At 72.2% G+C, this 57,671-nt stretch carries 48 protein-coding genes, 2 tRNA genes and 3 pseudogenes (1 of these 53 running past the window's edge); 21 read left to right on the top strand and 32 right to left on the bottom strand.

Annotated elements, in window-relative coordinates; genetic code table 11:
* The 4 genes from hisC to cydD form a co-directional block, all read left to right on the top strand.
* Positions 1-389 carry the final stretch of a histidinol-phosphate transaminase gene (gene hisC / locus MXD57_RS04505; RefSeq protein ID WP_250399955.1) on the top strand. Its footprint begins 691 nt before the window's first position, so 389 of the gene's 1,080 nt are visible here — the last part of the coding sequence; its start codon lies beyond the left edge, outside the window; it ends in the stop codon at positions 387-389.
* Between the two features lie 245 nt (positions 390-634).
* The gene (locus MXD57_RS04500; RefSeq protein WP_250399954.1) at positions 635-2,143 is read left to right on the top strand and encodes a cytochrome ubiquinol oxidase subunit I; all 1,509 of its coding nucleotides are present in this window, start codon (positions 635-637) and stop codon (positions 2,141-2,143) included.
* 15 nt (positions 2,144-2,158) lie between these two features.
* Positions 2,159-3,163 carry a cytochrome d ubiquinol oxidase subunit II gene (gene cydB, locus MXD57_RS04495; protein WP_250399953.1) on the top strand — a complete coding sequence of 335 codons (1,005 nt, stop codon included), beginning with the start codon at positions 2,159-2,161 and terminating at the stop codon, positions 3,161-3,163.
* Between the two features lie 60 nt (positions 3,164-3,223).
* The gene (gene cydD / locus MXD57_RS04490; RefSeq protein WP_250400071.1) at positions 3,224-6,766 is read left to right on the top strand and encodes a thiol reductant ABC exporter subunit CydD; all 3,543 of its coding nucleotides are present in this window, start codon (positions 3,224-3,226) and stop codon (positions 6,764-6,766) included.
* 42 nt (positions 6,767-6,808) lie between these two features.
* Here the strand turns inward: cydD and MXD57_RS04485 are convergent, their stop codons facing one another.
* Together MXD57_RS04485 and MXD57_RS04480 are read right to left on the bottom strand one after the other, a co-directional pair.
* Entirely contained in the window at positions 6,809-7,696 is an 888-nt protein-coding gene (locus MXD57_RS04485) for an HAD family hydrolase (RefSeq protein ID WP_250399952.1), read from the bottom strand.
* An 86-nt stretch (positions 7,697-7,782) separates the two neighbouring features.
* Positions 7,783-8,679 (bottom strand): LLM class flavin-dependent oxidoreductase, encoded by an 897-nt coding sequence (locus tag MXD57_RS04480; RefSeq protein WP_250399951.1) that lies wholly within the window; start codon positions 8,677-8,679, stop codon positions 7,783-7,785.
* Positions 8,680-9,105: 426 nt separating this feature from the next.
* Between MXD57_RS04480 and MXD57_RS04475 the strand changes: the two genes are divergently transcribed.
* A complete protein-coding gene (locus tag MXD57_RS04475; protein ID WP_250399950.1) occupies positions 9,106-10,992 on the top strand; it encodes a hypothetical protein in 1,887 nt (628 codons plus the stop codon).
* Between the two features lie 99 nt (positions 10,993-11,091).
* Here MXD57_RS04475 and MXD57_RS04470 read toward each other — a convergent pair.
* The 5 genes and pseudogenes from MXD57_RS04470 to MXD57_RS04450 form a co-directional block, all read right to left on the bottom strand.
* Positions 11,092-11,346, bottom strand: a pseudogene (locus tag MXD57_RS04470) (LLM class flavin-dependent oxidoreductase); the annotation flags it as partial.
* A gap of 77 nt (positions 11,347-11,423) precedes the next feature.
* Positions 11,424-11,972 (bottom strand): RNA 2'-phosphotransferase, encoded by a 549-nt coding sequence (locus tag MXD57_RS04465; RefSeq protein ID WP_250399949.1) that lies wholly within the window; start codon positions 11,970-11,972, stop codon positions 11,424-11,426.
* A gap of 121 nt (positions 11,973-12,093) precedes the next feature.
* Positions 12,094-13,095: a MerR family transcriptional regulator gene (locus MXD57_RS04460; protein WP_250399948.1), complete on the bottom strand. Its 1,002-nt coding sequence runs from the start codon at positions 13,093-13,095 to the stop codon at positions 12,094-12,096.
* A complete protein-coding gene (locus MXD57_RS04455; RefSeq protein WP_250399947.1) occupies positions 13,092-14,846 on the bottom strand; it encodes an SDR family oxidoreductase in 1,755 nt (584 codons plus the stop codon). Before MXD57_RS04455 ends, MXD57_RS04460 begins: the two co-directional genes overlap by 4 nt.
* Complete coding sequence (locus MXD57_RS04450) at positions 14,843-15,685, bottom strand: M24 family metallopeptidase (protein ID WP_250399946.1); 843 nt, start codon at positions 15,683-15,685, stop codon at positions 14,843-14,845. The genes MXD57_RS04455 and MXD57_RS04450 overlap by 4 nt, the downstream gene beginning before the upstream one ends.
* Positions 15,686-15,924: 239 nt before the next feature.
* On the opposite strand from MXD57_RS04450, the gene MXD57_RS04445 reads away from it, so the two are divergent.
* From MXD57_RS04445 to MXD57_RS04420, 6 genes are all read left to right on the top strand, one after another.
* Complete coding sequence (locus MXD57_RS04445; protein WP_250400070.1) at positions 15,925-16,890, top strand: ABC transporter ATP-binding protein; 966 nt, start codon at positions 15,925-15,927, stop codon at positions 16,888-16,890.
* Complete coding sequence (locus MXD57_RS04440) at positions 16,880-17,797, top strand: ABC transporter permease (protein ID WP_250399945.1); 918 nt, start codon at positions 16,880-16,882, stop codon at positions 17,795-17,797. Before MXD57_RS04445 ends, MXD57_RS04440 begins: the two co-directional genes overlap by 11 nt.
* Positions 17,794-18,705, top strand: coding sequence for an ABC transporter ATP-binding protein (locus MXD57_RS04435; RefSeq protein WP_250399944.1), 912 nt, complete (start codon positions 17,794-17,796; stop codon positions 18,703-18,705). The genes MXD57_RS04440 and MXD57_RS04435 overlap by 4 nt, the downstream gene beginning before the upstream one ends.
* 10 nt (positions 18,706-18,715) lie before the next feature.
* Positions 18,716-19,435: an ABC transporter permease gene (locus MXD57_RS04430; protein WP_250399943.1), complete on the top strand. Its 720-nt coding sequence runs from the start codon at positions 18,716-18,718 to the stop codon at positions 19,433-19,435.
* A gap of 89 nt (positions 19,436-19,524) precedes the next feature.
* Positions 19,525-19,770, top strand: coding sequence for an SGM_3592 family protein (locus MXD57_RS04425; protein ID WP_250399942.1), 246 nt, complete (start codon positions 19,525-19,527; stop codon positions 19,768-19,770).
* A 260-nt stretch (positions 19,771-20,030) separates the two neighbouring features.
* A tRNA-OTHER gene (locus MXD57_RS04420) sits at positions 20,031-20,135 on the top strand.
* A 77-nt stretch (positions 20,136-20,212) separates the two neighbouring features.
* Here the strand turns inward: MXD57_RS04420 and MXD57_RS04415 are convergent.
* The 9 genes from MXD57_RS04415 to MXD57_RS04375 form a co-directional block, all read right to left on the bottom strand.
* Positions 20,213-21,016 carry an HAD family hydrolase gene (locus MXD57_RS04415; protein WP_250399941.1) on the bottom strand — a complete coding sequence of 268 codons (804 nt, stop codon included), beginning with the start codon at positions 21,014-21,016 and terminating at the stop codon, positions 20,213-20,215.
* The gene (serS, locus tag MXD57_RS04410) at positions 21,013-22,290 is read right to left on the bottom strand and encodes a serine--tRNA ligase (protein WP_250399940.1); all 1,278 of its coding nucleotides are present in this window, start codon (positions 22,288-22,290) and stop codon (positions 21,013-21,015) included. The genes MXD57_RS04415 and serS overlap by 4 nt, the downstream gene beginning before the upstream one ends.
* 552 nt (positions 22,291-22,842) lie before the next feature.
* Entirely contained in the window at positions 22,843-23,775 is a 933-nt protein-coding gene (gene pheA, locus MXD57_RS04405) for a prephenate dehydratase (RefSeq protein ID WP_250399939.1), read from the bottom strand.
* Between the two features lie 102 nt (positions 23,776-23,877).
* On the bottom strand, positions 23,878-25,176 hold the full coding sequence (gene efeB, locus MXD57_RS04400) for an iron uptake transporter deferrochelatase/peroxidase subunit (RefSeq protein ID WP_250399938.1): 1,299 nt from the start codon (positions 25,174-25,176) through the stop codon (positions 23,878-23,880).
* 8 nt (positions 25,177-25,184) lie between these two features.
* On the bottom strand, positions 25,185-27,086 hold the full coding sequence (locus MXD57_RS04395) for a copper resistance CopC/CopD family protein (protein ID WP_250399937.1): 1,902 nt from the start codon (positions 27,084-27,086) through the stop codon (positions 25,185-25,187).
* Positions 27,087-27,098: 12 nt separating this feature from the next.
* The gene (locus MXD57_RS04390; RefSeq protein WP_250399936.1) at positions 27,099-27,581 is read right to left on the bottom strand and encodes a copper chaperone PCu(A)C; all 483 of its coding nucleotides are present in this window, start codon (positions 27,579-27,581) and stop codon (positions 27,099-27,101) included.
* Positions 27,578-28,231 (bottom strand): SCO family protein, encoded by a 654-nt coding sequence (locus MXD57_RS04385; RefSeq protein WP_250399935.1) that lies wholly within the window; start codon positions 28,229-28,231, stop codon positions 27,578-27,580. The genes MXD57_RS04390 and MXD57_RS04385 overlap by 4 nt, the downstream gene beginning before the upstream one ends.
* A gap of 90 nt (positions 28,232-28,321) precedes the next feature.
* Positions 28,322-29,056: a YcnI family copper-binding membrane protein gene (locus MXD57_RS04380; RefSeq protein WP_250399934.1), complete on the bottom strand. Its 735-nt coding sequence runs from the start codon at positions 29,054-29,056 to the stop codon at positions 28,322-28,324.
* A 179-nt stretch (positions 29,057-29,235) separates the two neighbouring features.
* Complete coding sequence (locus tag MXD57_RS04375; protein WP_250399933.1) at positions 29,236-30,066, bottom strand: hypothetical protein; 831 nt, start codon at positions 30,064-30,066, stop codon at positions 29,236-29,238.
* A gap of 241 nt (positions 30,067-30,307) precedes the next feature.
* Here MXD57_RS04375 and MXD57_RS04370 point away from each other — a divergent pair, with 241 nt between their 5' ends.
* Positions 30,308-30,754: an ATP-binding protein gene (locus tag MXD57_RS04370; RefSeq protein WP_250399932.1), complete on the top strand. Its 447-nt coding sequence runs from the start codon at positions 30,308-30,310 to the stop codon at positions 30,752-30,754.
* 160 nt (positions 30,755-30,914) lie between these two features.
* Here the strand turns inward: MXD57_RS04370 and MXD57_RS04365 are convergent, their stop codons facing one another.
* A complete protein-coding gene (locus MXD57_RS04365; protein ID WP_250399931.1) occupies positions 30,915-32,402 on the bottom strand; it encodes an aminopeptidase P family protein in 1,488 nt (495 codons plus the stop codon).
* 181 nt (positions 32,403-32,583) lie between these two features.
* Positions 32,584-34,020, bottom strand: a complete 1,437-nt coding sequence (locus MXD57_RS04360) for a PP2C family protein-serine/threonine phosphatase (RefSeq protein ID WP_250399930.1) — start codon at positions 34,018-34,020, stop codon at positions 32,584-32,586.
* 603 nt (positions 34,021-34,623) lie between these two features.
* Here MXD57_RS04360 and MXD57_RS04355 point away from each other — a divergent pair.
* The gene (locus MXD57_RS04355) at positions 34,624-35,289 is read left to right on the top strand and encodes a bifunctional DNA primase/polymerase (RefSeq protein WP_250399929.1); all 666 of its coding nucleotides are present in this window, start codon (positions 34,624-34,626) and stop codon (positions 35,287-35,289) included.
* Positions 35,290-35,344: 55 nt separating this feature from the next.
* Complete coding sequence (locus MXD57_RS04350) at positions 35,345-35,959, top strand: hypothetical protein (protein ID WP_374114650.1); 615 nt, start codon at positions 35,345-35,347, stop codon at positions 35,957-35,959.
* A gap of 243 nt (positions 35,960-36,202) precedes the next feature.
* On the opposite strand, the gene MXD57_RS04345 is transcribed toward MXD57_RS04350, so the two are convergent.
* The 3 genes from MXD57_RS04345 to MXD57_RS04335 form a co-directional block, all read right to left on the bottom strand.
* Entirely contained in the window at positions 36,203-37,168 is a 966-nt protein-coding gene (locus MXD57_RS04345; RefSeq protein ID WP_250399928.1) for a DUF5926 family protein, read from the bottom strand.
* A 152-nt stretch (positions 37,169-37,320) separates the two neighbouring features.
* Positions 37,321-37,959, bottom strand: coding sequence for an ATP-binding protein (locus MXD57_RS04340; RefSeq protein ID WP_250400068.1), 639 nt, complete (start codon positions 37,957-37,959; stop codon positions 37,321-37,323).
* 204 nt (positions 37,960-38,163) lie between these two features.
* Positions 38,164-38,991 carry a glycerophosphodiester phosphodiesterase gene (locus MXD57_RS04335; RefSeq protein WP_250399927.1) on the bottom strand — a complete coding sequence of 276 codons (828 nt, stop codon included), beginning with the start codon at positions 38,989-38,991 and terminating at the stop codon, positions 38,164-38,166.
* A gap of 329 nt (positions 38,992-39,320) precedes the next feature.
* On the opposite strand from MXD57_RS04335, the gene MXD57_RS04330 reads away from it, so the two are divergent.
* The gene (locus MXD57_RS04330; protein WP_250399926.1) at positions 39,321-40,817 is read left to right on the top strand and encodes a S1C family serine protease; all 1,497 of its coding nucleotides are present in this window, start codon (positions 39,321-39,323) and stop codon (positions 40,815-40,817) included.
* A gap of 108 nt (positions 40,818-40,925) precedes the next feature.
* Positions 40,926-41,012: transfer RNA gene (locus MXD57_RS04325), tRNA-Ser, on the top strand.
* Positions 41,013-41,176: 164 nt separating this feature from the next.
* Here MXD57_RS04325 and MXD57_RS04320 read toward each other — a convergent pair.
* Both MXD57_RS04320 and MXD57_RS04315 read right to left on the bottom strand, forming a co-directional pair.
* Complete coding sequence (locus tag MXD57_RS04320; protein WP_250399925.1) at positions 41,177-41,488, bottom strand: helix-turn-helix transcriptional regulator; 312 nt, start codon at positions 41,486-41,488, stop codon at positions 41,177-41,179.
* 167 nt (positions 41,489-41,655) lie between these two features.
* Positions 41,656-42,648 carry a tyrosine-type recombinase/integrase gene (locus MXD57_RS04315; protein ID WP_250399924.1) on the bottom strand — a complete coding sequence of 331 codons (993 nt, stop codon included), beginning with the start codon at positions 42,646-42,648 and terminating at the stop codon, positions 41,656-41,658.
* A 68-nt stretch (positions 42,649-42,716) separates the two neighbouring features.
* Here MXD57_RS04315 and MXD57_RS04310 point away from each other — a divergent pair, with 68 nt between their 5' ends.
* A complete protein-coding gene (locus MXD57_RS04310) occupies positions 42,717-43,349 on the top strand; it encodes a glycosyltransferase (RefSeq protein ID WP_308290651.1) in 633 nt (210 codons plus the stop codon).
* A gap of 156 nt (positions 43,350-43,505) precedes the next feature.
* On the opposite strand, the gene MXD57_RS04305 is transcribed toward MXD57_RS04310, so the two are convergent.
* Both MXD57_RS04305 and MXD57_RS04300 read right to left on the bottom strand, forming a co-directional pair.
* A complete protein-coding gene (locus tag MXD57_RS04305) occupies positions 43,506-46,052 on the bottom strand; it encodes a tetratricopeptide repeat protein (RefSeq protein WP_250399922.1) in 2,547 nt (848 codons plus the stop codon).
* 169 nt (positions 46,053-46,221) lie between these two features.
* Positions 46,222-46,716 (bottom strand): hypothetical protein, encoded by a 495-nt coding sequence (locus MXD57_RS04300; RefSeq protein ID WP_250399921.1) that lies wholly within the window; start codon positions 46,714-46,716, stop codon positions 46,222-46,224.
* 803 nt (positions 46,717-47,519) lie between these two features.
* Here MXD57_RS04300 and MXD57_RS04295 point away from each other — a divergent pair.
* Complete coding sequence (locus tag MXD57_RS04295) at positions 47,520-47,876, top strand: hypothetical protein (RefSeq protein WP_250399920.1); 357 nt, start codon at positions 47,520-47,522, stop codon at positions 47,874-47,876.
* A 361-nt stretch (positions 47,877-48,237) separates the two neighbouring features.
* Here MXD57_RS04295 and MXD57_RS04290 read toward each other — a convergent pair whose 3' ends face one another.
* From MXD57_RS04290 to MXD57_RS04270, 5 genes and pseudogenes are all read right to left on the bottom strand, one after another.
* Positions 48,238-48,708, bottom strand: coding sequence for a hypothetical protein (locus MXD57_RS04290; RefSeq protein ID WP_374114652.1), 471 nt, complete (start codon positions 48,706-48,708; stop codon positions 48,238-48,240).
* Positions 48,688-48,879 (bottom strand): annotated as a pseudogene (locus MXD57_RS31475) (cell division protein FtsZ); the annotation flags it as partial. The gene MXD57_RS04290 and the pseudogene MXD57_RS31475, both read right to left, overlap by 21 nt.
* Before the next feature lie 347 nt (positions 48,880-49,226).
* On the bottom strand, positions 49,227-49,637 hold the full coding sequence (locus tag MXD57_RS04280; RefSeq protein ID WP_250399919.1) for a VOC family protein: 411 nt from the start codon (positions 49,635-49,637) through the stop codon (positions 49,227-49,229).
* Between the two features lie 54 nt (positions 49,638-49,691).
* Positions 49,692-50,231 (bottom strand): GNAT family N-acetyltransferase, encoded by a 540-nt coding sequence (locus MXD57_RS04275; protein WP_250399918.1) that lies wholly within the window; start codon positions 50,229-50,231, stop codon positions 49,692-49,694.
* A 10-nt stretch (positions 50,232-50,241) separates the two neighbouring features.
* Positions 50,242-51,270, bottom strand: coding sequence for an ArsR/SmtB family transcription factor (locus MXD57_RS04270; protein WP_250399917.1), 1,029 nt, complete (start codon positions 51,268-51,270; stop codon positions 50,242-50,244).
* A 68-nt stretch (positions 51,271-51,338) separates the two neighbouring features.
* On the opposite strand from MXD57_RS04270, the gene MXD57_RS04265 reads away from it, so the two are divergent.
* Positions 51,339-52,559: an MFS transporter gene (locus MXD57_RS04265; RefSeq protein ID WP_250399916.1), complete on the top strand. Its 1,221-nt coding sequence runs from the start codon at positions 51,339-51,341 to the stop codon at positions 52,557-52,559.
* A gap of 207 nt (positions 52,560-52,766) precedes the next feature.
* Here MXD57_RS04265 and MXD57_RS04260 read toward each other — a convergent pair whose 3' ends face one another.
* On the bottom strand, positions 52,767-53,630 hold the full coding sequence (locus MXD57_RS04260; protein ID WP_250399915.1) for a bifunctional DNA primase/polymerase: 864 nt from the start codon (positions 53,628-53,630) through the stop codon (positions 52,767-52,769).
* Between the two features lie 216 nt (positions 53,631-53,846).
* On the opposite strand from MXD57_RS04260, the gene MXD57_RS04255 reads away from it, so the two are divergent.
* Positions 53,847-54,404 carry a SigE family RNA polymerase sigma factor gene (locus MXD57_RS04255; protein WP_250399914.1) on the top strand — a complete coding sequence of 186 codons (558 nt, stop codon included), beginning with the start codon at positions 53,847-53,849 and terminating at the stop codon, positions 54,402-54,404.
* Between the two features lie 274 nt (positions 54,405-54,678).
* Positions 54,679-56,337 carry a long-chain fatty acid--CoA ligase gene (locus MXD57_RS04250; protein ID WP_250399913.1) on the top strand — a complete coding sequence of 553 codons (1,659 nt, stop codon included), beginning with the start codon at positions 54,679-54,681 and terminating at the stop codon, positions 56,335-56,337.
* Between the two features lie 67 nt (positions 56,338-56,404).
* Here MXD57_RS04250 and MXD57_RS04245 read toward each other — a convergent pair.
* Positions 56,405-57,671 (bottom strand): annotated as a pseudogene (locus MXD57_RS04245) (nickel transporter); the annotation flags it as partial.

Below are 57,671 nucleotides of genomic sequence, written 5' to 3'. Positions count from 1 at the left end.
GCGTCGGTTTCGCGATCGCCCACGAGCCCGTGGCGGCGGCGCTGCGCAAGACGGCGGTGCCCTTCGGTGTCAGCCAGCTCGCGCAGGAGGCGGCGGTCGCGTCGCTGCGGGCCGAGGACGAGCTGCTGGGCCGGGTCGGCTCGCTGGTGTGCGAGCGCAACCGCGTGGTCGAAGGGCTGCGCTCCCAGGGCTGGACGGTGCCGGAGACCCAGGCCAACTTCGTGTGGCTGCGGCTGGGGGAGCGCACGGTGGCGTTTGCCGCGGCCTGCGAGGAGCACGGAGTGGTGGTCCGGCCGTTCCCGGGCGAGGGCGTGCGGGTGACGGTCGGGGAGACCGAGGCGAACGACATCCTCCTGAAGGTCGCGGAGGCGTTCCGCAAGGAGGGCTGAGAGCAGGCCGCCGCGGCCGGAGGGCCGCGGCGTGGACGGGGCCCCGCCAGGTGCGGGGCCCTTCCCGTTGAACCGTTCTGTCCCGGGGAGCCCGAGGGGTACCCCCTTGCGGTGACCGAATACCAGTGCGTCATAATGGCTTGTGAATGTGAACGCGTTCACAAGCGCGTCCCGATTGCGCCTTATGTGCGTGATGCAGGGAGCAAACCGCCGCTGTACCACGGCGTAGTAAGGAGAGTGACGACGTGGACCTGGCTCTGGCGCCGGAGACGTTGGCGCGCTGGCAGTTCGGCATCACCACCGTCTACCACTTTCTGTTCGTCCCCCTGACCATCTCCCTGGCCGCCCTCACGGCCGGGCTGCAGACGGCTTGGGTGCGCACGGAGAAGGAGAAGTACCTCAGGGCGACGAAGTTCTGGGGCAAGCTCTTCCTGATCAACATCGCGATGGGTGTGGTCACCGGCATCGTGCAGGAGTTCCAGTTCGGCATGAACTGGTCGGACTACTCGCGCTTCGTCGGTGACATCTTCGGTGCTCCGCTCGCCTTCGAGGCCCTGATCGCCTTCTTCTTCGAGTCCACGTTCATCGGCCTGTGGATCTTCGGCTGGGACAAGCTGCCCAAGCGGATCCACCTGGCCTGCATCTGGCTGGTGTCGATCGGCACGATCCTGTCGGCGTACTTCATCCTCGCGGCCAACTCCTGGATGCAGCACCCCGTGGGCTACAGGATCGACAAGGTGCGGGGGCGGGCCGAGCTCACCGACTTCTGGGCCGTGCTGACCCAGAACACCGCGCTCAGCCAGGCCTTCCACACCCTGTCCGCGGCCTTCCTGACCGGGGGCGCGTTCATGGTGGGCATCGCCGCCTACCACCTGGCCCGCAAGAGGCACGTCCGCGAGATGAAGACCTCGCTGCGGCTCGGTCTGATCACCGTGGTCATCGCCGGACTGCTCACCGCGGTCAGCGGTGATGTCCTCGGCAAGGTCATGTTCAAGCAGCAGCCGATGAAGATGGCGGCCGCCGAAGCGCTCTGGGACGGGCAGGCACCGGCGCCGTTCTCCGTCTTCGCCTACGGCGACGTGGAGAAGGGGCACAACAGCGTGGCCGTCGAGATCCCGGGCCTGCTGTCGTTCCTCGCCAATGACGACTTCACCTCCTACGTGCCCGGCATCAACGACGTCGACAAGATGGAGCAGCAGAAGTTCGGGCCCGGCGGCTACCGGCCCAACATCCCGGTCGCGTTCTGGGGCTTCCGCTGGATGATCGGCTTCGGCATGGCCTCCTTCGCCATCGGCCTCGCCGGGCTGTGGCTGACCCGCAAGAGGTTCATGCTGCCGCAGCACCTGCGGGTGGGCGAGGACGAGGCTCCCCATCTGGTCCTGTTCCGGAACCGGCCACTCGGCCCGAAGCTGACCCCCTGGTTCTGGCGCGTCGCCATCTGGACCCTGGCCTTCCCGCTGATCGCCAACTCCTGGGGCTGGATCTTCACCGAGATGGGCCGGCAGCCGTGGGCCGTCTACGGCGTCCTGCAGACCCGCGACGCGGTCTCCCCCGGTGTCTCCCAGGGCGAGGTCCTCACCTCGATGCTCGTCTTCACCGCGCTGTACGCGGTCCTGGCCGTCGTCGAGGTCAAGCTGCTCGCCAAGTACGTCAAGGCCGGCCCGCCCGAGCTGACCGAGGCCGACCTCAACCCGCCCACGAAGATCGGCGGCGACACCCGTGACGCCGACAAGCCGATGGCCTTCTCGTACTAGGCCGAGGGGACAGTCATGGAACTTCACGACGTCTGGTTCGTCCTGATCGCCGTCCTGTGGACCGGCTACTTCTTCCTGGAGGGCTTCGACTTCGGGGTGGGCATCCTCACCAAGCTGCTGGCCCGCGACCGCCCCGAACGCCGGGTGCTCATCAACACCATCGGGCCCGTCTGGGACGGCAACGAGGTGTGGCTGCTCACGGCGGGCGGCGCGACCTTCGCCGCCTTCCCGGAGTGGTACGCCACCCTCTTCTCGGGTTTCTACCTGCCGCTGCTCGTCATCCTGGTCTGCCTGATCGTCCGGGGTGTCGCCTTCGAGTACCGGGCCAAGCGACCCGAGGAGAACTGGCAGCGCAACTGGGAGACGGCCATCTTCTGGACCTCTCTCGTCCCGGCGTTCCTGTGGGGCGTGGCCTTCGGGAACATCGTGCGAGGCGTGAAGATCGACCGGAACTTCGAGTACGTCGGCGGCCTTCTGGACCTGCTCAACCCCTACGCCCTGCTCGGCGGCCTGGTCACGCTGACGCTGTTCACCTTCCACGGGGCGGTGTTCACCGCGCTGAAGACCGTGGGCGACATCCGGGTGCGGGCGCGGAAGCTGGCGCTGAAGGTCGGGCTCGTCGCCGCCGTCGTGGCCCTCGCCTTCCTGCTGTGGACGCAGGCCCACAGCGGTGACGGCAAGAGCCTGGTGGCGCTGGTCGTGGCGGTCGCCGCGCTGGTCGCCGCGCTGGTGGCCAACCAGGCGGGGCGTGAGGGATGGTCGTTCGCGTGGTCCGGCCTGACGATCGTGGCGGCCGTGGCGATGCTCTTCCTGTCGCTCTTCCCGAACGTCATGCCGTCCACGCTCGAGGGCGACTGGAGCCTCACGGTCACCAACGCCTCGTCCAGCCCGTACACCTTGAAGATCATGACGTGGTGCGCGGCCGTCGCCACTCCGCTCGTGCTGCTCTACCAGGGGTGGACCTACTGGGTGTTCCGCAAGCGGATCGGCACGCAGCACATCGCCGACGCCGCGCACTGAGACCCGTCGAGGGTGTGCTTCACATGAAGCACACCCTCCGGACGGAAGGGCATGTTTCACGTGAAACCGATCGATCCGCGCCTGCTGCGCTACGCCCGCGCCACCCGGCTCTTCCTGGTGGCGGTCGTCGCCCTCGGAGCCGTCGGGGCCGGGCTGGTCGTCGCGCAGGCGATGCTCATCGCCGAGCTGGTCACCGGGGCGTTCCAGCGCGGCCAGACGGTCGCCGAACTCCGTACTCCCCTGCTGCTGTTGGCCGCGGTGGCCGTGGGCAGGTCGATCGTCGCCTGGCTGACCGAGCTCGCGGCGCACCGGACCGGCGCGGCCGTGAAGTCGGAGCTGCGTGGACGTGTTCTGGACCGCGCGGTCCGGTTGGGTCCCGGCCTGCTCGGCGGGCAGCGGACCGGCTCGCTGGTCACCCTGGCCACGCGCGGAGTCGATGCCCTCGACGACTACTTCTCCCGCTACCTTCCGCAACTGGGTCTCGCGGTGGTCGTCCCGGTGGCCGTGCTGGCGCGCATCGTCACCGAGGACTGGGTGTCGGCGGCGATCATCGTCGGCACGCTGCCGCTCATCCCCCTCTTCATGATGCTGATCGGCTGGGCCACCCAGTCCCGGATGGACCGGCAGTGGCGGCTGCTGTCCCGGCTGTCCGGCCACTTCCTGGACGTGGTCGCGGGGCTGCCCACGCTGAAGGTGTTCGGCCGGGCCAAGGCCCAGGCCGAGTCCATCCGGCGGATCACCGGTGAGTACCGCCAGGCCACCATGCGGACCCTGCGGATCGCCTTCCTCTCCTCGTTCGCCCTGGAGTTGCTGGCCACGCTCTCGGTCGCGCTGGTCGCCGTGACGATCGGCATGCGCCTCGTCCACGGCGACATGGATCTGTACACCGGGCTGGTCATCCTGGTACTGGCCCCCGAGGCGTATCTGCCGCTGCGCCAGGTGGGGGCGCAGTACCACGCGGCGGCGGAGGGGCTGGCCGCGGCGGAGGAGATCTTCGCCGTGCTGGAGACACCGGTGCCGGCATCCGGCACCGCCCCGGTGCGGCCGGGCGCCATCGCCTTCGACGCGGTGACGGTCCGGTACCCCCAGCGCTCGGCGGACGCCCTGACGGATGTGTCCTTCACCGTAGAGCCCGGTGAGACCGTGGCCCTGGTCGGGCCGAGTGGCGCGGGCAAGTCGAGCCTGCTGAACGTGCTGCTGGGCTTCGTCCGGCCCACCGGGGGCCGGGTGCGCGTCGGTGGGACCGACCTCGCCGACACCGACCTCGAGGAGTGGCACGCGCGGATCGCGTGGGTGCCGCAGCGGCCGCATCTGTACGCCGGGACCATCGCGGAGAACGTGCGGCTGGCCCGCCCCGACGCGGACGAGGCCGATGTGCGCCGGGCGCTGCGGGACGCGGGCGCGCTGGAGTTCGTGGACGCGCTGCCCGAGGGCATCGGGACGCGGCTCGGCGAGGACGGGGCGGGACTGTCCGCCGGTCAGCGCCAGCGGCTCGCCCTGGCCCGTGCCTTCCTCGCCGACCGGCCCGTTCTGCTGCTGGACGAGCCGACAGCGGCGCTGGACGGGGCGACCGAGGCCGATGTCGTCGCGGCGGTGCGCCGTCTGGCGGTCGGCCGCACCGTGCTGCTGGTGGTGCACCGGCCGGCGCTGCTGGAGGTGGCGGACCGCGTGGTCCGGCTGGACCCCGCCGCGGCGACCGCCGACGCGACGCCCGCCGTCGGCGCCACCCCGGCCGAGACACCCGCCACCACCGGTACGGCCACCGGCACCGCCGGCCCCGCGAGGTGGTCGGGCGGGGCGGGCGGCCCTGCCGACGCCGTATCGGCGCCGGAGACCGGGGTCCCGGCCGCTCGCGGCCGGGCAGCCGCCCGGGTACGGGCCCTGGCGGGTCCCCGGCGCGGCCGGCTGCTGCTGGCGCTGCTGCTCGGCAGCCTGGCACTGGGCAGCGCGGTCGGGCTGATGGCCACCTCCGGCTGGCTCATCTCACGGGCCGCGCAGCATCCGCCGGTGCTGTACCTGATGGTGGCCGTGACCGCGACCCGGGCGTTCGGGATCGGGCGGGCCGTCTTCCGCTACGCCGAGCGGCTCGTTTCGCACGACGCCGTGCTGCGGATGCTGGCCGACACCCGGGTCGCGGTGTACCGGCGCCTGGAGCGGCTGGCGCCCGCCGGGCTGCGGACGGCCCGCCGCGGCGATCTGCTCACCCGGCTGGTCGCCGACGTCGACACGTTCCAGGACTACTGGCTGCGCTGGCTGCTGCCGGCCGGGGTGGCGACCGCCGTCTCCATCGGCTCCGTCGCCTTCACGGCCTGGCTGCTGCCCGAGGCCGGGGCCGCCCTCGCCGTCGGCCTCCTCGTGGCCGGCGCCGGTGTGCCCATGGTCACCGCGGCCGCGGCCCGGCGCGCCGAACGGCGACTCGCGCCCGCTCGCGGGGTACTCGCGACCCGGGTGACCGACCTGCTGACCGGCACCGCCGAGCTGACCGTCGCGGGCGCCCTGCCGGCCCGTACCGCGGCGGCCCGGCGGGCCGACGGCACACTCACCCGGATCGCCGCGCGCGGCGCCACCGCCACCGCCCTCGGTGACGGGCTCACCGCACTGGTCTGCGGCCTGACCGTCACCGCGACCGCGTTGCTGGGCGCCCAGGCGGTGGCCGCGGGCCGGCTCGGCGGCGTGGCCATGGCCGTGGTGGTGCTCACCCCGCTGGCCGCCTTCGAGGCCGTACTGGGGCTCCCGCTCGCCGTGCGTCACCGCCAGCGGGTGCGCCGGAGCGCGGAGCGGGTGTTCGAGGTGCTCGACGCCCCGGAGCCCGTCGCCGAGCCGGAGCGGCCGCGGCCGGCGCCCGCCTCTCCCTTCCCTCTCGTGGTCCGCGACCTGACCACCCGCCACCCCGGTCAGCGTCGCGACGCCCTGGCCGGGCTGGACCTCACCCTGGAGCGCGGGCGGCGGGTCGCCGTGGTCGGTGCGTCCGGCTCCGGCAAGACGACCCTCGCCCAGGTGCTGCTGCGGTTCCTCGACGCCGGGGCGGGCTCGTACACGCTGGCCGGTGTGGACGCCTACGCCCTCCACGGTGACGACGTGCGGCGGCTGGTCGGACTGTGCGCCCAGGACGCCCACCTCTTCGACAGCACGGTGCGCGAGAACCTGCTGCTCGCCCGTAAGGACGCCGACGAGGCCGGCCTGCGGGACGCGCTGTCCCGGGTTCGACTGCTGGACTGGGTGGACGGCCTGCCCGACGGGCTGGACACGCTCGTCGGTGAGCACGGCGCACGGCTGTCCGGCGGGCAGCGGCAGCGCCTCGCCCTGGCCCGCGCGCTGCTGGCCGACTTCCCGGTGCTCGTCCTGGACGAGCCCGCCGAGCATCTGGACCTGCCCACGGCCGACGCGCTCACCGCGGACCTGCTGGCCGCCACCGAGGGCCGTACCACGCTGCTGATCACCCACCGGCTGGCGGGACTCGACACGGTGGACGAGGTGGTCGTGCTCGACGAGGGGCGGGTGGTGCAGCGGGGACCGTACGCGGAACTGGCCGCCGCGGCCGGGCCGCTGCGGGCGATGGCACGGCGGGAGGCGGTCGCGGAGTCGCTGGTCGCGGCGCGCTGAGGGGCGCGCCGTACCAGTACGGCGGACCGAGCGGGAGAGGCGTCAGTCCTGTGCGGCGAGCATCCGCTCGATGACGATCGCCACGCCGTCCTCGTTGTTGGCGACCGTACGGCCCGAGGCGGCGGCTATGACGTCCGGGTGGGCGTTGCCCATGGCGTACGACCGGGCCGCCCAGGTCAGCATCTCGACGTCATTGGGCATGTCACCGAAGGCGACGACCTCCTCGTGCGAGATGCCGCGCTCGGCGCAGCACAGCGCGAGGGTGCTGGCCTTGGAGACCCCGGGGCCGCTGAGTTCCAGCAGGGCGCTGGGGCTGGAGCGGGTGACGTTCGCGCGCTCGCCGACCGCCGGCCGGGCCAGGGTGAGGAAGGAGTCCGGGTCGAGCTCGGGGTGGTAGGCGAGGATCTTGAGCACCGGCTGGTCGGCGTCCGGGCCGTCGGCCGCGAGGAGGGCCTCCGCGGGCAGCAGGTTGTCCGGCGTCTCCATGTGCAGCTTGGGATAGGCGGGCTCCTGGTGGAAGCCGTAGGTCTGCTCGACCGCGAACACCGTGCCGGGGACCGCGTCGCGCAGCAGCCGCACGGCGTCCAGCGCGTTCCCGCGGGCCAGCTCCCGCACCTTCACGAACCGGTGGGTGCCGGGGCCGCCGTGCAGGTCGACCACGGCGGCGCCGTTGCCGCAGATCGCCAGGCCGTGGCCGTGCACATGCTCGCTGACCACGTCCATCCAGCGGGCCGGCCGGCCGGTGACGAAGAAGACCTCGATGCCGGCCTCCTCCGCGGCGGCCAGCGCGGCGACCGTCCTCGGGGAGACCGACTTGTCGTCGCGCAGAAGAGTGCCGTCGAGGTCGGTGGCGATCAGCCGCGGCCGGAAGGCGGCGGCCGGGGTCCCGGGCTGTCTGGTCGCTGAGGTCACGCGGCCATTCTGGCGCATATGCCCGCACGCACGTGCGGGAGTCCGCACAGATGAGTCCACCGACACACCGCGGCCGGCCGACGGACGACGTCCGCACCGCCGGCTCAGGCGAGTTGGGCGAGCCCTTCCATGGCGATCCGCTCGAAGACCTTGTCGTCCGCGGCGAAGTCGGAGTCCGGGATCGGCCAGTGGAGCACGATCTCGGTGAAGCCCAGCTCCCGGTGCCGGCCCGCGAAGTCCACGAAGGCGTCCAGCGACTCCAGCGGCCTGCCGCGGTCCGGGGTGAAGCCGGTGAGCAGTACCTTGTCCAGCTCGGACACGTCCCGGCCGGCCTCCGCGCAGGCGTCGGCCAGCTTCGCCACCTGCCCGCGCAGTGCGGCGACGGACTCCTCCGGCGTGCCGTTCTCGTACAGCTTCGGGTCCCCGGTGGTCACCCACGCCTGCCCGTACCGCGCGGCGAGCCGCAGCCCGCGCGGGCCGGTGGCGGCCACGGCGAAGGGCAGCCGGGGCCGTTGCACGCAGCCGGGGATGTTGCGCGCCTCCACCGTCGAGTAGAACCGGCCCTCGTACGTCACGGAGTCCTCGGTGAGCAGCCGGTCGAGCAGTGGCACGAACTCGGCGAACCGGTCTGCGCGCTCCCGCGGCGTCCACGGCTCCTGGCCGAGGGCGGTGGCGTCGAATCCGGTGCCGCCCGCGCCGATCCCCAGGGTCACACGGCCGCCGGAGACGTCGTCCAGGGAGATCAGTTCCTTCGCGAGGGTCACCGGGTGCCGGAAGTTCGGCGAGGTGACCAGGGTGCCGAGGCGGATCCGGTCGGTGACGCCCGCGGCGGCGGTCAGGGTCGGCACGGCACCGAACCACGGGCCGTCGCGGAAGCTGCGCCAGGACAGGTGATCGTAGGTGTACGCGGTGTGGAAGCCGAGCTCCTCGGCGCGCCGCCACTTCGCGCGGCCGCCCTCGTGCCAGCGGTCGACGGGAAGGATCGCAGTACTCAGTCGCATGTCGGTGACCCTACGCCCAGGCGTTCGGGGCGCGGGGCCCGATCCCGCCGAGCCGGCGGCACCGGACCGCGAGCAGGGCCGGCGAAGCACGCATCGCCGACGGCGTGGCGCCCGTCCGCACGATGCTGACGCCGTCTGGCCCCGTCCCGTCACCTGAACAGGTCGTCACGCCTTCGCGCCGCGACGCCTGCCCCGGATGCCCGTCAGTCGCCTGGGACCGTGAGTCGTCGCCCGGTCGCTGCGACCTGACCGCAGAGGACACCGGCGGCTTCATGTCCCTGCCCGTGAAAGGCAACTCCCGTGCGTCGTCGCAGAGCCGCCCTGCTCACCGCTGTTCTGGCCAGCCTCTCGGTCTCGGCCTCCGTCTCACCGGGAGCCGCCGGCGGCCCACCGACCGGGCCCGGGACGCTGAAGCAACGGGGGGTCGTGCGAAGCGCCGAGCGGCCCATCGCCGGCGCCCAGGTGACGCTGCTTCAGGCCGGGGACCGCCCCGGGGCCGGCGCCCGCCCGCTGGCCCGCACCCGCAGCGACGCCCATGGCCGCTTCACCCTGTCCTACCGCGCCCCGGACAGTCCGGCCGCCGTGCTGTACCTGACCGCGGACTCGGGGCCAGCGGGCCGCCCGCCCAGCCGGACCGGGCATCGTGTGCGGCCGGTCCGGCTGGTCGCGATGATCGGCACCGGGCGGCGTCACGGCAAGGTCGTGCTCAACGAGCGCACCACGGTCGCGGCGGGCTTCGCGATGGCGCAGTTCACACAGGGGGGTGAGGTGGCGGGCCGCCGTCCCGGGCTTCAGAACGCCGCGGCCGTCTCGCACAACCTCGCGGACATCGGCGACGGGTCGGCGGCCGAGGTACTCACCACCGCCCCGAACGGCGACCAGACATCCACCCTGCGCGCTTTCAACACGCTGGCCGACATCCTGTCCGGCTGCACCGCGGGCCGGACCTGTGAGAGCCTCCTCGCCCTGGCCCGACGTCCCGGGGCACCCGCGCCACGGGAGACCTTCCAGGCCGTCGCGGACATCGCCCGGCTCCCCGGCAACCACGTCGCCGGGCTGTTCGCTCTGGGAAAGGGCCGCGACACGTACCGGCCCCGGCTGGCCAAGGCGCCCGACGCCTGGACCATCGCCCTGCGCTACGTGGGCAACGGTCATGAGCTGGACGGTCCGGGGAGCGTCGCGTTCGATGCGGAGGGCACGGCCTGGATCGGCAACAACTACACGTTCGACGCCGATCCCCGGAGGTCCGTGTGCGGCTCCCGCATCCTGTCCCGGCTCACTCCGACGGGCCAGGACGTCCCCGGTGCCCCGTACCGGGGGGGCGGGCTGTACGGGGTGGGTTTCGGCACCACCATCGACCCCAAGGGGCGGGTGTGGGCCGCCAACTTCGGCTTCCAGGGCACCGGCTGTCCGCTCGACGCCAGTCTTCTCTACCGCAGCGTCTCGCAGTTCACGCCTGGGGGACGGCCCCTTTCGCCGCGCCAGGGCTGGCGCTTCGGCGACATCGTCCAGCCTCAGGGGATCATCTCGGACCGGGAGGGGAACATCTGGGTCGCCAACTGCGGCGGCAGAAGCGTGACCAGGATCCCGCGCGGGGACGCGGTCCGTGCCCGGAACATCGCACCGGGCGGTGACAGCCTCATCAAACCGTTCGGTGTCACGGTGGACACCCGGGGGCGTGCCTGGGTGACCGGGAACGGGAGCGACAGCGTGACGATGCTGTCCTCGCGGGGCGAGCCGCTGCGCTCGATCACCGGCGGCGGCATCAAGCGGCCCATGGGCATCGCCTCCGACACGCTGGGCAATGTGTGGGTGGCCAACGGCGGAGCGGTGGTCGCACCGTGCGAGGGCACCACCCCCGCCATGGTCGCCGAGGCCGTCGAGGACATCGTCACGCGCCAGGTCGACGCCTCGGTCACCCTGGTGCGTCCCGACGGGACCAAGCCCGCCAAGCCGTTCGTCAACGACGGCCTGTTCCTGCCCTGGGGGATCGCCGTCGACGGCGACGACACGGTCTGGGTGGCGAACTTCGGCGGCCATCGCCTGGCCAACCTGTGCGGAGCCCGCGTGTCCGCCTGCCCGCCCGGTCTCCGCACCGGTGATCCGATCTCTCCGGCCGACACCGGTTACACCAGCGACGGGCTGAAGCGGAACACCGCCGTCCAGATCGATCCCTCCGGGAACGTCTGGCTGGCCAACAACTGGCGCACCATCCCGTTGCAGACCAATCCCGGCGACCACCAGATGGTGGTCTTCGTCGGGCTCGCCGCCCCGGTCCGCACCCCGCTGCTCGGACCGCCGCGGCATCTCTGACCGCCAGGATTCGGCCCCTCTGATCGCCCAGCACCGGAAGGTGCTGGGCGATCTCCATTTTCCTGCGGGTCAGCGCGTGATGCACGAACAAGGCTTGACCGAGGTGACCAGGGTGCCGAGGCGGATCCGGTCGCTGACGCCCGCGGCGGCGGTCGGGGTCGGCACGGCACCGAACCACGGGCCGTCGCGGAAGCTGCGCCAGGACAGGTGATCGTAGGTGTACGCGGTGTGGAAACCGAGCTCCCAGGCCCGTACCCAGGCCGCTCGGCCGCCCCCGCTCCAGCGGCGGTACGGCAGGATCACGGTGCTCAGACACAGACTCGTGCGTCCGAGCGTACGGGGGAGGCTCGGCAACGGCCGAAATCGGTCACCCCGGGTGGCCGCACCGCGACAGAGCGCGTGGGCGGCGGGCGTCCGCGCGGGGCCGGAGGTCAGTGCGGCCCCGGGAAGCGCAGGTAGCGGGGCGGTACCGCCCGGGTGAGCCAGACCCCGTTCGCGCTCACGTGGAAGGCGTGGCCGTCCCGGTGCATGGCGCCCGCGTCCACGGCGAGGACGACGGGCCTGCCACGGCGTGAGCCGACCCGGGTCGCGGTCTCGCGGTCGGCGGACAGATGGACATCGTGCCGGTTCATGGGCCGCAGGCCCTCGGCGCGGATCGCGTCCAGGCTCCGGGCGACGGTGCCGTGGTAGAGGTACGGCGGCGGGGGCACGGGCGGCAGGCCGAGGTCCACCTCGACGCTGTGCCCCTGGCTGGCGCGGATCCGGGTGCCCTCGACGGCGAAGCGCTGCTTGTCGTTGGCGGCCACCACATGGTCGAGTTCCTCGCGGGTGAGGCGGAAGCCGTGCCCGGCGCACGCGGCGATCAGCGTGTCGATCTCGACCCAGCCGGCCGGGTCCAGCGTGAGGCCGATGCGCTCGGGCTGGTGGCGGAGGTGTTTCGAGAGGTACTTCGACACCTTCACGATGCGTCTGTCGTCCATCTCTCCAGGGTGCGGGAGAGACGCGGATCACGCAGGTCATTTTTGCCCGGAGGTTTGATCCACAGGCAACTCGCTTTATCCACAGGCTATTTGGATAAGTTGTGGACAACGGGCTTCCGATTCAGGGACTTTGGTCAACTGCCTCATCCGGTGGTCCTGTTGTGATCATGTCGTCCAAAGCCCTTGCCCTGAGCTCCCGTTCGGCGGCCAGGGCTATGAAGGCGGATGCCCGGTCCCGGCCAACCAGGGCCTCGACAGCGCTGATCACCTCCGCCGGCAGCTCGACGGAGCGCCTGCCCTCGGCCGGTGGCGACGGGTCGTCGGCCCCGAGGCCGGATCGCAGATGTCGCACCGCGAACGCGTGCATGGCGCGGGCGAGTTCGGCGTCCACCGTCTGCCGGGCCAGTGGGCGCAGCCTGCGCACCAGGGAGGCCGCTTCGGCCGCGTGGGCGTCCGTGCGGCGGGCCGGATCGTCCAGGTAGCGGGCGAAGACGTGCTCGGTGGTGAACTCCAGGAAACGGGCGGCGATGTGCTCGATGTCGCAGCGCAACTCCCGCAGGTGGCCCGCGATCGCGGGCAGGGGAACCCCAGCGGAGTGCAACTCCGCGGCCACATCGAGCTCTTGGGGGCTGGGGACGAGGAAGGAGTCGGAATCCTCCACCAGCGGTTCGAGGACGCCCAGTTCGATCGCCTCGGTCACGGCGTCGTCGTCGGGGGCCCCGCCGAAGCGGGCGTCGAGCTCCGCGCGGGTGATGCGGGTCGGTCGCTCGTCGGTCCACGGGCCCGCCACCTCCGCGGCCAGGCCCAGGACGCCGCCCAGGCCGCGTCCGGTGTCCCAGGCGTCCAGGAGTTCCCTGATCGAGGCGAGGGTGTAGCCGCGGTCGAGGAGGTGGGCGATCTGGCGCAGGCGGGCGAGGTGGAGGTCGGAGTAGAGGTTGGCCCGGCCCTGGCGCCGGGGGCGGGGGAGCAGGTCCTTGTCCTGGTAGGCGCGGATGGTCCTCACCGTGGTGCCGGAGCGGTGGGCCAGATCCTCGATGCGGTACGTCCCGCGCGGTGGGGGGCCGGTCGTACGGGCGCCCTCGACCCCGTCGCCCGAGCCGGTACCGGGCTCGGAGTGCCTCATGGGTTCGGGTTCAGGCGGGCGAGCCTTCGCAGGGTTCCCGGCATGAAACGGGACAGCAGGTGGGCGCCACGGGCCTCCGGGGTCACCGGCACCACCGCCCTGTTGCGGGTCACCGCGTCCAGAACGGCGTCCGCGACCTTCTCCGGAGGGTAGTTGCGCAGGCCGTAGAGGCGGGCCGAGCGCTGCCGGCGGCGGCTTTCCTCCGCCGCGTCGACGCCGGTGAAGCGGGCCGTGGCGGTGATGTTGGTGTTGACCAGCCCCGGGCAGATCGCCGTGACTCCGATGTCCTGCCCGGCGAGTTCGGCGCGCAGGCACTCGGAGAGCATCAGGACCGCCGCCTTGGACGTGCTGTAGGCCGGCAGCGCCCGGGACGGCTGATAGGCGGCCGCCGAGGCGACGTTGACGATGTGGCCGCCCTGCCCGCGCTCCGCCATCCGCGCGCCGAAGAGCCGGCAACCGTGGATGACCCCCCACAGATTGACGTCCAGGACCTTGCGCCAGTCTTCGGTGGTCGTGGTGAAGAAGGAGCCCGCGAGGCCGATGCCCGCGTTGTTGACGAGCACGTCCAGCACGCCGTACGCGGTGTGCACCCGCTCCGCCAGCTTCTCCATGGCCTGCTCGTCCGAGACGTCCGCCGTCTCCGCCCAGGCCTCGGGGGCACCGATCAGCCGGGACAGTTCGGCGGTACGGGCGGCCGCCTCGGCGTCGCGGTCGACGGCCACCACCCGTGCCCCGGCCTCGGCGAAGGCGAACGCCGTGGCCCGGCCTATGCCGCTGCCCGCGCCGGTGACGAGCACCAACTGCCCGCCGAACCGGTCCGCGTGGCGGCCGGTGGCCTTCGTCTCCGGCCGGCCGTCCTCGACGCTCGTGACGAACTCGTCGATCCATGCGGCCACTTGATCGGGCCGGGTGCGCGGGATCCAGTGCCCGGCGGGCAGGGCGCGGCGGGTCAGCCGCGGTACCCACGTGTCCAGGTCGTCGTAGAGCCGCTCCGACAGGAACGCGTCCCCCAGGGGCGTGATCAGTTGCACGGGCGCGTGCGCGAACGCGTCCGGGCGGGGCCTGCGCAGGCGGGCCCGTACGTTGTCCCGGTACAGCCAGGCGCCGTGCGCGGCGTCCGAGGGCAGGGACGCGGCCGGGTGGGCACCGGCCGGGACCTTCTCGGCCCGTTCCAGGATCCTGGGCCAGCGCTTGCCGAGCGGGCCCCGCCAGGCCAGTTCCGGCAGGGCGGGGGCGTGCAGCAGGTAGACGTACCAGGATCTGGCGCCCTGGCCGAGGAGCTGGCCCACCCGCCGGGGCGTCGGCCGTTTCACGCGCGCGCCGATCCAGTGCCCGAAGTGGTCGAGGGACGGCCCGGACATGGAGGTGAAGGAGGCGATGCGGCCCTTGGTGCGGCCCACCGTGACGAACTCCCAGGACTGCACCGAGCCCCAGTCGTGGCCCACCAGGTGCACCGGCCGGTCCGGGCTCACCGCGTCCACCACGGCCATGAAGTCGTCGGTCAGCTTGGGCAGGGTGAAACCACCGCGCAGCGGCCGCGGCGCGGTGGAGCGGCCGTGGCCGCGCACGTCGTACAGCACCACGTGGAAGCGGTCGGCGAGGCGTACGGCCACCTCCGACCACACCTCCATGCTGTCCGGATAGCCGTGCACCAGCACCACCGTGGGCTGCCTCGGATCGCCCAGCTCGGCCACGCACAGCTCGACCCCGCCGGTGCGCACCCGGCGCTCACGCGCCCCCTTCAGTGTCACTTCGCCTCCGCCCAGCGCCGCACGTGCGGCAGATCGTCGTCCAGCCAGAAGGCGCCCTCCACGGGGTCCCGGGAGTCGGTGACCACCAGGATCTCCTCGAACTTCGCGCCCGTACCCCGGAACCCGAGGTGAGGTTCGACCGCCCACAGACCCGGCCGCGGCGGGTGGTCGGAGAAGCGGTACGGCGACCACAGGGGCGACCAGCCCTCGCGGTGGCCGTGCAGGGCGTCGGCGGCGAGCCCCCTGAGGGACCGCGTGCCGAACCCGAACAGGTGCGGGGAGAAGCGGCGGGCCCTCACCCGGTCCACCTTGTGGGCGATCACCCCGAAGGGATACGCCCGGTGCCGGTTGGCGTAGCCCTGGCGGTCCATGAGTCGGTCCACGTCCTGGTAGATCCCGCGCAGCGGGCGCCGCTCGCGCACCTCCCGCAGGATCAGCTCGCGGTGCGCCTCCAGGTCCGCCATCAGCCGGTCCTGCACCGGGTTGACGCCGAGCGATCCCGAGTAGCCGATGTCCGCCGTGCATCCCCCGAACACCGGGGCCATGTCCAGGATGAACGGCATCCCGGGCTCGAGCCGCCGGTCGGTCGGGAAGAACTGCAGCGGCACGCGGAAGTTCACGAACGCCGTGCGGTCGCCGAACCAGGCGAACGGCAGGTGGAACCAGTCCCGCACGCCGCGCTCACGCAGCCACACGCGCTGCATGCGGGCGGCCTCCCGCTCGGTCACACCCGGCTCCAGGCGTGCCGCGACCGCCTCCGCGCACTCGTAGGCGAGGCGCTGCACCCGCCTGAATCCCCGCAGTTCCGCGGAGAGTTCGCTGCTCACTGCCGTCGTCATGCCGCCCCGTCCGTCGACCGCGGTACGCGTCCGTAACTTGACACTGGTGAATGTGACAGTTGTTAGAGGTGGCGTCAATAGGGTGGATCAAGGCCTGTGGACGACGGGCGGCGGGTGGGTGCCGGGTAGGTCCGGGGCAGGGGATCGTTCAGGGTCCCGTCCTCCTCGAGTCTGACGTGAAGAGCGCTCTGAGGTCTGACGACCGCAGTGGCCGACGTCACTACCTTCGTACTGTGACTGTGATCGCGACCGAAAGCCTGAGCAAGCGGTTCCCACGGGTGACCGCGCTCGACCGGCTGTCCATGGACATCGGACCCGGAGTGACCGGACTCGTCGGAGCCAATGGCGCCGGCAAGTCCACCCTGATCAAGATCCTGCTGGGGCTGTCCCCCGCCACGGAGGGCCGCGCCGCGGTGCTCGGCCTCGACGTGGCGACCGAGGGCGCCGCCATCCGGGAGCGGGTGGGCTACATGCCGGAGCACGACTGCCTGCCGCCCGACGTCTCGGCCACCGAGTTCGTCGTGCACATGGCGCGCATGTCCGGCCTGCCGCCCACCGCCGCGCGCGAGCGCACCGCGGACACCCTGCGCCACGTCGGCCTGTACGAGGAGCGCTACCGTCCCATCGGCGGCTACTCCACCGGCATGAAGCAGCGGGTCAAGCTGGCCCAGGCCCTGGTGCACGACCCGCGGCTGGTCTTCCTGGACGAGCCGACCAACGGCCTGGACCCGGTCGGCCGGGACGAGATGCTCGGCCTGATCCGCCGCATCCACACCGACTTCGGCATCTCGGTCCTGGTCACCTCGCACCTGCTGGGCGAGCTGGAACGCACCTGCGACCACGTCGTCGTCATCGACGGCGGCACACTGCTGCGGTCCAGCTCCACCACCGACTTCACCCAGACCACGACCACCCTCGCGATCGAGGTCACCGACAGCGACGGCCACCCGGACGGCACCCGCGCGGTCCGCGAGGCGCTGCACGCGCGCGGGGTGGAGACCCACGACGAGGGCGGCGGCCTGCCCGGCGCCGGACACATCCTGCTGCTGACCGCCCCCGGCGAGGAGACGTACGACCTGGTGCGCGACGTCGTCGCCGACCTCGGTCTCGGCCTGGTCCGCATGGAGCAGCGCCGGCACCACATCTCCGAGGTGTTCACCAGCAGCGACGACCAGCGGAAGGAGGCCGTCGGCCATGGCGGTTGAGCAGCCCGCGCCGGTGACCGCCGGCGGTGACCAGTCCCGCATCCACGACATCGGCTACCGCGGCTACGACGGCCCCCGGCTCGGCCGCGGCTACGCCCGCCGCTCGCTGTACTCGCAGTCCCTGTGCGGCGCCTACGGCCTCGGCCGCTCGGTGAAGTCCAAAGTGCTGCCGATGCTGCTGTTCGTGGTGATGTGCGTGCCCGCGGCCATCATGGTGGCCGTCGCGGTGGCCACCAAGGCGCACGAACTGCCGCTCGCCCACGCCTACACCCGCTGGGCGATCGTCATGCAGGCGGTGATCAGCCTGTACGTCGCCTCGCAGGCGCCCCAGTCCGTCTCCCGCGACCTGCGCTTCAAGACCGTGCCGCTGTACTTCTCGCGGCCCATCGAGACCGCCGACTACGTGCGGGCGAAGTTCGCCGCGCTCGCCTCGGCCCTGTTCGTCCTCACCGGCGCCCCCCTGCTGGTGATGTACGCGGGCGCGCTGCTGGCCAAGATGGGCTTCGCCCACCAGACCGAGGAGTTCGCCCAGGGACTGGTCTCCGTGGCGCTGCTCTCGCTGCTGTTCGCCGGTATCGGCCTGGTCATCGCCGCCGTCACCCCGCGCCGCGGGTTCGGCATCGCCGCCGTGATCGCCGTGCTGACCATCTCCTACGGAGCCGTCTCCACGCTCCAGGCCATCGCCGACGTGCAGGGCAACACCGGTGCCGTGCCGTGGATCGGCCTGTTCTCGCCGGTCACCCTGGTCGACGGCGTCCAGTCCGCGTTCCTCGGCGGCAGCTCCGGCTTCCCCGGCGGCACCGGCCCGTCCGGCGGCGAGGGCGCGGTGTACGTCCTGGTCGTGCTCGGCCTGATCGCCGCGTGCTACGCCCTCCTGATCCGCCGCTACAAGAAGGTGGGGCTGTGACCACCCTCAGCATCGACCACGTCTCCCGCTGGTTCGGCAACGTCGTCGCCGTCAACGACATCACCATGACCATCGGCCCCGGTGTCACCGGCCTGCTCGGCCCGAACGGCGCCGGGAAGTCCACCCTCATCAACATGATGGGCGGCTTCCTCGCCCCCTCCACCGGCTCGGTCACCCTCGACGGGCGGCCGGTGTGGCGCAACGAGGCCATCTACCAGCACATCGGCATCGTCCCCGAGCGGGAGGCGATGTACGACTTCCTCACCGGCCGCGAGTTCGTCGTCGCCAACGCCGAACTGCACGGACTCGGCCCGAAGGCCGCCCAGCGGGCGCTCGCCACGGTCGAGATGGAGTACGCGCAGGACCGGAAGATCTCCACGTACTCCAAGGGCATGCGCCAGCGGGTGAAGATGGCCTCCGCGCTGGTCCACGACCCCTCCCTGCTGCTGCTCGACGAGCCCTTCAACGGCATGGACCCGCGTCAGCGCATGCAGCTCATGGACCTGCTGCGGCGGATGGGCGACGAGGGCCGCACGGTGCTCTTCTCCTCGCACATCCTCGAGGAGGTCGAGCAGCTCGCCCGGCACATCGAGGTGGTCGTCGCCGGACGGCACGCCGCCAGCGGCGACTTCCGCAGGATCCGGCGCCTGATGACCGACCGGCCGCACCGCTACCTGGTGCGCTCCAGCGACGACCGGGCCCTGGCGGCCGCGCTGATCGCCGACCCGTCGACGTCCGGCATCGAGGTCGACGACACCGAGGGCGCGCTGCGCGTCCAGGCCGTCGACTTCGGCCGCTTCACCGAACTGCTGCCGAGGGTCGCCCGGGACCACGGCATCCGGCTGCTCACGGTCTCGCCGTCCGACGAGTCCCTCGAGTCCGTCTTCTCGTACCTGGTCGCGGCGTAGGAGGCCCCTGATGTACGACCCCACCGTCGCCCGGCTCACCTACCGGGCCCTGCTCGGCCGACGCCGGGCCCTCATCCTCGGCGCGCTGCCGCTGCTGCTGCTCGTGATCTCCGTGGCCGTACGCGCCCTGACCGGCGCCGACGACCAGACGGCCGCCGACGTCCTGGGCGGATTCGCGCTCGCCACCATGGTGCCGATCATCGGCGTCATCGCGGGCACGGGCGCGATCGGCCCCGAGATCGACGACGGTTCCGTCGTCTACCTGCTGTCCAAGCCGCTGAAGCGGCCGACGATCATCCTGACCAAACTGATCGTCGCCATCGCGGTGACGATGGTGTTCTCCGCCGTGCCGACCATGCTCGCGGGCCTGATCCTCAACGGCAACGGCCAGCAGATCGCCGTCGCCTACACGGTGGCCGCGCTGGTCTCCTCCATCGCCTACTCGGCGCTGTTCCTGCTGCTGGGCACGGTGTCCCGGCACGCGGTGGTCCTCGGGCTCGTCTACGCCCTTGTCTGGGAGGCGCTGTTCGGCTCGCTGGTGCCGGGCGCGCGCACGCTGAGCGTCCAGCAGTGGTCGCTCGCCGTCGCCCAGAAGCTCGCCGGCGGTGACCTGGTGACCTCCGACGTCGGGCTGACGACGGCCACGGTGCTGCTCGTCGTGGTCACCGTCCTGGCCACCTGGTACGCCGGCCAGAAGCTGCGGTCGCTGAAGCTGGCGGGCGAGGAGTAGGCCCGTGGGGGCCCCGGTCGTCCTTGACGGGGCCTTCACCCCCGCACGGGCACACTGGACGCAGTGGACGCAGGGCTGGGAGGCCGCGGATGGCTGAGCGGACACCGGAGCACGGCGGAGCCGGGCGGGCCGAGGGCGAGGACTGGGACGAGACCGTCCTGGACGAGGCGTTCGTACGGGCCGCGCAGACCTCCGAACCGTCCGCGCGGGCCCGGATGCTCGCCGCCCGCTGGCGCGCCGAGTCGCCGGAGCCGCAGCCCTGGCGGTCGGACGAGCCGCCCGCGGGCTGGTTCTTCGGCAAGGCGCGCCGGCGCCGGTGGTGGCGCCGGCGGTAGGGCCCCGGTCCCGCCTAATTCGGTGGCGGCCGGATCCCGGGCGGGGCACAGTGGTCGTGCCCCATCCGCCGGGACGGACCCGGCGTCACGGACCGGGAGAGGAGCCGGGCGATGTCCATGCACGACAGTACGCCCAGCTCCCGTCAGGGCGGCCCGAGGCGGGCTCCGGAGTGATCGTCACCGCTCCGTGGAGCTCAGGGGAGCTGCCCGGGGCGGCCGCTTCGAGCACGCGATGTCGCTCTCGCGTGGGCCGCCCACCCGGAGGATTGGCCGAGTGGCAAGGCACTGGCCTGCCCCGTGTTCGATCAGGAGCAGGCCATGGTCGGGTGTGAAAGCCCGCGCACGTTCGATTCGTGCATCCTCCGCGAGACGTCGTCACCGGGACCCGAGGGCGTTCCCCGTGCCCCGAGGGAGCCGCGGGGCACGTCGGCGGTGCGGCGGACTACGGCAGCAACCGCTCCAGGACCGCCGCGACGCCGTCGTCCTCGTTGGAGGTGGTGACCTCGTCCGCCACCGCCCTGAGTTCCTCGTGGGCGTTGCCCATGGCCACGCCGTGGGCGGCCCAGCCGAACATCGGGATGTCGTTGGGCATGTCGCCGAAGGCGATCGTGCCGGCGGCCTTCAGGCCCAGCCGGCGCGCGGCCAGGGAGAGGCCCGTGGCCTTGGACAGGCCGAGCGGCAGCAGCTCCACGATGCCCACACCCGCCATGGCCACGGTCACGAAACCGCCGGCCACGCGCCGGGCGACGTCGACGAGTTCGTCGTCGCCGAGCGTCGGATGCTGGATGTAGACCTTGTTCAGCGGGGCGGACCACAGGTCGGCCGCGTCCGTGAACGGGGTGGCGGGAAGGTTGCCCGTGACCGCGTAGCCCGGGCCCACCAGTACCTCGCCCTCCAGGCCGTCCCGGCTCGCCGCCAGGTACAGCGGGCCCACCTCCGCCTCCAGCTTCGCCAGGGCCACGCCCGCGAGCTGCCGGTCCAGGGTGACCGAGGTCAGCAGGCGGTGCGCTCCGGCGTCGTACACCTGGGCACCCTGGCCGCAGACGGCGAGGCCGTCGTAGCCGAGGTCGGCCAGGACGTGGCGGGTCCAGGGCGCCGCACGGCCGGTGACGACGATGTGGGCCGCGCCCGCCGCGGTGGCCGCGGCGAGCGCCTCACGGGTGCGGTCCGAGATCGACTCGTCGGAGCGCAGAAGCGTTCCGTCGAGGTCGGTCGCGATCAGTCGGTACGGGAATCCGGCGCTCACTTGGCGACCGGCTCCAGGACCTCCCGGCCGCCGAGGTAGGGACGCAGCACCTCGGGGACCCGGACGGAGCCGTCGGCCTGCTGGTGGTTCTCCAGGATCGCCACGATCGTGCGCGGTACGGCGCACAGGGTGCCGTTGAGGGTGGCCAGCGGGCGGACCTGCTTGCCGTCGCGCATACGGATCGACAGGCGGCGGGACTGGAACTCGGTGCAGTCCGAGGTCGAGGTCAGCTCGCGGTACTTGCCCTGGGTCGGGATCCACGCCTCGCAGTCGTACTTACGGGAGGCCGAGGCGCCGAGGTCGGCGGAGGCGACGTCGATGACGCGGAACGGCAGTTCCAGCGAGGTCAGCCACTGCTTCTCCCACTCCAGCAGGCGCTTGTGCTCCTGCTGGGAGTCCTCGGGGTTCACGTACGAGAACATCTCGACCTTGTCGAACTGGTGCACGCGGAAGATGCCCCGCGTGTCCTTGCCGTGCGAGCCGGCCTCGCGGCGGAAGCAGGGCGAGAAGCCGGCGTACCGCAGCGGCAGCCTGTCGGCGTCGATGATCTCGTCCATGTGGTAGGCCGCGAGCGGGACCTCGGAGGTGCCGACGAGGTACAGGTCGTCCTTGTCGAGGTGGTAGACGTCCTGGGCCGCCTGCCCGAGGAAGCCGGTGCCCGCCATGGACTGCGGGCGCACCAGCGCCGGGGTCAGCATCGGGGTGAAGCCGGCCGCGGTGGCCTGGGCGAGGGCCGCGTTGACCAGGGCCAGCTCCAGCAGGGCGCCGACACCGGTGAGGAAGTAGAAGCGGGAGCCGGAGACCTTGGCGCCGCGCTCGACGTCGATCGCGCCGAGCACCTGACCGAGCTCCAGGTGGTCCTTGGGCTCGAAGCCCTCGGCACCGAAGTCGCGGACGGTGCCGTGCGTCTCCAGCGTGACGAAGTCCTCCTCGCCGCCGACGGGCACGTCGGGGTGGACGAGGTTGCCGAGCTGCTGCAGCAGCCGCTGGGTCTCGGAGTCGGCCGCGTCGCGCTCGGCGTCGGCGGCCTTGACGTCGGCCTTGAGCTGCTCGGCGCGCGCCAGCAGCTCGGCCTTCTCCTCCGGGGTGGCCTTGGGGATCAGCTTGCCGAGCGACTTCTGCTCGGCGCGCAGCTCGTCGAAGCGGACGCCGGAGGACCTGCGCCGTTCGTCGGCAGACAGGAGGGAGTCGACGAGCGCGACGTCCTCTCCACGGGCGCGCTGGGAGGCGCGCACACGGTCGGGGTCCTCACGGAGCAGGCGAAGGTCAATCACGCGAGCAAGGCTACCGGTGCGAGCTCGCAGGTCACGACTCACTATTGCGACTCGCGCCTTACGTGCCGTTTCGGGGCAATTGCGCAGAGTGGTGGTGAGTGTCAAGAAAAGGTGGCCCAATCCCTGGAACGAGGCAGTCGGCGCATTCTCGGTTGACCGGATTTCCTTGTGGAGCGCGGCACTTGGAGGGGGCGTTGTCCACAGCGATCCGGGCCGCCGAGCGAGTTATCCACAGGCTGTGCGGAAAGTCTGTGGATTCTGGAATTGATCACTCCGGAAGTTTCGTCGGGGCGAAGGAATTCTCGCCGTGAGCAGGGATGGGACCCGCTTTCGAGTGGAAAGAGGTCGCCCCAAAAGATGAACCAAAGGAAACGGGTGGACGAAGGGTGACGTGCGGGACTGTGGCCCCAAGGGGGACTTCCGGGGCGATTTGTCGACGGAGCCGCCCGCCCTTGTCGACTTGTCCCCAGGTCGAGAAGCGTGCCTGTGGATAACTTCTGTGGATAACGAAGATATGCAGGTAGGACTGATCGGTGGCAGTCTACGGCTGCCTCAGAACCGGCCGTCCTGACAGCGCGCCACCCAGTCGGCGGCTGCCACGAACTCCTGGTCCGACGTGCCCGGCGGAGTGGCCCTGGCCTCACCGGGAAGGATGTCGGCGCGCGGATAGGAGCCCAGGAACCGCACCTGGAGGCAGATCCGTTTCAGCCCCATCAGCGCCTCGGCCATCCGCCGGTCGGAGATGTGCCCCTCGGCGTCGATGCAGAAGCAGTAGTTGCCGATGCCGGCCCCGGTCGGCCGGGACTGCAGCAGCATGAGGTTGATGCCCCGGCTGGCGAACTCGCCCAGCAGGTCGCGCAGGGCGCCCGGGTGGTCGTCCCGCTGCCACAGCACCACCGAGGTCTTGTCGGCACCGGTCGGTGCCGCGGGCCGGGCCGGGCGGCCGACGAGCACGAAGCGGGTCTGCGCGTTCTCCGCGTCGTGGATGCCGGTCTCCAGGGCCTCCAGACCGTACCGGGCGGCGGCGAACTCGCCCGCGAAGGCGGCGTCGTACTGGCCCTCCTGGACCAGTCGCGCGGCGTCCGCGTTCGAGGCGGCCGACTCCCAGTGCGCGTCCGGCAGGTTCGCCCTGAGCCAGTTGCGCACCTGCGGCTGGGCCGCCGGGTGCGCGGAGACCGTCTTGATGTCCGCCAGCCGGGTGCCCGGCCGGACCAGCAGCGCGAAGGTGATCGACAGCAGCACTTCGCGGTAGATCGTCAGCGGCTCGCCCGCGACCAGCTCGTCCAGGGTGGTGGTGATGCCGCCCTCGACGGAGTTCTCGATCGGCACGAACGCGGCCTCGGCCTCGCCGGCCCGCACCGCGTCCAGCGCGGACTGCACCGAGACGTAGGGCACCAGCTCCCGGGTGGCCGCCTCCGGAAGCGTGCGCAGGGCGACTTCGGTGAAGGTGCCTTCGGGACCGAGGTACGCATAGCTCGCTGGCATGTCCTCACCCTAATGGGCGCCGGGGCGAAGGACTTCCCCGTCTCATGGACGCCACTCGAACGGGTGGTTTGAGATCCCGGTCGGGTGGTGTTCCGGCGGTAATCACCCCTCCAGGAGCCGCTGTCCCACGTACTCTCCCTCGGCCGCGCCGCCGGGCACCGCGAACAGGCCACTGGCCTCGTGCCGGATGAACCTCGACAGTGCGTCTCCCCGGTCGAGCTTGCGCTGCACCGGTACGAAGCCGCGCAGCGGGTCCGCCTGCCAGCACACGAAGAGCAGTCCGGCGTCCGGCGTGCCGTCCCGGTCGATGCCGTCGTGGTAGGAGAACGGGCGCCGCAGCATGGCCGCGCCGCCGTTGCGGTCCGGCCGGGTGATCCGGGCGTGGGCGTTGATGGGAACGGCCGGCCCGCCCTCGGCGTCGGTCTTGTCCAGATCCATCGGCGTCGTCTCGTCGCCGCCGGACAGCGGCGCCCCGGTGTCCTTGCGGCGGCCGATGACCGCTTCCTGGGCCGCGACCGGCAGCTTCTCCCAGTCGTCGAGCAGCATGCGGATACGGCGCACGACGGCGTAGGAGCCGTTCGCCATCCACGCGGGCTCCGCCGAGGCGGGCACGAAGATCCGACGGTCGAAGTCGGCGTCCGCGGGCCTGGGGTTCCGGGTGCCGTCGATCTGGCCCATGAGGTTGCGCGCCGTCATGGGGTGGGCGGTGGCGCCGGGGCTGCGGTTGAAGCCGTTCATCTGCCAGCGGACGCCGGCCGCCTGGCCGGCGTCGCTCTGGATGGCGCGCAGGGCGTGGAAGGCGACGAGGGCGTCGTCCGCGCCGATCTGCACCCACAGGTCGCCGTCGCTGCGCGCCTTGTCGAGCCGGTCGGAGGAGAAGTCGGGCAGCGGGTCCAGGGCCGTCGGCCGCTGCTTCTCCAGACCGGTCCGCCCGAAGAAGCCGTGGCCGAAGCCGAAGGTGATCGTCAGTGAGGACGGTCCCGCGTCCAGCGCCACGCCGGTGTCGCCGTGGGGGGCCGTCTCCCCCGCCATCAGCCGCTCGGCCGTCGCCGACCAGCGGCGCAGCAGGGCCGCCGCCTCCTTGCGGCCCGCCCCCGCCGCGAGGTCGAAGGCCACGAGGTGGCCGCTGGCCTGGAGCGCCTCGGTGATGCCGGGCTGATGTTTCCCGTGAAACATCGCCCGGCCGGCGCCCACCGAGGTGAGCGGAGTGGCCCGGGCGGGCGCCGAGGCGTATCCCACGGCCCCGCCGGCCGCGCCGAGCGCCAGCCCGGTGGCACCGGCGGTGCCGAGCAGCGTGCGCCGGGAGACGCCGGGGCGGCCCTCGGCCGCGTCACCGTGGGCGCCCGGCCCGCGGGTGGGGGAGCCGGGTGTGCGGGTCTCGGGAAGGGACTGTTCGGGCATGGTGTGGTTCAGCCGATCTGCGCGTTCTTGGAGACGGTCACCTGGTCGATGTCGGAGGTCCGCACGGTCACGGCGACCTTCCAGTCGCCCGCCATGGGGATCTGCACTCCGCGCGCCGCCCAGTGGCCGGTGCTGATGTGGTCCGGGGTCACGGGAAGCGGCCCGATCCTTCTCGTCTCGAGGGTGAGGGCGACCTTCACGTCGGGGACGTCGAAGGCGCGTCCGTTGGGCCGCTGTACGTAGACGTGCATCTCGTTGCCGCCCACGCGCGCGGGGTCGAAGTCGATCCGGACCAGGCCCTTGCCGTCGGTGCCGCCGGTGTCGAAGGGCATGTCCAGGGTCAGCGCGCCGGACGAGGACGCCGCGGAACTCGACGAGGACGAGGAGGCCGCCCTGGCGTCCAGCTCGGTACGGCCCGGCTCGGTCTGGGTCAGCCAGGTGGTGACGGCGAGCAGGACGACCGCGACCGCGGCCTCGGTGAGCACCGAGCGGCGCAGTCCGAAGCGGTTCGGGTCCGCGTCACGCTGCCGCTTCCGCAGGGCGGCGTCCACGGCGGCCCGCTGCCGGGCAAGCTGGGCGGCGCGCTTCCCGTCGCCGGGGGCGGCCTCCCGGCCGGCGGAGGCCGGCGCGGAGACGGGCTCCTTCGCGGGCTGCCCGGTCCGTCCGGTCTCGCCGACCGGGTCCGCGAGCCGTCCGGTCCATCGCCGGGAGATCCAGGCGACGCCGACCAGCAGGGCCACCAGCGCGATCTTGACCAGCAGCAGTTGCCCGTACCGGGTCTCGGTGAACGCCGACCAGGAGCCGAGCTGCCGCCAGGACTGGTAGGTGCCGGTGGCGACGAGGGCGAGCACGGAGGCGAAGGCGAGGCGGGAGAAGCGGTGGACTGCGGCGGCCTCGACCGGGTTGTCGGCGGGAGCCCGGTACAGGGCGACGAGCAGGGCGGTGACGCCGCCCAGCCAGGCGGCGACGGCCAGCAGGTGCAGTACGTCGACGGGCATGGCGATGCCCGGCTGGAGTCCGGTGGAGGCGTGCTCGGCCATGGCCCAGCTCGCCGCGAGCCCGGAGGCCACGACCACCCCGCCGACGGCCAGTCCGAAGGTCAGGTCCCGCTTCTCCTCGTCCTCCTCCCGCCGGTTGTAGGCGCCGAAGAGGACGGCGATGAACAGCGCGGCCGCGGCGAGCAGCAGCAGCCGTGAGACCAGGGCCGCGCCGGTCTTGGTCTGCAGCACCTGGCCGAGCAGGGTCAGGTCGAAGACGTCGCCGAACTTCCCCGAGGAGGTGTAGGAGCCGCGCAGGAGCAGCAGCCAGAGCGTGGCCCCGGTGAGCGCCAGCCAGCCGCCCACCACCAGCCGCTGCAGGGCCCGTACGCCCGAGCCGCGCTGCCAGCAGGCCAGCACGAAGGCGGCGCCGCCCGTCAGCACGATGAAGCCGGCGTAGGAGACGTACCGGCCGAGGGAGTAGAGCCGGCCGACGGCCGTGTCGCCCGCCGTCGTGCCGATGCCGGAGACGACGGTCTGCGACGGTGCCCCGATGGAGAAGGTGTAGGCGCCGGCGACCGGGTGGCTGTCCGCCGAGACGACCTGGTAGCCGACCGTGTACGTGCCCTTGGCCAGGCCGCCCTTGAGCTTCACGGCGTAGGTGGTCCCGCTCACGTTGAACGGCGAACCGACCTGGACCTTCGTGCCCTTGGGGTCGAGGACCTGAAGCGAGTCGTCGTTCATCGCCACCTTCTCGGAGAAGGTGAGCGACACCTGGGTGGGCGCCTTGTCGACCACCACCCCCTGCGCGGGGTCGCTGCCGGTCAGCGCGGCGTGCGCGGCGGCCGGACCGGCGCCCGCGAGCAGCGCGCCGGTGACGGCGATGAGCAGCAGCACCAGGGTGCGCAGGCGGGGGGTGGTGGTCCGCGTCAAGGTGGTCCCTCCTCAGTGTCCGGTCGAAGGGTTGTACGTGGCGGACTTCACCGGCATCTCGACGGTGAGGGGCTCGGACTTGGCGAACGTGAGCTTCAGGGTCACGTGCTGGCCCTGCTTCGGGCTGCGCCTCAGCCCCTCGAACATCAGATGGTTGCCGCCGCTCCTGAAGACCAGCCGGCCGTGGGCGGGTATCGCGAAGGAGGTCTTCTCCCGCATGGCTCCGCCGACGGTGCTGTGCATGGTGACCCGGTCGGCGACGTCGCTGCTGACCGAGGTCAGCGTGTCCTGCGCGCCGCCCCGGTTGCTGACGGTCAGGAACCCGGCGGCCATGTCGGGGGAGACCGGCTGGGGCATGTACGGCGAACTCACGGACAGCTCGGCCCCCGAGGCGCCGGAGCCGGAGTCCGGTCCGGAGCCGGAGCCGGAGCCGCAGGCCGTGAGCGCCAGGGCGCCGGCGAGGGCGGTCGCGGACAGAACGGTACGCCCGGTCACGGCCTGGCTCCCTTCACGAGCTCGGGCAGGTCCTTGGTGTAGTCGTCGACGGTGGTGTCCTCGCCGTAGACGACGTAGCCGTCGTCGGTCTTCGGGGAGAAGGCGATGACCTGGGTGCCGTGCACCGAGACGACCTCGCCGTCCTTGTCCTTCGTCGTCGGCTCGATGGAGATGCCCAGCGAGCGGGCGCCGGCCTGGATGGTGGCGAAGTCGCCGGTCAGGCCGGTGAACCCGGGGTCGATGCCCTTCAGCCACTTGCCCAGCTCGGCGGGGGTGTCGCGGCCGGGGTCCGTGGTGACGAAGACGACCCGGAGATCGTCCTGCTCGGCCTTGGGCAGCGCCTTCTTGGCGACGGCGATGTTGCTCATCGTCGTCGGGCAGATGTCGGGGCAGTGCGTGTAGCCGAAGTAGACGAGGGTCGGGTGGCCCTTGGTCTCGGCGCGCAGGTCGTACTTCTTGCCGTGGGTGTCGGTCAGGACCAGGTCCGGCTTCTCGAACGGCCGGTCGAGGATGGTCGCGGCCTTGCCCGAGTCGGAATCCTCGGAGACCACGGAGACCGGTGACGCGGTGTCGTCACCGCTGCCGCAGGCGGAGAGGGTCAGGGAGGCGGCGGCGAGCAGCGCGGCCGCGGCGAACGTCTTCTTGCGCATAGAAAAATGTCCCAGATGTAATGACTCCGGCACGCACCGGGGGGCGTACGAAAGGGTCGCACGACCCCCGGTGCGCGCGCGGAACGGTGATCAGGCGGTCCGGCGGCGGCCCGCGAGGAGGCCGTAGGCCACGCCCGCGGCACCGATGACGATGCCGGCCACGCCGAGCACGCGTGCGGTGGTGTCGCTGCCGCCCTCGGCGCCCTCGGCGGCGGCGGTGTGCCCGGCCTTGCCGTCGGTCGTGCCGTCCTTCTCGTCGTCGGCGGCCGAGGTGCCGTGGTGGTCGTCGGTGGCGGCGGACAGCTCCAGCACCGGGGCCGGGTTCTCCGGCTCGGCCTGGCCCTCCTGCGGCACCTCGATCCAGCGCACGACCTCCTTGTTGGAGTACGTCTGGACCGCCTTGAACACGAGCTGGTCGGTGTCCTCGGGCAGGGCGCCGACGGAGAGCGGGAACTTCTGGAAGAAGCCGGGCTCGATGCCCTTGCCGTCGGCGGTCCAGGTGACCTTGGTGACGGCCTCGTCGATCTTCCTCCCGTGCATGGTCAGCGGCTTGTCCAGCTTGGACTTGGTGACCTTCACGCTCCAGCCGGGCAGCGGCTGGGGCATGACCGACGCCAGCGGGTGGTCGGCGGGGAAGTTCACCTCGAGCTCGGTGGTCGAGGCGTTGTCGCGCTCGTTGGGGACCTTGAAGTCGACGACCGCGTAGCCGCCCTTGGCCGCGGTTCCTTCGGGCTGCACGCCGACGTGCGCGAAGGCGGTGCCGGACAGGGCGAGGACGGCCGAGCCCGCGACGGCGGTGGCGGCGGCGATACGAGAAGCCTTCATGGCAGGGAGCACTCCACTTCGAGTGAGTTTCCGGTGGTGGTCGGGGGTACGCGTGCGCGTGGCGGTGCGCTTTCGCTGTGCCACCGGGTGATGCGCGCACGCGCGCGTGCCGCACGACGGCGGCTCCTCCCGTCCGGCTCGTCCGTTTCCGGCTCCGGTGCGGTGGTGCTCGCTTCGCGTCAGGCGGCGAGAAGGAACGCGGCGGCGGGCGGGCCGCGCCGGATCACCGTGTGCTGGAGTGCTGTGGTGCGCGGGGCGGGGGGTTCGTCGCGCGGAGCGCGGCGGGCGCGCGGACGCGGTTCGGCGGCGGGCAGCAGCCCGGCGCACAGTGCGCGGGCCAGCGCGAGCGCCGCGCGCAGGGAGCGTACGAGTGCCGCCTCCGTGACCCCGTGCGCCGACAGCTCCATCAGCCGCAGCACGGCCAGATCGCCCCGGCGCAGCACCCAGCCGGCTGCGACGGCGGCCAGGACGTGGGCGAGGACCATCGGCACGGAGGGCAGCATCGACGCCGATGAGCCGCCGGAGCCGGCGGCCGTGTGCGCCATGGCGGGCATGCCGCCCGCCGGGTCGCCCGCGGGGTCGATGAGGTGCGCGTCGAGCAGGAGCCGGTAGGCGTGTCCGGGGGTGAGCGCCGACGGGCTGGACCCGCACAGCAGCCGGGCGGCCCGTTCGACGAGCACGCTGTCGCCCGCCGACGTGCTCATCGGCCCCATGGACATCGCGCCGGGGGTCCCGTGCTGCCCCAGTCCGAACAGTACGTGCAGCGCGGTCTGGCCGAGCGCGAGGAGCGTGGCGATCCCGGGCAGCGAGCGTGCGCGCCCGGCGAGCGGCGCCGCGAGCAGCAGGGAGCCGAGGAATCCCGCACCGAGCGTCCACAGGGGCACGCGCGCGCAGGAGGCCAGTGCGTGCCCGCCCGCGGCCAGCACGACACAGACCGCGGCGAACACCGCGGCCCGTAGCATCCGGAGCCCGGCTCCGGGCCGTGCCGTGCGGGGGTGGGGGGCAGTCATGGCGGGGCCATCATCGCACTGGACCGGCACGCGCCCCACGGCAGGTCACCGGAATCGGTCGCCCTGCGCACACCGTCGGCATGACCGGAAGATCCCTTGCGCCGGAATCGGTTCCGCCGTCCACCGTTTCCGTCCGGGCCGCGTCGCCCCTATGGGCGGCGTCATGTGAACGGTGCGCTTACGGCCGGGCACGCGCGGCAATAGGTAACGGTATGTCGAGCCGCGGCCGGGAGGCTGGAGCATGAGCATCTGGTGGTCACTCCATCTGCGTCGCGAGGCCGCCAGCGTCCCCCTCGCACGCCGGCTGTTCATCGGCACCATGGAGACCGCGGGCGTCGACCCGGACGTCTGCTACGACCTGTCCGTCGCCCTCAGCGAGGCCTGTGCGAACGCCGTCGAGCACGGCGGGGACGGCGCGCGCACCGGCCGCTCGGAGGCGTACCGGGTGACCGCCTACCTCGACGGCGAGAAGTGCCGTATCGAGGTGGCCGATTCGGGGCCGGGCTTCACCGCGGCCCAGGACCCCGGGCCCCCGCGCGCGGACGCGGAGCACGGCCGCGGGATCTGTCTGATCAGGGAGCTCGCCGATCACGTGCACATCGGTGGCAAGCCGGGACGGGGCGGGACCGTGGTCAGCTTCGACAGGATCCTCAAGTGGAGGAAGGATCCGTCCCTGCTCACGGCCTGACGGGGGTCGAGCAGCGGCGCGTGGCGGAACTGCCGACTCGTCCAGCGCGTGTCGCACGACCGGGCTCCGCTGCCCGGAGGGCCGTCCCGCCCGGCCCACCGCGGCGGACGGTGGCCGGGCGCCCGTGGGGTGCCCGGCCACCGTCCGCTCGGGGGTGCTGTCAGCCCTTCAGGGCCGCCATCCACGCCTCGACCTCGTCGGAGCGGCGCGGCAGGCCCGCCGAGAGGTTCCGGTTGCCGTCCGCGGTGACGAGGATGTCGTCCTCGATGCGGACGCCGATGCCCCGGTACTCCTCCGGGACCGTCAGGTCGTCGGCCTGGAAGTACAGGCCCGGCTCGACGGTGAGGACCATGCCCGGCTCCAGCGTGCCGTCGACGTAGGCCTCGGTGCGGGCGGCCGCGCAGTCGTGGACGTCCATGCCGAGCATGTGACCGGTGCCGTGCAGCGTCCAGCGCCGCTGCAGGCCCAGCTCAAGGACGCGCTCGACCGGGCCCTCGACCAGGCCCCACTCGACGAGCCGCTCGGCGAGCACGCGCTGGGCGGCGTCGTGGAAGTCGCGGAACTTGGCGCCCGGCCTCACCGCCGCGATGCCGGCCTCCTGGGCCTCGTACACGGCGTCGTAGACCTTCTTCTGGATCTCGCTGTACGTGCCGTTGACGGGCAGTGTGCGCGTGACGTCGGCGGTGTACAGCGTGTGCGTCTCCACACCGGCGTCCAGCAGGAGCAGGTCGCCGGAGCGCACCGGGCCGTCGTTGCGCACCCAGTGCAGCGTGCAGGCGTGCGGGCCGGCCGCGCAGATGGAGCCGTAGCCGATGTCGTTGCCCTCCACGCGCGCGCGGAGGAAGAACGTGCCCTCGATGTAGCGCTCGCTCGTCGCCTCGGCCTTGTCGAGGACCTTCACCACGTCCTCGAAGCCGCGGACCGTGGAGTCGACGGCCTTCTGGAGCTCGCCGACCTCGAACTCGTCCTTGACCAGCCGGGCCTCGGAGAGGAAGACGCGCAGCTCCTCGTCGCGCTCGGCGGTCACCTTGTCGGTCAGGGCGGCCTCGATGCCGGCGTCGTGGCCGCGTACGACGCGCACCGGTCCGGTGGCCTCGCGCAGCCGGTCGGCCAGCTCGCGCACGTCGGCGGCCGGGATGCCGTACAGCACCTCGGACTCGGTGAGCGAGTGGCGGCGGCCCACCCACAGCTCGCCCTGGCCGGACAGCCAGAACTCGCCGTTCTCGCGGTCGGAGCGGGGCAGGAGGTAGATCGTCTCCTTGTGCCCGCCGGCCGTGGGCTCCAGGACGAGGACGCCGTCCTCGGTCTGGTTGCCGGTGAGGTAGGCGTACTCGACGGAGGCCCGGAAGGCGTACTCCGTGTCGTTCGAGCGGGTCTTCAGGTTGCCCGCGGGGACGACCAGGCGCTCGCCGGGGAAGCGCGCGGAGAGCGCGGCACGGCGGCGCGCCGTCTCGGCGGCCTGCGGAACGGGCCGCAGGTCACGCATCTCCGTGTCGGCCCACCCGGACTGCATGTTCTCGGCCAGCTCGTCGGAGACGCCCGGGTACAGGCCGTTCTTCCGCTGCTTGATGGGCTCCTCGGCCTCGGCTTCCGGACCCGCTGCGGTGGCAGCCTCGTCGGTGACAGCCGGGTTGAGCTCGTCGGCCACGTGATCCTCCTCGATACGCCATGTGATCTCCCCCCGGGCCCGCGACGCTCCTGCTCGTGGCCGAGCGGGGACCTCCATCATCGTACGGTCGCACCGCGGGCGGCCCGGGGCCGGAACGGCTGTTATGGCCGGTCATGCCAGACGGTCCGGGTCCGGCCACGGCGCGTGGCCGGGGTGGCGCTCAGTCGAAGCGGGCGGCGAGCAGGACCACGTCCTCCGGGCTGTCCGCCGTGTCCAGGCCGTCCGGCAGCACGGTGCGCAGCACGTGGTCGGTGACCGCCTCCGGGTCGTGGCGCAGCGCGCGCGGGATACCGGCGGCCGCCGCGTGCAGCCGGGCGAAGGCGCGGTCCATGGGGTCGCCGGTGCGGTGCAGCAGCCCGTCGGTGTAGAGCAGGACCGTGTCGCCCGCCTCGGCCTGCACCTCCACGCTGGGCGCCTCCCAGCAGGCGAGCATGCCGAGCGGGGCGGAGACCGAGGTCTCAGCGAACTCGGTGCGCCGTTCGCCGATCAGCAGCGGCGGGCTGTGCCCGGCACCGGCCAGGGTGACCCGGCGCAGCGCCGGTTCACAGTAGGCGAACAGCGCGGTGGCCGAACGCGCGGGCTCGGTCAGCCGCAGCAGCAGCTCCAGGTCGGACAGCACGGCGACCGGATCCTCGCCCTCCATGACGGCGTAGGCCCGCAGGGACGCGCGCAGCCGGCCCATGGCGGCCACCGCGCTGGGCCCGGAGCCGGTGACCGAGCCGACGGAGAGGCCGAGGGCGGCGTCGGGCAGCGGCAGTGCGTCGTACCAGTCGCCGCCGCCGCGCGGGGAGGTGCGGTGCCGCGCGGCGAGCTGGACGCCGGCCACCCGGGGCAGCCGGGACGGGAGCAGTTCCTCGGTGATGGTGGCCATGCACGCGCGCGTGCGCTCCACTTCCAGCAGCCGGGCCAGGTGCTCCGCGGCGTGCCGGACGTAGAGGCCGGCCAGGTGGCGGCGGCGCTCGTCCGGCTCGGCGGGCTCGTCGTAGAGCCACACGGCGGCACCGAGACGACCGGCGGACCCGGTGGACAGGGGCAGGGCGTAACTGGCGGCGTAGCCGAGGCGGGCGGCCACCTCGCGGTGGCGGGGGTCCAGGCCGTCCTCGGCGAGGAGGTCCGGGTGGGCGACCCCGTCGTGCGGACCGGTGCCCCGGCCGCCGTCGAGCAGAGTGCCGTGCGGCAGGGCGTCGCGCGGCACGGTCTCCAGGTGGCCGAGATCGGCGCGGCCGAGACCCAGTCCGGCGGTGGTACGGGGGCCGAGCCCGTCGGCGGGCTCCAGGACGACCAGTCCGCGGCGGGCGCCGACGAGGGCGGAACCGGCGCGCAGCAGCTCCTGGAGGGCGGGGTCGAGCGCGTTCGTCGCGGACAGGCGTTCGGTCAGTTCGTGGAGGGTGGTGAGGTCCGAGACCCAGCCGGCCAGCCGGTCCTGGAGCAGTGCCCCGGGGGCGGGGCCGGTGGGAGCGGGGTTGCTCCTGACCGGAAGCGCGGCGTCCGGGGCGCGGGTGGCGTCCGGGGCCGGGGGTGCGGGCGCGACAGTGTGTGCGGGCGTGGGAACCGTTGGATCGATTCCAGCCACTTTCGGGGGGTGGGGGGCACTCATGGCGTCCGGCCTTCAGACCGGTGCGTATTGCTCAGAAGCATCGCAAACCCCCATGTCATTCTGCGCCGCTAGCAGTGTCTCCACATGTACACGCACTCGTGAGGGGATGTCCAGCATTGTCCTGCGAGGATTCCTGGTGTCCATGGGTTTGAAGTGGCTTTCTCTCGAAACCCTTGTCCTACTGCCAAGTTGGCCTAAAACTGCCTCGGGTAACGGCTCTTTGCGGTCGACTGGCGTCGTTCCACGGAGCGTCACAACGGTCGTGATGGGTACGTACTCGATGAAGGCCAGGGGTGGTTGGGGGCCACCCGGAACCTGGCGCCGGACCCGGACGTCATAGCCATCGACGGCCGAGCCCCATCCTCCCGTGGCGGAGGCGGAGAGAAACACGCGCGACGGCAAACGCCATGCTTCGCCACCCCCGCGCCGCACCCGTGCTTCCGGTGGACGCACCGAGGCCGCGGCCGACGACCGACCCCTGGGGTCCCCCTGCCGTGCGCAGGGGTGTGATGCGCCAACAGGTACGCACAGTGCAGAGATCGACACATGGTGTGATGTGGCCCACGGTGTTGCCAGCGGTGCAACGGAAAGGAACGAGCGCTCATGCGCGAGATCCTCGGAAGGCGACGCAGGCTCCTGTCCAGGCGGAACGACGGGAGGCCCGAGCCGATCGGCGCGGCCCTGACCTTCGCGACGGAATGGCAGTGGCCGGTACTCCCGGGTGTGGCCCCGGACCCGCAGGGCCGGGTCGGCTGCGCCTGCCCGGACCCGGAGTGCTCGGTGCCCGGCGCCCACCCCTTCGACCCCGGTCTGCTCGCGGCCACCACCGACGCGCGCATGGTGCGCTGGTGGTGGGCCAACCGGCCGGGCGCGCCGATCGTCCTCGCCACCGGTGGCACGGCGCCCTGCGCGGTCAGCCTGCCGGCGCCCGCGGCGGCCCGCGCCCTCGATCTGCTCGACCGGCGGGGCATGCGTCTCGGCCCGGTGGTCGCCGCGCCCACCCGCTGGGCGGTGCTCGTCAAGCCGTACTCCATGGAGCAGCTCGGCGAACTGCTCTACGCCAAGGACTTCGTGCCCGGTTCCCTGCGCTTCCACGGGGAGGGCGGCTACATCGCCCTGCCGCCGTCCGAGACCGCTGAGGGCGGTGTCCGCTGGGAGCGCGCCCCGCTGCCCGGCTCGGCCTCGCCCTGGGTGCCCGACGTGGAGGCGGTGGTGGACGCCGTGGTCGACGCCCTCACTCGTACGGGTGTGAGCGCGCCCGAGTTGTAGGAGTGTCCGGCGCGGACGCGGCCCGCGCCGGACCGTGGTCGTTATCTTCCGCTACATGCTGCGCACTCCTGGGGGCGGCCGCGCACGGTCGCCGCACCGCGGCGGGCCGGACTCCCGACGGCTTCGTCTGTTCGCCCTCGTGGGCATCATGGTGGCCGTGGTCGCCCTGCCGCTGGCCTTGGCGTCCACCGGGCGGATGGGCGACGCCGCCGCGCCCCGGCGGGCGGGCGGCCGGGACGCCGCCGGCGCCCTCGCGGGCGGTGACGCGAAGATGCCGTCGGCGGCCCCCTCGCGCTCGCCCCTGCTGCTCGGCCTCGGCCTGGCCACCGCGGCCCGCTGCGGGCCGGAACTCTTTGCCGCGGCCGGCATCGAGGCCCAGACCTGCGTGCTGACCCAGGGCGAGGACACCTGGGCGCGCACCTACATCCGCAACGCCACCGGTGAGGCCATGGAGCCGGTGCTGACCATGAGGGGACCCGGCGGCCGCACCGCGCAGGTCCACTGCGCCACGGGCGCCGACGGCGGGCCCGTCACCTGCGAGACACCCCGTGAGCGCAGCCGGGGCGGGCCGGACGCCTACACGGCCGTCACCGAGTTCGCCGTACGCGGCACCGGCGAGCCGCTGCTGCTGCGCTCGGGCAGCAACTCCGAACTGACAAAAGGCAGTTGACGTACGGCGGGGAAGTGTCCACCGGGTTTGGACATGGAAAGGCCCGGTTGCTGGCGACGGGGGATGCACCAGCAACCGGGCTACTGGAACGGTAACAAGAGATCGGCGGTTCGCAAATTCGATCTCGGCTATTCGGACACCGATTCCACTGTCGTGCCGGACAGTTGTGACAGGAGTCACCCGATCCCGGTTCCGACCCACGGCTGACCGGTCGGTCAGCCGTGGGGCGGGTGCCGCCGCACGTCAGCTGAGCGTGACCTGCCGGTTGGTCAGCCCGCCGCGGGCCCGGCGCTCCTCGGGGGTGAGCGGATCGCCGGACGCGAGGGCGGCGGCGAGCCGCTCGGCGAACTCGGCGGCCGGCTTCTCCACGTCCTCGGCCGTGACCCCGCTCGGCAGGTCCCAGACCGGCACCGTGAGCCCGTGAGCACGGAAGGAGCCCACCAGCCGGGTGCCCTCGCCGAGGCTGGACCGGCCCGCGGCGTGCAGCCGGGCGAGAGCGTCCAGAAGCTGCTCCTCCGGGTGCGGCATGACCCAGCGCAGGTGGTTCTTCTCCGGCGTCTCGCACCAGTAGGCCGCGTCCACACCGGACAGCTTCACGGTCGGGATGGCGGCGTCGTTGGCCCGCTCGAGAGAGGCGGTCACCTCCGGCGTGGCGTTCTCCGCGTCCGGCACCCAGAACTCGAAGCCGCTGTGCACCACCGGCTCGAACGGGGCCTTTGGGGCGAGCAGCTCCTGCAGCCGGGGGCCGTCGGCGGGCGCGCGGCGGCCCTCCACCGGCGAGCCCGGCGCCGCCTCGAGCGCGCGCCGGAGGGTGTCGGCGAGGTCGCGGCTGATGTCGCCGGAGGGCGTGTCGTTCTGCAGGCCGAGCAGGACCGAGCCGTCGTCGCGGCGCAGCGCCGGCCAGGCCATCGGCAGCACCGTGGCCAGGGTGACCGAGGGAACACCCTCGGGCAGGCCGTCGGCGAGGGTCAGTTCGACGGTGGCGGCGGGCACCAGCTCGCGCAGCGCCACCCAGTCGCACTCGCCCGGCAGCCCCTCGAACGGGCGGCGCACCAGCTCGGTCACGGCGTGCGCGGCGGCCCGGCCGTGACATGCCTTGTAGCGCCGGCCGCTGCCGCAGGGGCAGGGCTCGCGGGCACCGACCACCGGGATGTCCCCGTCTGCCTGCTGCGGGCGCTTGGCCTTCGTCTGGGGTCGCTTCTTGGCCATGGTGGGGTCTCCCGGTTACGGCTCGTCTGGTACGGGCGGGAGCCTAGCCGTTCGCGCCCCGACCCACGGGAACCTGTGGACAACAACGGACGCGCGGGCGGCGCCGACAACCCGGTGCCGCCCGCGCGGGCCGCGCCGCGGACCGTGTGTGCTCAGCCCAGTTCGTCGAACGCGTCCGCGAAGTCCAGCTCGGCCATGGCCGGGACCGGGGACGGTGTGACGCGCGTAGCGAAACCCCCGCGCCGGCACCCGGCGTCCGGATCATGGACGTCCTCGTGGACCACGGCCCAGACCGTCACCTCGCCCTGGATGTCGTCCCGGACCCCCCAGTCGTCGGCGAGCGCCGTGATGATGTTCAGTCCGCGACCGCCGTGCGCGGTGACCGACGGAGTCGCCGGGGCCGGGCGGGTCGGGCCGCCGCCGTCCGTCACCTCGACGATGAGCCGTCCACGCGCGTCCACCTTCCACGCGGCGCGCACCGCCCCGTCCCCTGCCGGGGCGTCCCCGAGCGGCCGCCCGTGCTTGCAGGCGTTGCTCAGGAGTTCGGAAAGGATCAGTACGGCGTCGTCGACGACCGACTCCGACACCCCGCCGCCGCGCAGTTGCGCGCGCATCCGGTGCCTCGCCTTCCCCACGCCCGCAGGGCCATGGGCAACGGCCATGCTCGACGACGTGGGCACCTGCTGTGCCACCACCAACGCCACCCCCGAGACCTCCTTCGCCCCACGCCACGGTGTGGATGCCCCAATGGCCTGTACCGGAAACCGGCCAGTCCTCTTCCGCCGACGCATTCGCACCGTCTGCACACACGACGAATACGCCGGAGCACTCCCTGTGACTGGTCGGTCACTCTGTGGCTGGATTTCAGGGGTGTGGCCGAGAATGGAGGATGCTGCAGCCCTCCGCCCGGGTCAAGGGGTGTGCACGGATCCTCACCCGGCTCTTTCGCTGTCGCGCGTGGGGCGGGCCGGGGCGGGGCGTGTCCCCCCTTCCGTTCAGCGGCCCAGTCGGCGCAGCACCGCGCGCGGGCGGTTGGTGATGATGGCGTCGACGCCCAGTGCGGCGCACAGGTCGACGTCCGCCGGCTCGTTCACGGTCCAGACGTGGACCTGGTGGCCGGCTCGTTTCAGCCGCTCCACGTACGCCGGGTGGCTGCGCAGGATGCGGATCGAGGGGCCCGCGATGTGCACGCCCGCCGGGAGCCGTCCGTCGCGCAGCCGGGGCGAGACGAACTGCATCAGGTAGACCGCGGGCAGCGTCGGCGCGGCGGCGCGCACCCGGTGCAGCGAGCGTGCCGAGAAGCTCATGATCCGGACCGGCGACTCGGCGGCCGAGGCCGGTGCGTCCAGCCCGAACCGCTTCAGCAGGTGCAGCAGCCGCTCCTCGACCTGGCCCGCCCAGCGCGTGGGGTGCTTGGTCTCGATGGCCAGCTCCACCCGGCGCCCGGAGTCCGCGACCAGTTCGAGCAGTCGCTCCAGCGTGAGCACGGAGGTCTCCGCCGGGTCCTCCGGCCGGTGCTCCCAGTCGGGCTCCTCGTCCCGTCCGCGCCAGGCCTCGCGGGTCTTCCAGGAGCCGAAGTCCAGCGCGGCGAGATCGGCCAGCTCCAGCGCGGACACGGCCCCGCGCCCGTTGGAGGTCCGGTTCACCCTGCGGTCGTGGACGCAGACCAGATGACCGTCGGCGGTGAGCCGTACGTCGCACTCGAGGGCGTCCGCCCCGTCCTCGATCGCCTTCTTGTACGCGGCCAGGGTGTGCTCCGGCGCGTCCTCGGAGGCGCCCCGGTGGGCGACGACCTGGATGGTGTGGTGTGGTGCGTGGGTCACCGCGTCATGGTGCCACCGACGCGGGGTACCCGGGGACGGCGCCGGCCGGTCCGCGGGGCGAACAGTGGCAAGTGTTCTGCACCGTGGTCAGACTTTTGCGAGAAATATCCTATATAAAGAGTGGCCCTGGACCCACAGCCACCGCTTATGGTGCTCTGACGGCCCATGGGAAAAGCTGACTGCATACAAGAGAAACACCGAAACATGCTCAGCCGCCGCACCGGGCCCACACCGCACGGGCGACCGGTGCGCACGCCACGACGGGCGTGCCTGAGCGAGGGTGTCCCAGTGTGACCTGGAACAACAGCCGTGGATCGAGGAGAAGAGCTGTGAGCACCGAGAACGAGGGCAACGCGGTACCCCCGGCCCCGTCCGCACCTCCCGTGCCGGTGGCATCTCCCGCTGCTTCCCCGCAGGGCTCCGCGCCCGACGGGGGTGCCCCGACGACTCCGCTGCCGCCGGTTCCCCAGGGGGCCCCGGCCGCCCCGGAGCAGTACCCGGCACCCGCGGCGCACCACCCCGCGGGCCCGCCGCACGGGGCTCCCGGCCCCACCCCCGACGCCGACCAGCCCTACGGCGCTCCCGCCGCCCCCGCCGCGGACGGCTCCTGGCCGCCGCCCACCGCCACGCCCGCCTACGGCGACGGCGGTTCCGGCGGGGCGGGCGCGGGCTGGGGCGCGTCGTACCAGCAGCCCGCCCCCAAGCCCCGCAACGGGCGCGGTGGGCTGATCGCCGCGGTCCTGGTGGCCGCACTGGTCGCGGGCGGCCTGGGCGGCGGCATCGGCTACACCCTGGCCAGGGGCAGCGACGGCTCGGGCTCGACCACCGTCTCCGCCTCCGACGGCGCCTCCCAGATCAAGCGGGCCCCCGGCACCATCGCCAACGTGGCCGCCAAGGCGCTGCCCAGCACGGTCACCATCGAGGCGGAGAGCACCAGCGGCGAGGGCGGCACGGGCACCGGGTTCGTCTTCGACACCCAGGGCCACATCGTCACCAACAACCACGTGGTGGCCGACGCGGTGGACGGCGGCAAGCTGTCCGCCACCTTCCCGAACGGCAGGAAGTACGACGCCGAGGTCGTCGGGCACGCCCAGGGGTACGACGTCGCCGTCATCAAGCTGAAGAACGCCCCCTCCGACCTCAAGCCGCTCGCGCTCGGCGACTCCGACAAGGTGGCCGTCGGCGACGAGACCATCGCCATCGGCGCCCCCTTCGGACTGTCCAACACCGTCACCACGGGCATCATCAGCGCCAAGAACCGTCCGGTGGCCTCCAGCGACGGCAGCGCCTCCAGCAAGGCGTCCTACATGAGCGCCCTGCAGACCGACGCGTCGATCAACCCCGGCAACTCGGGCGGCCCGCTGCTGAACGCCTCGGGCGCGGTGATCGGCATCAACTCGGCGATCCAGTCCAGCAGCAGCGGCGGCTTCGGCTCCGGCCAGTCCGGTTCGATCGGCCTCGGCTTCGCGATCCCGATCAACCAGGCCAAGTACGTCGCCCAGCAGCTCATCAGGACCGGCAAGCCGGTCTACGCCAAGATCGGCGCGTCCGTGTCCCTGGAGGAGTCCACGGCCGGCGCGAAGATCACCGACCAGGGCGCGTCCGGCGCCGCCGCGGTCGAGTCCGGCGGCCCGGCCGACCGGGCCGGCCTGAAGCCCGGCGACGTCATCACCAAGCTCGACGACCACGTGATCGACAGCGGCCCCACCCTGATCGGCGAGATCTGGACCCACAAGCCCGGCGACAAGGTCACGATCACCTACAAGCGAGGCGGCCAGGAGCACACGGTGGACCTCACCCTGGGCTCCCGGGCGGGCGACAGCTGACGCCTCCGCGGGGGGTGCCGCGCGGGAACCGGCGGCACCCCGCTGTGCCCACGCCCCCGCGGCGGCCCGGTAATGTGTACGCGCGCCGCCGATCACGGGCGGTCGCGGGGAGGCGTGCCCGAGCGGCCTAAGGGAACGGTCTTGAAAACCGTCGTGGCAGCGATGTCACCGTGGGTTCAAATCCCACCGCCTCCGCACAGGTCATAGACAGTGCAGGTCAGAGAGGGTGTCCCGTTCATCGGGGCACCCTCTCTGCGTGCACCCTGTCTCACCCTGAACCGCCGGTATCCCACCTCTGACCAGCGCGTGCGGCCAACCTGCGGCCAGGTAGCGTTGACCGCGCCCTGGTTATCGGGCTGCTACTCGGCGCGCTGCTCGCGGAGCACGCGGTACACGTACGACTCGGACACCACAAGGTGCTCCGCGATGGCCGCGACCGTCCAGTTATCCGCGTATGCCGCGGCGATAAGTTCGGGCAGGGTCTCTTCGGTCTGCTTCGCCAGGCGGCGCACATAGCCGGCGCGCTCTAGGCGCCGATACATGCTGTCGGCGTCCTTGCGTACGGCCTCGCGAACGGTCTTGATTTTGCCTGCGATGGCGAGGATCTCGTCTATGTAGACCTCCATCGCCTTCTCTTCGATCATTTCAACGCGGAACGGCTCGCCCGCCATGTGGTGCCTCCGTCTGTCGTTGTGGCCGCCCCCGGAGAGAGGGAGGGGCGGATGGGTGTTAGGCCAACGGGTCGACCGCGAGCGTCGCGGGACTGTACTAGGTTCTGGACTGAGTTCACAAGCTTATAGGGCCATACCAGCCCTGACCGCCCCCGGCGAGCTGTGTCCTACGCGCCGGAACCGTGAGTACCTGGCGCTGACGGGCTCGTCGTCGGGGCGCTCCTGGCCGGTGGGCGGACGATTCGCGCTGCGTCGGGGCCGCTCTCGTGCTCGGCTAGACCCTGGTCAATCAGGGCGTTCATCCTGTCCTCCTCGCCGTCCAGCACCTTGGCGTAGTAGCGCTGGAGTACTGCGACGCTCTGTCCCGCACGGCGGGCGGTCTCGGCCAGGCTCACCCCGGACCGGAGCCAGAAGGACACACACGCGTGCCGCAGGTCGTACGGGATGGCAGCCAGCGGAGAGGCGACCTGCGCGGGCGTGAGTGCCTTCCGGCGGGCCTCCTTCCATGCGGCTCCGTACTCCTGTGACCGGATCGGACCGCCGCGCACGGCGCTGAACAGCCGGCCGTCGGCCGTGGCGCCGGACGCTTCGAGGTGATCCCGCAGGATGCCTACCAGCACGGGCGGAATCGGCACCGGGCGGACCGCGCGGCGGGCCCTGTGCTTCAACTGCCGCTCCTCGTAAGGCTTGCCGTTGTCCGTCCATGCCGACCCGACCTGTGGCCGTGCGCCGGCGAGCATGAGACGCCCCCACCCTTCCGATGGGAGGTCGCACTGGTCGGCGCTGAGCATGGACACCTCCTCGGGCCGCATCGCCGCGTAGTAGATGCAGGCGAAGAACGCGACCAGGTGGGCTCCGCGGGGCCCCTGCGCGCGGACGGCGTCCAGAAGGGCCCGTGCCTGCGCTGGTGTGGCGACGCTCCGCGCGTCCAGTTCTTCCACCGCCTTGGGGGTCTCCCAGTGGACACGGTGCAGCGGGTTGCCGGGCAGCAACTCGTGCTCTACGGCCAGGCGCAGGCAGTTGCTCAGCACTGCGCGTCGGCGCCTGAACGTGTTGGCGGCGGCTGTCTTCCCGTCCTGCCGTTTGGCTAGGTGCTCCAACACGGTGCGTACGCGCTGGGCGCTGTCGAGGTCGACCACGGCCGGCGCGTTGCGCTCCACCCACGCCAGCGCCTTGGCCGCGGGCAGGGCGGAGCGGTTGACGGTGCGGGTTTTGCCGTCACCGGCTCGTGCAGGAGGACGGGACTACGGGCAGGCCGCTCAACGCGCTGCCTAGTCAGTCCTGGATTTCGCCGGGGCAGGGGAGTAAGGGCGGTGCCGGGGCGGCTCGTACGATGGCCCTGTCACGAGCAACCCGCGAACTGGTGCGCACGCTGGACGCAGACGACGTGATTGCACCTGGCGGCCTCACTCGAGACATCGCCGCGATGGAAGAGCACCCGGAAATGGGCTGGTGTGTTTCCGCGGGGCTGGACCTGCTGCCGGACGGGTCCAAGGTTGCCGGCCCCTATGACCCCCCGGAGGGGCCCCTCGTTTACGAGACGCTACTGCGCGCATTCGATGAGGATCGCTTTCCCGTCATGGGGCAACATCTGACGGCCAGAACATCGCTGCTTCTGGCAGTGGGCGCGTGGCCGACGCTCCCCGCATGGGAGACCGTCGCTGTCGTCCTCCTCTGCGCTGCCGTCTCCGACGGGTGGATGATCGAAACCCCGGGCGGCCTTTATCGGAAGCATCCTGCCCAAACAACCGCGCAAGCTGCGTACGTCGGCATAGCTGACGCAGATCAGCTTCGAGTCGTCGTCAGAGCGCAGGCAGAAGCCCTACGGGCCACCGGCTGGCGGTGGCCTGCGGGAGGGTGACGGTCTGAGGACCTGGACGGCATCGACACCCTCTCCCTCGGGTGGAAGACAAGCCTGGCTCCACAGGCCAGACGTGAAGGCGGAGGACGCGCAAGGCACGAAGACCGCCCGGCCTGTGATGACACCATATTGATCTTCGTTTCTCAGGAATAATCGTCACCTGACAGCCGAACCGTCCTGCCCGGCCTGGCCCTGCCAGTAGGCGACGTTGGAGCGGGTGGTGAGGGTTTCGGGGTGGTCTTCGCCCAGCACCCGCATGCAGTCGTTCAGCAGTTCGGCGTATGCGGTGGCGGCACCGGTCGCATCTCCCGCCTGGCCCCGCCAGCGGGCCAGCTGGGAGCGGGTGGTGAGGGTGTTGGGGTGGTCTTCGCCCAGCACCCGCACCCGGTCGTTCAGCAGTTCGGCGAAGGCGGTGGCGGCACCAGTCGCATCTCCCGCCTGGCCCCGCCAGCGGGCCAGCTGGGAGCGGACGTTGAGGGTGTTGGGGTGGTCTTCGCCCAGCACTCGTAGGTGGTCGTTCAGCAGTTCGGCGAAGGCGGTGGCGGCACCGGTCGCATCTCCTGTCTGGCCCTGCCAGTAGGCGACGTGGGAGCGGACGTTGAGGGTGTTGGGGTGGTCTTCGCCCAGCACTCGTAGGTGGTCGTTCAGCAGTTCGGCGTATGCGGTGGCGGCACCGGTCGCATCTCCCGCCTGGCCCCGCCAGTAGGCGACGTTGGAGCGGACGTTGAGGGTGTTGGGGTGGTCTTCGCCCAGCACCCGCATGCAGTCGTTCAGCAGCTCGGCGAAGGCGGTGGCGGCACCGGTCGCATCTCCCGCCTGGCCCCGCCAGCGGGCCAGCTGGGAGCGGACGTTGAGGGTGTTGGGGTGGTCTTCGCCCAGCACTCGTAGGTGGTCGTTCAGCAGTTCGACGTATGCGGTGGCGGCACCGGTCGCATCTCCTGTCTGGCCCTGCCAGTAGGCGACGTTGGAGCGGGTGGTGAGGGTTTCGGGGTGGTCTTCGCCCAGCACCCGCATGCAGTCGTTCAGCAGTTCGACGTATGCGGTGGCGGCACCGGTCGCATCTCCCGCCTGGCCCCGCCAGCGGGCCAGCTGGGAGCGGGTGGTGAGGGTGTTGGGGTGGTCTTCGCCCAGCACTCGTAGGTGGTCGTTCAGCAGTTCGACGTATGCGGTGGCGGCACCGGTCGCATCTCCTGTCTGGCCCTGCCAGTAGGCGACGTTGGAGCGGGCGCTGAGGGTGTTGGGGTGGTCGGCGCCGAGGTAGACATGGGTGGTGTCGGCAAGGTGCTGAAAATAGCTGCGGGCTGCCGTGACCTGTCCAGTCTCGCCGAGGCTTGTGCCAGCGCGGTTGAGCACCGTATGCCTGTCGGGCCAGTGGAGGGCGTCTTCGGCGCAGGCGGTCAGGGCTGTGGTGTTGGCGCGTAGGGCATGGGCGAGGTCGGTGTCGCGTTCGATGCTAGGCCAGGCCGCGATCAGGGCGTCGGCCGCGGTGCGGGCGGTCTGCCCGTACTGGTGGGGGATGAGAGTGTCGCGGACGGCGCGTTGGACGAGTTGGTGTACGCGGACACTCTGGTGGGGTGTGTCGGGGGTGTGGTCGATGAGATGGAGACGGTGCAGGGTCCGCAGTGCACCGATCGCGTCCCGGCCCGGGGCCGGACCGCCGTCTCGCGGGCCGTCCTTGCCTCTCAGGTGAGCGAGGGCTGGCTTGCTGGTCAGGACGGCTTCGGGGATTCCGTTGGCGTCGAGGAAGGCGGCGAGCTGGAGCATGGGACGTGCAAGGCCCTTGGGGCGGAGGGCATCGGCGCGGTCGATGGACAGCGCCCAGGCGGCGGCGGCTGTGACGGCCTGGTCGTCGGGCAGCACGTCGGGCAGAGCATCAGCGAGGGCGCTTGCCCTGTCGGCCAGCAGCGCCCGGTAGGCGGCGCCGCTCAGGCCGGCATCGGCGAGGTAGGCGGCGGCCTGGGACAGCGCTAGCGGCAGACGCCCCAGGTCGTCGGCGAGGGCTGCGAGCTGGTCTGCGGGTTCTGTGCGGCCGTGGGAGGCCAGCACCTGGGTCAGGTAGGCGACCGCCTCGGCTTGACTGAATAGCCCAACCTGGATGAGGCGGCGGCCGGCTGCGGTGAGGGCGGCATCCCGGCGGCGAGTGGTGACCAGGATCCGGCCGTGCGGGCTGATCGGCGGCCACAGCCCGCGCAGGTCCGCCGGGTCGGTGATGTCGTCCAGGACGATCAGCCACCGGCAGGACCGGGCCGCAGCTTGCGCCGTCAGCCAGGCCAGGAACGAGGCAGCGGACTGGTCTGCATCGTTGGGGTCGGCCCGGCACAACTCGACACCGGCCTGTGCATATCCGCTCACTACTGCCGAGCGGCTGGTGGCGGTGACCCACACCAGCACGTCCACACCGGCGGTCTGCCACGCTGCGTGCGCGTAGTCGGCCGCGAGCTGGGTCTTGCCGACCCCGCCCATCCCGGCCAGAACCTGGCCGACCACCGCGGTTCCACCCCCGACCAGGGCTTGCCGCAGCCGTTCCACCTCGGCCCGGTCCTGGAAGCAGTTGGCGCGTGCGGGTATCAATCCGACCTGGTGCGGCCACGGCGCCGGTTCCTGCGGCGCACGCGGCTGCACAACGGTCATGTTGCCGCTGACCGCGAAGGCGCCGGGGCCCTTCGCGATCGCATCTCCCGTGCCGGACACCTGCACGGGCACCGCGAGAGTGGCGTAAGGGCCGGATACAGGCCCTCGGTGACCGGTCGTCGCCGTCCCGTCGTGTATGGCGTGCGCGTTACCGGTGTCCGACGCGGTCACCTCGGGCACGGCCTCGCCCGGGACTGGTTCTGAAATGTGTGCAGTGCTGTCCGTGCTGTCGTCGGGTTGGTCAGCTGTAGTCGACACCGGTGCTCGCCTTGCTGCCCACACCGTCCGCGATGGCGTCGCCCGTGTGCTGCGCAGTCGCCGAGCCGCTTCCGGCGCCTCCCGGGCGCACCACCCCGGTGCTGGCCGTGCCGCCCCCGGTCGCCAGACTGCTGCCGGTGTCGGCCGCGGTGTCCACTGGACCCGCCGCCTGCAGTTCGACCACCACCCATGCCAGGGCAGCGGCGAAGTCGGCGTCGTGCTCGGCAGCATCCTCGAGTGCCAGCTCTAGACGATGACGCGTGCGCGCCGACAGTTCGTCCTGTCCGGCCTCGGCCTCCTCCCGCGCCCGCTGCAACGCCGGATCGTCCCTCAGTTTGGCGCTGATCAGCTCATGCAGCCGGTCCATGCCCGCGTCCAGCCCCCGGTCGACCTCGGCATCCGCCCGCCCCGCCACCCGGCGCGCCTTACCCACCAGCCAGGCGAACGCGTATCCGACCGCGATCTCCACACCCGTCACGACAACCCCCTCACCGAACGAATACCGGGCATGACGACCGTACCCGCCCGCCCCCACTCGGACTCGGCAAATGCCGCCCATGGCAGAGCTGTCATCCACACCCCGAGCAAGATCCGTTCGCGGGGCCGTGGGCCATATGTGGGCCATAACTCAGGGAAGTCGAACCGCTCAGAACAGAGGTGCGGTCAGAGGGAGGTTGACGTGTGGCATCCTGACGCGCTTGAAAACCGTCGTGGCAGCGATGTCACCGTGGGTTCAAATCCCACCGCCTCCGCACGATGAGCAGTGAGAGCGGCCCCTGACCTGGGTGTTGGTCGGGGGCCGCTCTCATGCCCAGTTGCCGTGACTGCCTTTTGTTCCCCGCGGCTTCCCGCAGGACCGGGCACGCGGAGGGCACGGGCCCGTCTACCACCGCGTTAGGAGCGAGGTGAGGCGAGTGCAGCTGTGAGCTGCGGACTGTCCACATGGGCGGATCGAGCCGCAGCCCCCGTCGGTTACTGCTGTTCCCCGTGTCTCCCCGCTGGATCTGGCGCGGGTGCGGCACGGGGAACTACTGATGTTGGCCACTCTGGCAATCAACTTGGAGGTTCTGTACACCTGTGGAAGCCAGACCCTGCCAATGGAGACAGGGGTTCACCGCGATCGGGGGGAGACTCGGCATGCCGTCCCAACACCACAGCGAGGAACCTGAAGGGGAGCTGCCTCATGGGGGCACATCAGCGAGTCCGGGCCAGCCACCTCTGCCCGGCTACGGCTACCCCTTTCTGCATGATTTGGGGGTCGCGGTAGCCACCGCGGGGCTCGTGCCCTTCTTACAGGCACTCGCCACCCAGGCCGGTGCTCGCACATATGAGCAGCTCACGCAGTGGGGACTGCGTTTCAAGACGCGGGCGACCGGCCCAGTGCAGTACACCATCGACATCAGGGACGAAGGAACAGGAACGGTATTCCAGTTGCCTCCCAACTTGCCGGATCAGGCTCTTGAGGCTCTGGTTCGCGCAGATCTGGAGCTGCTTGCAGCACCCGGCAACAAGATGCCGGCCGTCATCTACTGGGATGGGAACCAGTGGATGCGTGAGGGCAAGCCCGTCCCGCTCGTCGCGCCGGCCACTCGGACCGGCACGCAACGGAATACGAACCACCCCCTGCGCGAGCAATGAGCTCGGCACGAAGGTGGCACGGTCGGGAGCGGTACTGAAGTGGGCCCCGGCTAGAACGGCCTGTACGCCTCGGATGCCGTGTCGGGTGGTAGTGCGCGAGAGAAGGACACGTACACAGGCCCGTACTCAGAAGCAGCCGGGTCCGCTGGTGGGGTTGACGCAGCTGTTGTGGCCGGATCCGCCGTCGTTGGAGCAGAGCGGCCTAGCAGTTCGCTGCCGAAGAGAGGGTGTCCCGTTCGTCGGGGCACCCTCTCCGCGTGTACCCCGGCCCCCCCCGAACCGCCGGTGTCCCACCTCCGGCCGGCGCATGCGGCCCACCTGCGGCCAGGACGCACGGTCTCGGGGCCGCGTCCCCGCTGCCCTACGCCTGGTCGTACCCGACCGCGACGACCGTGGTCCTGAGCGCATCACCCAGGGTGTCGTCGAGGACGGCGCCGAAGATCACGTTCGCGTTCTGATCCGCTGCCTCGGTCACCACCGCCACCGCTCTGCGGACCTCCTCGTGGCCGAGGGCCGAGCTGCCGGCCACGGAGACGATCACTCCCCGCGCCGTGGTGAAGGCGCGTTCGGTGAGGGGACTGTCGATCGCGGAGGCGGCCGACCTGGCCGCCCGGTCGACACCGGTCGCCTCACCGATCGCGATCAGGGCCGGGCCTGCATCCGTGAGCATCTGCCTGACCGCCCCGTAGCCGATGCTGATCAGCCCGGGAGTGGTGATGAGATCGGTGAGGCCTCTCACGGCGTTGACCAGCACCCGGTCGATATGGCGGAACGCGACCGCGACGGTTTCCCTTTTGTCGACGATCGCGAGGACGCGGTCGTTCGGGATCACGATGACGGCGTCGCACGCCTTGGTCAGTTCCTTGATGCCGTCGTCGGCCTGGTTGGCCCGGCGGCGGCCTTCGAAGGTGAAGGGACGGGTCGCCACGCCGATGGTGAGTGCGCCCAGATCCCGGGCGACGGACGCGACGACCGGGGCGCCTCCCGTGCCTGTTCCGCCGCCTTCCCCGCAAGTGCAGTCCCTCGCTCAGCGGACCCATGCTGCCGGGGACCTCGGTGGCGGCGACCTCATCGATCTCAACCGAGCGCAGGTCCGGATCGGAGAGCAAAGCGCGCTTCAGGGACGCGACTTCGGCGCCCGGTCGGTCCGCTGCCCCAGCGATCTCCACGGCCATGTGCATGTTCCGAGTGTGTCCTGCCGCGCGCCCCGTGTCCCGGTTCCGGTGTGATTCACGAGTCCTGGAGACCGGGCGGCGCAGGGTCCGGCGGCGCCGCCCCGGGGACGCGGGCCGGATCCCCACGATGCCGGCCACCTGTGCCGGCTCGGCCGCGCCGGTCGCACGGACCGGCTCACGCGGGAAGGTTGAGCTGCCAGGAGACGCCGAAGCGGTCGTTGACCCAGCCGAACCTGGCGCTGAAGCCGTGGTCTCCCAGCGGCATGAGCGCACTGCCCCCCTCGGCGAGGGCCGCGTAGAGGCGTTCGATCTCGGCCTCCTCCTCGCACTGCACGAAGAGGGAGACCGCGGGGGTGAAGGTGAAGCCGTGCTCCACGGGACTGTCGATGCACATGAACTGCTCTCCGGCGAGCGAGAACGTCGCGTGCCGCACACTCCCCTCCTTGCCGGGGCCATCGGCGCCGTAACGGGTGATGCCGACGATCTCGGCGTCGTCGAAGAGCGAGGTGTAGAAGGTCATCGCGGCTTCCGCGTTCCCCTCGAACATCAGGAACGTGGTGATCTTCCGTGACGTCACGATCTCCATGCCGCCTGCTCCTTCGGTGCTGCCGGGCCGCCGGGCTGTCCCCGGGTGACCACGTTAGCGCCGGGCCGGTGGCGGGGCGGGCGTACGCCGCGGATGTCCGCGGGACTCTTCCAGGCCGCGGTACATGACGTGCAGGCCGACCGGGCCCAGCGCCGGATGCCGGAACCCGCCGGGGACGGTGCCGATGGCGTCGAACCCGAGATGCTCGTACAGCTTGAGGGCCGGCGTGTTGGAGGCCGCGACGGCGTTGAACTGCACGCCGGTGAACCCACGGCCGCGCGCCCAGTCCAGCAGGTACTCGCCCAGGGCCCGGCCGACGCCCCGGCCGCGCGCTTCCGGCGCGACCATGAAGTTCCCGCTGGCGATGTGCGAACCGGGACCCGGTCTGTTGGCGTACATGTTGGAGGTGCCGATCACACGGCCGCCCTCAACCGCCACCACGACGTGCCCCGGCGGCGCCACCAGCCACAGGTCGCGGGCCTGCGCCTCGGTCTGGAGCGGGTCGTAGCAGAAGGTGTCTCCCGCGCGGATGGTCAGCTCGATGAACGGCCAGGCCCGAGGCCAGTCGCCTTCCTCGAAACCCCGGATCTCCATTCGCGTGAGGCTAGCCAACGGCGGGCGCCCGTTCCACCGGATATTCCCAAGGCCGGCGCCCGGAACTCCCGCCGGCACCGGAGGCCTCCAGGAGCACCTCGCCGGCCGCCGTCCGCACGTACAGCACCGAGCGGCCGGCCCGGCGCCGTTCCACCAGGCCCGCGTCCCGCAGCACCCGCAGGTGCCGGCCCACCGATCCCAGGCCCTGGCCGGTCACGGCGACCAACTGGGTGGTGCTCATGGGGGTGCCGAGCAGGGCCAGGAGTCCGGCGCGCGCGGTTCCCACGAGCGCGGCGAGGCCGGCCGGGACGGGCCGGTGGCCGTGGTCCTCGGCGAGCACCCCGAGACACGGGTAGACGACGGCGTACCGCTGCCGCCCCTCCCACGACACCCACCCGGTCCGCGGCGTCACCGGCATGAACAGCAGCTCGGCACCGGCCGCGATCTCCCGTGGCGGATACGCGTTCAGATTGACCTGGAACCGGCTCTCCCCGAGCCACCGCGTCCCCGGCCGCAGCGAGTCCAGCACCGCCGCCCAGCCGCCCTGGCCGACCCGTGCGGTCCGCGCCGCCACGTCGGCCTCCAGGACCCGTCGCCTGCGCTGCCAGTGCGGCCGTACGGTCTCCTCCCACACGTACGTCAGGAGCGCGGCCGCCCGCCGGGGCAGGTCGTCCCGGTTCAGGGCGTCGGGCAGGGCGCCCCGCAGGGACACCCGGAGATCGGCGCGCGCCCGCCCGGCCTCCGTCGCCCGCACCCGGTCCACGGTCTGCTCGAACTCCTCCCCCACGCACGAGGTGGGGCAGACGAAGTCGGCGATCCAGGACGGGCCCAGGGCCGCCCGCACGAGCGGCTCGGCCACCGGGTCGGCCGCCAGGCGCGCGCGGTAGCCGGGCAGATGCGCGCGCAGCCAGGCCTCCTCGCCCGGATGGGCACCGGCCCCCGCGTGCAGCAGTTTCAGGCTCGCGAAGGTCTCGGCGAACGGCGAGAGCACGAACCGGCTGCGGGCGAGGGTGTCGGTGTCGATCTGCCACAAGCCCATGCGTACGACCTTTCGCGTGTCGGCGAAACAGTAAACACGTCCGCCCGGCCGGCCCGAGACTCTGCCGCATGCGCAGCTACCGAACCCTGTTCCGCACCCCGGAGTTCACCCCCTTCCTGCTCTCCTTCGCGGGTTCCGCGGCGGCCCAGACGGTCGGTGCCCTGGCCCTGGGCACGCTGGTCTTCCGGGCCACGGGCTCCCCGCTGCTGTCGGCGGTGAGCATGTTCGGTCCACAGCTCGCGCAACTCGTGGGGGCCACGTTCCTGCTGTCGGCCGCCGACCGGCTGCCCCCGCGCGCGATCCTGACCGGCCTCGCCCTCGCCTTCACGGCCGGTACGGCCGTACTGGCGCTGCCCGGGCTGCCCGTCCGGGCGGTCCTCGCGGTCGTACTGCTGCAGGGCCTGGTCGCGTCGCTGGGCGGAGGAGTACGCGGGGCACTGCTGAACGACATCCTGTCCAAGGACGGCTATGTGCTGGGCCGTTCGGTCTACAACATGCTGTGGGGCCTGACCCAGGTGGCGGGGTTCGCGACGGGCGGCGCCCTGCTGGCGCTCCTGTCGCCGCGGACCTGTCTGCTCCTCGCGGCCGCGCTGTACCTGGTGTCGGCCCTCGTCAGCTGCCTGGGCCTCGCGGCCCGTCCCGCGCGTCGCGCCGGCCGCCCGTCCGTCGCGGCGACCTGGCGCACCAACGCCCTGCTGTGGTCGGTACGCTCCCGCCGCCTCGTCTACCTCGGTCTGTGGGTCCCCAACGGCCTGGTGGTGGGCAGCGACTCGCTCTACGTCTCCTACGCCCCCGGCGCCGCCGGCACGCTGTACGCGTGCGGCGCGCTGGGCATGTTCCTGGGCGACATGGCGGTGGGCCGTCTGGTGCCGCCCGCGGTGCGCCCCCGGCTGGCGACCCCGCTGCGCCTGCTGCTGGCGGTGCCCTACCTGTTCTTCGTGCTGCGGCCCGGGGTGGCACTGTCGGCGGTGGCGGCCGCCGCCGCCTCGGTCGGCTTCGCCGCGAGCCTGGTGCTGCAGGAACGCCTGATGTCCCTCACCCCCGACGACCTCACCGGCCAGGCCCTCGGCCTGCACGCCACCGGTATGGCCGCCCTGCAGGGCGTCGGCGCCGCCCTCGCGGGCATGCTGGCCCAGCTGACCTCCCCGGCCGCGGCGATGACGCTGATGGCGGCCGGATCGGTCACCGTGACCCTGGTCCTCGCGGCGCTGGGCAGGCAGGAGGAACGGCGGCCGGCCGTCCCCGGTGCGGGCCCCGGCGCCCGGACGGAGCCCGTCGCCATGGACTAGTGCCGCGTCGGCCGGGGCTCGCCGCCCCGTCGCGATGCCCGGCGGGCACTCGCCGCACCGGCCGAAGCCCGGGTACGCCCGGTACGAGGGCTTCCGGCCGGCACGCCGAAGCACCCGCCGGACACCGCTCCTCGACGGGCAAACCCTGGCTGACGCGGCACCAGGAACGGCCCCGGGTGCGGTGCCCGGCGGGCCGGGCGGCGGCCTTCAGGGCCGGTGGCCCGTCATACGGGCCGCCGAGGCGATCGTCGCGCGGGCCTCGCGTTCGGTCAGGCCGGTGTCGACGGCCGCTTCGACCAGGGGGGCCAGCAGGGCGGGACCGATGCCGTTCTCGTAGGCGCGGCAGGCGGCCCAGAACAGGCGGGTGTTGCGCTGGCCCTCGTGTGCGGTGAGCACGAAGTGGATCAGGCCCCGCCCGTGGTCGCCCGCCGGAGGCGGTGACGGGTGCGCGGCGCGTGGCGGTGGCAGGAGCAGGCGCAGCAGGGCCGGCGGGCAGGCGGCGGGGCCCAGGTGGGCGGTCCCCGGGGCGGTCGTGTACACGCCGTGGTCCGTGCGGGAACCCGGGCCGACGAGGTAGCCGCCGGCTCCCCGGACGTCGATGCCGGGGGCGAGCCGTCCGGCGGAGTTCGGGACGACGACGTCGGTCGGCCCGGTCAGCCACAGGTGGCGGCCGCCGCTCGGAGTGAGGACCACGACCGTCTCGGGGATGGTGAACAGGTGCCGCAGGGCCAGTTCGCGCAGCGCGGCCGAGGAGTCGGTGCCCGTCTTGGTGTCGAGGTCGACGCCGATGAGGTGGTGCGGGGGCAGCCCGCAGGCGATGCCGTAGCCGCCGGCCCGGGGCGCGGCCGCGAACAGCTCGCGGATGCGGGCGGGGTCGGTGGAGGCGTCGTACACGCCGTGCCCGAACCGGCCGCACTCGCCGTGGCAGGAGGTGGGGCCGCCGCCGCGGTGGGGGGAGCGCAGGGCGGGGAGCTTGCCCCGGGACAGCGGGATGACGGCCAGACCGCGTTCGGCGGCTGACAGGGCGTGTGCGAGGGCCAGCGTCGTGGCCTGCCGGTCGGTGGTGGCCATGGCTCCATGTTCGTACACATGTTCGAAGAAAGGAAGAGGGGCCGCGTCGGCCCGGTCCCCGCGGGGCGGGCCCGCAGGGGAGAACCCGGGGACGACGTGGTCCCGCGGTCCACCTTCAGGAGGTGCAGGCGGCCCCACCCCTACAACCTGAGGGGGACGCGGCATCGGGACCTGGGGCCGATCCGCGGGTGGCCGGTCCGCTCCTAGCGTGGAGCCATGACCACACCCGTCTGCACCAGCGCCTCGGCCGCCGCCGCACCGGCGCGGCAGACCCACTCGTTCCCGTCGTTCGCGTCGTACGTCCGGGCCCGCCAGCCGGTGCTGCTGCGCACCGCGCGGTCGCTGACCGCCAACCCGAGCGACGCCGAGGACCTGCTGCAGACCGCGCTGACCAAGACCTATGTGGCGTGGGACCGGATCGAGGACCACCGGGCGCTGGACGGCTACGTGCGCCGGGCGCTGCTGAACACCCGCACCTCGCAGTGGCGCAAGCGCAGGGTGGACGAGTTCGTCTGCGACGAGCTGCCCGAACCCGAGCCCGTTCCCGGCGCGGGGGACCCGGCCGAGCTGCAGGCGCTGCGCGACGCCATGTGGCGGGCGGTCACCAGGCTGCCCGCCCGGCAGCGGGCGATGGTCGTCCTCAGGTACTACGAGGACCTCAGCGAGGCCCGGACCGCCGAGGTGCTCGGCGTCTCGGTGGGTACGGTCAAGTCGGCGGTCTCCCGGGCCCTGGGCAAGCTCCGCGAGGACCCCGAGCTGGGCCTGGTCCGCTGAGGGCCGTCCCGCGATCCCCGGCAGGCGCACGGCGACGGCCGCGGCACCGCGCCGTGTCGCCGGAGCGCCGGGGGGCGCCCGGGACGAGGACGACCCACCGCCGCGCGATGCGCCGCCGCCGACGCCGTGCGCCGATCCAGCGGGGGGCTACGGGCCGGTCCTCGGGGTCCTTCGCCAAACTGTTTCTCTTCTCCTAGTGACATACCGCGCGGTATGTGAGCAGAATCAGCGCAACCCCGACCACCGCGTAGGCAAAGTCGCCCGGGAGGACGCCGTGCTGAGCACCATGCAGGACGTACCGCTGCTGATCTCGAGGATCCTGACCCACGGGTCATCGGTCCACGGGTCGTCGCGCGTGATCACCTGGACCGGCGAGGCCGAACCGCACCGGCGCACGTTCGCCGAGATCGGGGCCCGCTCGGCACAGCTCGCCCACGCGCTGCGCGACGGACTCGGGGTGCGCGACGACGACCGTGTCGCGACGCTGATGTGGAACAACGCCGAGCACGTCGAGGCGTACTACGCCATCCCCTCCATGGGTGCGGTGCTGCACACGCTGAACCTGCGGCTGCCCGCCGAGCAGTTGGTGTGGATCGTCAACCACGCCGCCGACCGCGTGATCGTCGTCAACGGCTCGCTGATCCCGCTGCTCGCGCCGCTGCTGCCCAAGCTCCCGACGGTGGAGCACGTCGTCGTCTCCGGTCCCGGTGACCGCTCCCCGCTCGAGGGCGCCACCGCCCGCGTGCACGAGTACGAGGAGCTGATCGCCGGCCGGCCCACCGCCTACGACTGGCCGGAGCTGGACGAGCGCCAGGCCGCGGCGATGTGCTACACCTCCGGCACCACCGGTGACCCCAAGGGCGTGGTGTACAGCCACCGTTCGATCTACCTGCACTCCATGCAGGTCAACATGACCGAGTCGATGGGCCTGACCGACCAGGACACCTCGCTGGTCGTGGTCCCCCAGTTCCACGTCAACGCCTGGGGCCTGCCGCACGCCACGTTCATGACCGGCGTGAACATGCTGATGCCGGACCGCTTCCTGCAGCCCGCCCCGCTCGCCGAGATGATCGAGCGGGTACGGCCCACGCACGCGGCGGCCGTTCCCACCATCTGGCAGGGACTGCTCGCCGAGCTGACCGCCCGCCCCCGCGACGTCTCCGCCCTCACCCAGGTCACCATCGGCGGCTCGGCCTGCCCGCCCTCCCTCATGGAGGCCTTCGACGGGCTCGGCATGCGGGTCTGCCACGCCTGGGGCATGACGGAGACCTCCCCGCTGGGCACGGTGGCCCGCCCGCCGGCCCACTCGGTCGGCACCGACGAGGAGTTCGGCTACCGCCTGACCCAGGGCCGCTTCGCGGCCGGCGTGGAGGCCCGGCTCACCGGACCCGGCGGCGAGCGCATCCCCTGGGACGGCGAGTCGGCGGGCGAACTGGAGGTGCGCGGCCCCTGGATCGCGGGCGCCTACTACAACGGCCCCGACGGCGAACCGCTGCGCCCCGCCGACAAGTTCAGCGAGGACGGCTGGCTGAAGACCGGCGACGTCGGCACCATCTCCCCCGACGGCTTCCTCACCCTCACCGACCGCGCCAAGGACGTCATCAAGTCCGGCGGCGAGTGGATCTCCTCGGTCGAGCTGGAGAACGCGCTGATGTCCCACCCGGACGTCGCGGAGGCCGCCGTGGTCGCCGTACCGGACGACAAGTGGGGCGAGCGCCCGCTGGCCACGGTGGTGCTCCGGGAGGGCGCCGGCGCCGACTTCGAGACGCTGCGCGCGTTCCTCGCGGACGAAGGCAAGATCGCCAGGTGGCAGCTCCCCGAGCGCTGGACGGTCATCGCGGCGGTCCCGAAGACCAGCGTCGGGAAGTTCGACAAGAAGGTGCTCCGCAGGCAGTACGCGGAGGGCGGCCTGGAGGTGACCAGGCTCGGCTGACGCCCGGCACACGGACGGAGGGCCCCCGGCGCACGCCGGGGGCCCTCCGTCCGTGCCGGTCGCAGCACTAGTTCGTGCCGATGCCGGCCAGCAGGTCGACGATCCGGCCCTGCACCTCGGGGCTGGTGGACCGCTCGGCGAGGAACAGCACGGTCTCACCGGAGGCCAGCCGGGGCAGGTCGGCCGGATCCACCGCTGCGGTGTAGACGACGAGCGGGGTCCGGTTGAGCTGCCCGTTCGCGCGCAGCCAGTCGATGATCCCGCTGAACCCGGCCTGCCGGCGGTGTACCTGCATCAGGTCCATCACCACGAGGTTCGGCCGGAACTGCCCCGCCAGCGTCACCGCGTCGCCGTCGCTCGCGGCCCGCGCCACCTGCATCCCGCGCCGCTCCAGCGTCGAGGTCAGCGCCAGCGCGATCTCCGCGTGCTCCTCGATCAGCAGCACGCGCGGCGGATGCTGCTCACTGTCCCGTGGCGCCAGCGCCTTCAGCAGGACGGCGGGGTCGGCGCCGTAGGCCGCCTCGCGCGTCGCCTGCCCGAGCCCGGCCGTGACCAGCACCGGCACCTCGGCGGCCACCGCGGCCTGGCGCAGCGACTGCAGCGCGGTACGGGTGATCGGCCCGGTCAGCGGGTCCACGAACAGCGCGGCGGGGAAGGCCGCGATCTGCGCGTCGACCTCCTCACGGGAGTGCACGACGACCGGCCGGTAGCCGCGGTCGCTCAGCGCCTGCTGGGTCGTCACGTCCGGCGCGGGCCACACCAGCAGCCGGCGCGGGTTGTCCAGCGGCTCCGGGGGCAGCTCGTCGTCCAGCGGCTGCGGACGCGGGGTGTCGGCGACCTCCACGGCCCCGCCGGGACCGTCCAGCGGCTCCGGCCCCTCGGCCGCGTTCGCGTCCGGGGCGCCTATGGCGTACGACCGTCCGCCGCCCTCGGTGGTGGGGGCGAGCCGGGACTGTCCCGCGAGCGAGGGGTGTGCGGGCGGCTGTTCGGCCGGCGGGTGCGGCCGGGCGCCCTGCTCCGGCTGGGCCTCCTGGCGTGCGGCCGGATCGGGCGGCGTCCCCAGCTTCCGCCGGCGGCCGGAACCACCGGGCGCGTGCGGGGGCGGGGTGGGCGTCGGCTGCTGCACCTGCAGGGCCTGCCGCGCGAACGGCACGCCCTGCCCGAGCGTACGGACGCTGATCGCCCGGCCCTGCGTGGAGTTCGGGTCGGCGTCGCTCCCCGGTGACTCGGCCGGCAGGGGCTGCGCGGCAGGCGGGGGCGGGGCCGCGGTGTGCTCCGGCGGCAGCGGGGTGCCGGTGGCCGGGGTGGTGGCCGGACCCGCCGGGGGCACGGGC

This window comes from Streptomyces cellostaticus, from assembly GCF_023630175.1.
Classification (GTDB): domain Bacteria; phylum Actinomycetota; class Actinomycetes; order Streptomycetales; family Streptomycetaceae; genus Streptomyces; species Streptomyces cellostaticus_A.
The sequence above is the reverse complement of the archived record's forward strand: the minus strand, read 5'-3'. Positions and strand labels throughout refer to the sequence as shown.

Coding starts and splice junctions, on each gene's coding strand:
- cydB (WP_250399953.1), top strand. CDS start 2,159: ATGGAACTTCACGACGTCTGGTTCGTCCTGATCGCCGTCCTGTGGACC.
- MXD57_RS04485 (WP_250399952.1), bottom strand. CDS start 7,696: ATGCGCCAGAATGGCCGCGTGACCTCAGCGACCAGACAGCCCGGGACC.
- MXD57_RS04480 (WP_250399951.1), bottom strand. CDS start 8,679: ATGCGACTGAGTACTGCGATCCTTCCCGTCGACCGCTGGCACGAGGGC.
- MXD57_RS04465 (WP_250399949.1), bottom strand. CDS start 11,972: ATGGACGACAGACGCATCGTGAAGGTGTCGAAGTACCTCTCGAAACAC.
- MXD57_RS04460 (WP_250399948.1), bottom strand. CDS start 13,095: ATGAGGCACTCCGAGCCCGGTACCGGCTCGGGCGACGGGGTCGAGGGC.
- MXD57_RS04450 (WP_250399946.1), bottom strand. CDS start 15,685: ATGACGACGGCAGTGAGCAGCGAACTCTCCGCGGAACTGCGGGGATTC.
- MXD57_RS04440 (WP_250399945.1), top strand. CDS start 16,880: ATGGCGGTTGAGCAGCCCGCGCCGGTGACCGCCGGCGGTGACCAGTCC.
- MXD57_RS04430 (WP_250399943.1), top strand. CDS start 18,716: ATGTACGACCCCACCGTCGCCCGGCTCACCTACCGGGCCCTGCTCGGC.
- MXD57_RS04425 (WP_250399942.1), top strand. CDS start 19,525: ATGGCTGAGCGGACACCGGAGCACGGCGGAGCCGGGCGGGCCGAGGGC.
- pheA (WP_250399939.1), bottom strand. CDS start 23,775: ATGCCAGCGAGCTATGCGTACCTCGGTCCCGAAGGCACCTTCACCGAA.
- efeB (WP_250399938.1), bottom strand. CDS start 25,176: ATGCCCGAACAGTCCCTTCCCGAGACCCGCACACCCGGCTCCCCCACC.
- MXD57_RS04385 (WP_250399935.1), bottom strand. CDS start 28,231: ATGCGCAAGAAGACGTTCGCCGCGGCCGCGCTGCTCGCCGCCGCCTCC.
- MXD57_RS04380 (WP_250399934.1), bottom strand. CDS start 29,056: ATGAAGGCTTCTCGTATCGCCGCCGCCACCGCCGTCGCGGGCTCGGCC.
- MXD57_RS04375 (WP_250399933.1), bottom strand. CDS start 30,066: ATGACTGCCCCCCACCCCCGCACGGCACGGCCCGGAGCCGGGCTCCGG.
- MXD57_RS04370 (WP_250399932.1), top strand. CDS start 30,308: ATGAGCATCTGGTGGTCACTCCATCTGCGTCGCGAGGCCGCCAGCGTC.
- MXD57_RS04360 (WP_250399930.1), bottom strand. CDS start 34,020: ATGAGTGCCCCCCACCCCCCGAAAGTGGCTGGAATCGATCCAACGGTT.
- MXD57_RS04355 (WP_250399929.1), top strand. CDS start 34,624: ATGCGCGAGATCCTCGGAAGGCGACGCAGGCTCCTGTCCAGGCGGAAC.
- MXD57_RS04350 (WP_374114650.1), top strand. CDS start 35,345: ATGCTGCGCACTCCTGGGGGCGGCCGCGCACGGTCGCCGCACCGCGGC.
- MXD57_RS04345 (WP_250399928.1), bottom strand. CDS start 37,168: ATGGCCAAGAAGCGACCCCAGACGAAGGCCAAGCGCCCGCAGCAGGCA.
- MXD57_RS04340 (WP_250400068.1), bottom strand. CDS start 37,959: ATGCGTCGGCGGAAGAGGACTGGCCGGTTTCCGGTACAGGCCATTGGG.
- MXD57_RS04320 (WP_250399925.1), bottom strand. CDS start 41,488: ATGGCGGGCGAGCCGTTCCGCGTTGAAATGATCGAAGAGAAGGCGATG.
- MXD57_RS04280 (WP_250399919.1), bottom strand. CDS start 49,637: ATGGAGATCGTGACGTCACGGAAGATCACCACGTTCCTGATGTTCGAG.
- MXD57_RS04275 (WP_250399918.1), bottom strand. CDS start 50,231: ATGGAGATCCGGGGTTTCGAGGAAGGCGACTGGCCTCGGGCCTGGCCG.
- MXD57_RS04270 (WP_250399917.1), bottom strand. CDS start 51,270: ATGGGCTTGTGGCAGATCGACACCGACACCCTCGCCCGCAGCCGGTTC.
- MXD57_RS04265 (WP_250399916.1), top strand. CDS start 51,339: ATGCGCAGCTACCGAACCCTGTTCCGCACCCCGGAGTTCACCCCCTTC.
- MXD57_RS04260 (WP_250399915.1), bottom strand. CDS start 53,630: ATGGCCACCACCGACCGGCAGGCCACGACGCTGGCCCTCGCACACGCC.
- MXD57_RS04255 (WP_250399914.1), top strand. CDS start 53,847: ATGACCACACCCGTCTGCACCAGCGCCTCGGCCGCCGCCGCACCGGCG.